The sequence below is a fragment of the Streptomyces sp. NPDC021224 genome (assembly GCF_044332905.1).
GTDB lineage: Bacteria > Actinomycetota > Actinomycetes > Streptomycetales > Streptomycetaceae > Actinacidiphila.
Genome location: NZ_JBIRPW010000013.1, coordinates 111,629 through 169,299, shown reverse-complemented (window position 1 = coordinate 169,299; position 57,671 = coordinate 111,629). Strand labels below are relative to the sequence as shown.

The 57,671-nt window shown below is 74.7% G+C and carries 45 protein-coding genes (2 of these 45 running past the window's edge); 24 read left to right on the top strand and 21 right to left on the bottom strand.

From position 1 onward, the window contains the following. The 5 genes from ACH4PY_RS27840 to ACH4PY_RS27820 form a co-directional block, all read right to left on the bottom strand. Window positions 1-6,869, bottom strand: the 5' portion of a protein-coding gene (locus tag ACH4PY_RS27840; protein WP_398188577.1) for a type I polyketide synthase. 3,415 nt of this gene lie to the left of the window's left edge; the window shows 6,869 of its 10,284 coding nt (coding positions 1-6,869); the start codon lies at window positions 6,867-6,869; its stop codon lies beyond the left edge, outside the window. 88 nt (window positions 6,870-6,957) lie between these two features. Next, window positions 6,958-8,223, bottom strand: coding sequence for a cytochrome P450 (locus tag ACH4PY_RS27835; RefSeq protein ID WP_398188574.1), 1,266 nt, complete (start codon window positions 8,221-8,223; stop codon window positions 6,958-6,960). 195 nt (window positions 8,224-8,418) lie between these two features. Then, complete coding sequence (locus ACH4PY_RS27830) at window positions 8,419-9,189, bottom strand: thioesterase II family protein (RefSeq protein WP_398188571.1); 771 nt, start codon at window positions 9,187-9,189, stop codon at window positions 8,419-8,421. A 37-nt stretch (window positions 9,190-9,226) separates the two neighbouring features. Further along, window positions 9,227-10,825 (bottom strand): ABC transporter permease, encoded by a 1,599-nt coding sequence (locus ACH4PY_RS27825; protein ID WP_398188568.1) that lies wholly within the window; start codon window positions 10,823-10,825, stop codon window positions 9,227-9,229. Then, window positions 10,822-11,727, bottom strand: coding sequence for an ATP-binding cassette domain-containing protein (locus ACH4PY_RS27820; RefSeq protein ID WP_398188566.1), 906 nt, complete (start codon window positions 11,725-11,727; stop codon window positions 10,822-10,824). The genes ACH4PY_RS27825 and ACH4PY_RS27820 overlap by 4 nt, the downstream gene beginning before the upstream one ends. 104 nt (window positions 11,728-11,831) lie before the next feature. Here ACH4PY_RS27820 and ACH4PY_RS27815 point away from each other — a divergent pair, with 104 nt between their 5' ends. Then, window positions 11,832-12,407, top strand: coding sequence for a GbsR/MarR family transcriptional regulator (locus ACH4PY_RS27815; protein ID WP_398188564.1), 576 nt, complete (start codon window positions 11,832-11,834; stop codon window positions 12,405-12,407). A gap of 44 nt (window positions 12,408-12,451) precedes the next feature. Here ACH4PY_RS27815 and ACH4PY_RS27810 read toward each other — a convergent pair whose 3' ends face one another. From ACH4PY_RS27810 to ACH4PY_RS27800, 3 genes are all read right to left on the bottom strand, one after another. Next, a complete protein-coding gene (locus tag ACH4PY_RS27810; protein WP_398188561.1) occupies window positions 12,452-13,036 on the bottom strand; it encodes an isochorismatase family protein in 585 nt (194 codons plus the stop codon). Window positions 13,037-13,131: 95 nt separating this feature from the next. Then, on the bottom strand, window positions 13,132-14,517 hold the full coding sequence (locus ACH4PY_RS27805) for an MFS transporter (protein ID WP_398188636.1): 1,386 nt from the start codon (window positions 14,515-14,517) through the stop codon (window positions 13,132-13,134). A gap of 101 nt (window positions 14,518-14,618) precedes the next feature. Further along, window positions 14,619-15,071 carry a MarR family winged helix-turn-helix transcriptional regulator gene (locus tag ACH4PY_RS27800; RefSeq protein ID WP_398188558.1) on the bottom strand — a complete coding sequence of 151 codons (453 nt, stop codon included), beginning with the start codon at window positions 15,069-15,071 and terminating at the stop codon, window positions 14,619-14,621. 329 nt (window positions 15,072-15,400) lie between these two features. Here ACH4PY_RS27800 and ACH4PY_RS27795 point away from each other — a divergent pair, with 329 nt between their 5' ends. After that, a complete protein-coding gene (locus tag ACH4PY_RS27795; RefSeq protein ID WP_398188555.1) occupies window positions 15,401-15,946 on the top strand; it encodes a hypothetical protein in 546 nt (181 codons plus the stop codon). 18 nt (window positions 15,947-15,964) lie between these two features. On the opposite strand, the gene ACH4PY_RS27790 is transcribed toward ACH4PY_RS27795, so the two are convergent. From ACH4PY_RS27790 to ACH4PY_RS27760, 7 genes are all read right to left on the bottom strand, one after another. Further along, complete coding sequence (locus ACH4PY_RS27790; RefSeq protein WP_398188552.1) at window positions 15,965-17,290, bottom strand: RNA polymerase sigma factor; 1,326 nt, start codon at window positions 17,288-17,290, stop codon at window positions 15,965-15,967. A 17-nt stretch (window positions 17,291-17,307) separates the two neighbouring features. Further along, entirely contained in the window at window positions 17,308-17,658 is a 351-nt protein-coding gene (locus tag ACH4PY_RS27785) for a YciI family protein (protein WP_398188549.1), read from the bottom strand. Between the two features lie 64 nt (window positions 17,659-17,722). Further along, on the bottom strand, window positions 17,723-18,187 hold the full coding sequence (locus ACH4PY_RS27780) for a hypothetical protein (RefSeq protein ID WP_398188547.1): 465 nt from the start codon (window positions 18,185-18,187) through the stop codon (window positions 17,723-17,725). Between the two features lie 56 nt (window positions 18,188-18,243). Beyond that, window positions 18,244-19,434: an alpha-hydroxy-acid oxidizing protein gene (locus ACH4PY_RS27775; RefSeq protein WP_398188544.1), complete on the bottom strand. Its 1,191-nt coding sequence runs from the start codon at window positions 19,432-19,434 to the stop codon at window positions 18,244-18,246. A gap of 39 nt (window positions 19,435-19,473) precedes the next feature. Continuing rightward, window positions 19,474-19,695 (bottom strand): DUF6381 family protein, encoded by a 222-nt coding sequence (locus tag ACH4PY_RS27770; RefSeq protein WP_398188541.1) that lies wholly within the window; start codon window positions 19,693-19,695, stop codon window positions 19,474-19,476. A 113-nt stretch (window positions 19,696-19,808) separates the two neighbouring features. Further along, window positions 19,809-22,256: an FUSC family protein gene (locus ACH4PY_RS27765; RefSeq protein WP_398188538.1), complete on the bottom strand. Its 2,448-nt coding sequence runs from the start codon at window positions 22,254-22,256 to the stop codon at window positions 19,809-19,811. A gap of 190 nt (window positions 22,257-22,446) precedes the next feature. Further along, complete coding sequence (locus ACH4PY_RS27760; protein ID WP_398188534.1) at window positions 22,447-23,196, bottom strand: FadR/GntR family transcriptional regulator; 750 nt, start codon at window positions 23,194-23,196, stop codon at window positions 22,447-22,449. 101 nt (window positions 23,197-23,297) lie between these two features. Here ACH4PY_RS27760 and ACH4PY_RS27755 point away from each other — a divergent pair, with 101 nt between their 5' ends. The 15 genes from ACH4PY_RS27755 to gndA all read left to right on the top strand — a co-directional run bounded on the left by ACH4PY_RS27755 (window position 23,298) and on the right by gndA (window position 42,312). After that, complete coding sequence (locus ACH4PY_RS27755; RefSeq protein ID WP_398188531.1) at window positions 23,298-24,755, top strand: sialate:H+ symport family MFS transporter; 1,458 nt, start codon at window positions 23,298-23,300, stop codon at window positions 24,753-24,755. Then, window positions 24,755-25,672 carry a dihydrodipicolinate synthase family protein gene (locus ACH4PY_RS27750; RefSeq protein ID WP_398188528.1) on the top strand — a complete coding sequence of 306 codons (918 nt, stop codon included), beginning with the start codon at window positions 24,755-24,757 and terminating at the stop codon, window positions 25,670-25,672. The genes ACH4PY_RS27755 and ACH4PY_RS27750 overlap by 1 nt, the downstream gene beginning before the upstream one ends. A gap of 299 nt (window positions 25,673-25,971) precedes the next feature. Further along, complete coding sequence (locus ACH4PY_RS27745) at window positions 25,972-27,027, top strand: LacI family DNA-binding transcriptional regulator (RefSeq protein WP_398188525.1); 1,056 nt, start codon at window positions 25,972-25,974, stop codon at window positions 27,025-27,027. Continuing rightward, window positions 27,024-27,977 (top strand): carbohydrate ABC transporter permease, encoded by a 954-nt coding sequence (locus tag ACH4PY_RS27740; RefSeq protein ID WP_398188522.1) that lies wholly within the window; start codon window positions 27,024-27,026, stop codon window positions 27,975-27,977. The genes ACH4PY_RS27745 and ACH4PY_RS27740 overlap by 4 nt, the downstream gene beginning before the upstream one ends. 80 nt (window positions 27,978-28,057) lie before the next feature. After that, a complete protein-coding gene (locus ACH4PY_RS27735; RefSeq protein WP_031519658.1) occupies window positions 28,058-28,888 on the top strand; it encodes a carbohydrate ABC transporter permease in 831 nt (276 codons plus the stop codon). After that, window positions 28,888-30,210, top strand: a complete 1,323-nt coding sequence (locus tag ACH4PY_RS27730; protein WP_398188519.1) for an extracellular solute-binding protein — start codon at window positions 28,888-28,890, stop codon at window positions 30,208-30,210. The genes ACH4PY_RS27735 and ACH4PY_RS27730 overlap by 1 nt, the downstream gene beginning before the upstream one ends. A gap of 304 nt (window positions 30,211-30,514) precedes the next feature. Beyond that, window positions 30,515-31,612, top strand: coding sequence for an ADP-ribosylglycohydrolase family protein (locus ACH4PY_RS27725; RefSeq protein WP_398188516.1), 1,098 nt, complete (start codon window positions 30,515-30,517; stop codon window positions 31,610-31,612). Window positions 31,613-32,094: 482 nt separating this feature from the next. Further along, on the top strand, window positions 32,095-33,285 hold the full coding sequence (locus ACH4PY_RS27720) for an ADP-ribosylglycohydrolase family protein (protein WP_398188514.1): 1,191 nt from the start codon (window positions 32,095-32,097) through the stop codon (window positions 33,283-33,285). Further along, window positions 33,269-34,414, top strand: coding sequence for an ADP-ribosylglycohydrolase family protein (locus ACH4PY_RS27715; protein WP_398188511.1), 1,146 nt, complete (start codon window positions 33,269-33,271; stop codon window positions 34,412-34,414). Before ACH4PY_RS27720 ends, ACH4PY_RS27715 begins: the two co-directional genes overlap by 17 nt. Before the next feature lie 454 nt (window positions 34,415-34,868). Further along, window positions 34,869-36,347, top strand: coding sequence for an ADP-ribosylglycohydrolase family protein (locus ACH4PY_RS27710; protein WP_398188631.1), 1,479 nt, complete (start codon window positions 34,869-34,871; stop codon window positions 36,345-36,347). Further along, window positions 36,344-37,264, top strand: coding sequence for a ribokinase (locus ACH4PY_RS27705; protein ID WP_398188508.1), 921 nt, complete (start codon window positions 36,344-36,346; stop codon window positions 37,262-37,264). Before ACH4PY_RS27710 ends, ACH4PY_RS27705 begins: the two co-directional genes overlap by 4 nt. A 140-nt stretch (window positions 37,265-37,404) precedes the next feature. Continuing rightward, window positions 37,405-38,625, top strand: coding sequence for a CaiB/BaiF CoA transferase family protein (locus ACH4PY_RS27700; RefSeq protein WP_398188506.1), 1,221 nt, complete (start codon window positions 37,405-37,407; stop codon window positions 38,623-38,625). A 17-nt stretch (window positions 38,626-38,642) separates the two neighbouring features. Next, the gene (locus ACH4PY_RS27695) at window positions 38,643-39,545 is read left to right on the top strand and encodes an HpcH/HpaI aldolase/citrate lyase family protein (protein ID WP_398188628.1); all 903 of its coding nucleotides are present in this window, start codon (window positions 38,643-38,645) and stop codon (window positions 39,543-39,545) included. A 346-nt stretch (window positions 39,546-39,891) separates the two neighbouring features. Then, a complete protein-coding gene (locus ACH4PY_RS27690; RefSeq protein WP_398188503.1) occupies window positions 39,892-40,695 on the top strand; it encodes a thioesterase family protein in 804 nt (267 codons plus the stop codon). Between the two features lie 135 nt (window positions 40,696-40,830). After that, window positions 40,831-42,312: an NADP-dependent phosphogluconate dehydrogenase gene (gene gndA, locus ACH4PY_RS27685; RefSeq protein ID WP_398188500.1), complete on the top strand. Its 1,482-nt coding sequence runs from the start codon at window positions 40,831-40,833 to the stop codon at window positions 42,310-42,312. Here gndA and ACH4PY_RS27680 read toward each other — a convergent pair. Both ACH4PY_RS27680 and ACH4PY_RS27675 read right to left on the bottom strand, forming a co-directional pair. Further along, window positions 42,299-42,610, bottom strand: coding sequence for a hypothetical protein (locus ACH4PY_RS27680; RefSeq protein WP_398188496.1), 312 nt, complete (start codon window positions 42,608-42,610; stop codon window positions 42,299-42,301). The genes gndA and ACH4PY_RS27680 overlap by 14 nt on opposite strands. A 563-nt stretch (window positions 42,611-43,173) precedes the next feature. Further along, window positions 43,174-44,406, bottom strand: a complete 1,233-nt coding sequence (locus ACH4PY_RS27675; protein ID WP_398188493.1) for an ROK family protein — start codon at window positions 44,404-44,406, stop codon at window positions 43,174-43,176. Window positions 44,407-44,667: 261 nt separating this feature from the next. Here ACH4PY_RS27675 and ACH4PY_RS27670 point away from each other — a divergent pair, with 261 nt between their 5' ends. The 4 genes from ACH4PY_RS27670 (at window position 44,668) to ACH4PY_RS27655 (ending at window position 50,963) form a co-directional block, all read left to right on the top strand. Then, window positions 44,668-46,023 carry an extracellular solute-binding protein gene (locus tag ACH4PY_RS27670; protein ID WP_398188625.1) on the top strand — a complete coding sequence of 452 codons (1,356 nt, stop codon included), beginning with the start codon at window positions 44,668-44,670 and terminating at the stop codon, window positions 46,021-46,023. Beyond that, on the top strand, window positions 46,020-46,931 hold the full coding sequence (locus ACH4PY_RS27665; RefSeq protein WP_398188490.1) for a carbohydrate ABC transporter permease: 912 nt from the start codon (window positions 46,020-46,022) through the stop codon (window positions 46,929-46,931). Before ACH4PY_RS27670 ends, ACH4PY_RS27665 begins: the two co-directional genes overlap by 4 nt. Beyond that, entirely contained in the window at window positions 46,931-47,827 is an 897-nt protein-coding gene (locus ACH4PY_RS27660; protein WP_398188487.1) for a carbohydrate ABC transporter permease, read from the top strand. Before ACH4PY_RS27665 ends, ACH4PY_RS27660 begins: the two co-directional genes overlap by 1 nt. Window positions 47,828-47,912: 85 nt before the next feature. Then, window positions 47,913-50,963, top strand: a complete 3,051-nt coding sequence (locus ACH4PY_RS27655; protein WP_398188484.1) for an alpha-mannosidase — start codon at window positions 47,913-47,915, stop codon at window positions 50,961-50,963. Between the two features lie 60 nt (window positions 50,964-51,023). Here ACH4PY_RS27655 and ACH4PY_RS27650 read toward each other — a convergent pair whose 3' ends face one another. The 3 genes from ACH4PY_RS27650 to ACH4PY_RS27640 form a co-directional block, all read right to left on the bottom strand. Beyond that, the gene (locus tag ACH4PY_RS27650) at window positions 51,024-51,887 is read right to left on the bottom strand and encodes a DMT family transporter (RefSeq protein WP_398188622.1); all 864 of its coding nucleotides are present in this window, start codon (window positions 51,885-51,887) and stop codon (window positions 51,024-51,026) included. Between the two features lie 179 nt (window positions 51,888-52,066). Then, complete coding sequence (locus ACH4PY_RS27645) at window positions 52,067-53,029, bottom strand: SDR family NAD(P)-dependent oxidoreductase (RefSeq protein WP_398188481.1); 963 nt, start codon at window positions 53,027-53,029, stop codon at window positions 52,067-52,069. Between the two features lie 75 nt (window positions 53,030-53,104). Next, a complete protein-coding gene (locus ACH4PY_RS27640; protein ID WP_398188478.1) occupies window positions 53,105-53,569 on the bottom strand; it encodes a hypothetical protein in 465 nt (154 codons plus the stop codon). Between the two features lie 158 nt (window positions 53,570-53,727). Between ACH4PY_RS27640 and ACH4PY_RS27635 the strand changes: the two genes are divergently transcribed. The 3 genes from ACH4PY_RS27635 to ACH4PY_RS27625 are packed head-to-tail and all read left to right on the top strand — an operon-like array spanning window position 53,728 to window position 57,199. Further along, window positions 53,728-55,404, top strand: coding sequence for an FAD-dependent oxidoreductase (locus ACH4PY_RS27635; protein WP_398188476.1), 1,677 nt, complete (start codon window positions 53,728-53,730; stop codon window positions 55,402-55,404). Further along, complete coding sequence (locus tag ACH4PY_RS27630) at window positions 55,401-56,846, top strand: ATP-binding protein (protein ID WP_398188474.1); 1,446 nt, start codon at window positions 55,401-55,403, stop codon at window positions 56,844-56,846. Before ACH4PY_RS27635 ends, ACH4PY_RS27630 begins: the two co-directional genes overlap by 4 nt. Further along, complete coding sequence (locus tag ACH4PY_RS27625; RefSeq protein ID WP_398188471.1) at window positions 56,843-57,199, top strand: UBP-type zinc finger domain-containing protein; 357 nt, start codon at window positions 56,843-56,845, stop codon at window positions 57,197-57,199. The genes ACH4PY_RS27630 and ACH4PY_RS27625 overlap by 4 nt, the downstream gene beginning before the upstream one ends. A gap of 84 nt (window positions 57,200-57,283) precedes the next feature. On the opposite strand, the gene ACH4PY_RS27620 is transcribed toward ACH4PY_RS27625, so the two are convergent. Continuing rightward, window positions 57,284-57,671: the end of an ABC transporter permease gene (locus ACH4PY_RS27620; protein WP_398188468.1), read on the bottom strand. The gene runs 389 nt beyond the window's last position; 388 of the gene's 777 nt are visible here — the last part of the coding sequence; its start codon lies beyond the right edge, outside the window; its stop codon occupies window positions 57,284-57,286.

The following is a 57,671-nucleotide window of genomic DNA, read 5'->3' as shown; positions in this document are numbered from 1 at the left end:
TCCTCCGGCGGGCCCGAAACGACCGTGGAGGACGGGCCGTTGACGGCGGCGACCACCACGCCGGGCCGGTCGGCGAGCAGCGCCTCGGCCGCGTCGGGCCCGACGCCGAGCGAGGCCATCGCGCCGCGTCCGGCGAGGGCCCGCAGCGCCTGGGCCCTGACCGCCACGACACGGGCGCCGTCTTCGAGGGTGAGCGCGCCCGCGACGACGGCGGCGGCGATCTCGCCCTGCGAGTGACCGACGACGGCCGCCGCACGCACCCCGTACGCCTCCCACACCGCGGCCAGCGACACCATGACCGCCCACAGCGCGGGCTGGACGACATCCACCCGGTCCACGTCCACGTCAGGGGCGGTGCCGCGCAGCACCCCCTCCAGCGACCAGTCGACGTACGGCGCGAGCGCCCGCTCGCACTCACCGATCCGCGCCGCGAACACCGGCGAGACGTCCAGGAGTTCGGCGCCCATCCCCCGCCACTGACCGCCCTGCCCCGGGAAGACGAGCACCGCGCCCGCGCTGCCCGCCACCGGTTCGCCGCCCACCACCGCGCCGGACGGCTCGTCCTCGGCCAAGGCCCGCAGTCCCGCGAGCAGTTGGCCGGCGTCCTCGCCGACGACCACGGCACGGTGCTCCAGCACGGCCCGGCCGGACACCAGCGACCAGCCAACGTCCACCGCCCCGGGCCCCGCCGCTTCGGCGAAGTCCGCCAGCCGCGCGGCCTGCGCGCGCAGCGCGGCGGGCGAGGCGGCGGAGACCACCCACGGCAGCGCGCCGCCGAGCGGCGCGGCGGCCGTGAACACCGGCTGGTCCGCCTCCGGTCCGTCCGCGGGCTCGGGCGGTGCGGCCTCGACGATGACATGGGCGTTGGTGCCGGAGATGCCGAAGGCGGAGATGCCCGCGCGGCGCGGCCGGTCCACGTCCTCGGGCCACTCCACGGCGCGGGTCAGCAGCTCGACGGAACCGCTGCTCCAGTCGACGTGCGGGGTCGGCGCGTCGATGTGCAGGCTCGCGGGGAGGACGCCGTGCTGCATGGCCATGACCATTTTGATCAGGCCCGCCATACCGGCCGCGGCCTGGGTGTGACCGATATTGGATTTCACCGACCCCAGCCACAGAGGCTTTTCCGCAGCACGCCCCTGACCGTATGTGGCGATCAGCGCCTGCGCCTCGATCGGATCACCCAACCGCGTCCCCGTACCATGCGCCTCCACCACATCCACATCAGCACCCGACAACCGCGCATTCGCCAACGCCTGCCGAATCACCCGCTGCTGCGACGGACCATTCGGCGCCGTCAACCCATTACTCGCACCATCCTGATTAATCGCAGAACCCCGCACCACACCCCACACCCGATGCCCACGACGCCGAGCATCCGACAACCGCTCCAACAACACCAACCCCACACCCTCACCCCACCCCGTACCATCCGCCCCCGCACCGAACGACTTGCAACGACCATCCACCGCCAACCCACGCTGCCGCGAAAACTCCACAAACGCACCCGGCGTCGCCATCACCGTCACACCACCGGCCAACGCCAAAGAACACTCACCACCCCGCAACGCACCCACCGCAGAATGCAACGCCACCAACGACGACGAACACCCCGTATCAACCGTCACCGCAGGACCCTCAAGACCCAGCACATACGACACCCGACCCGACACCACACACCCCAGATTCCCGGTGCCGGTGTAGCCCTCCATGTCGGCGCTGGAGAGCCCGATGATCGACAGGTAGTCGAAGATGGTCGCGCCGACGTAGACGCCGGTGTCGGTGCCCTTCAGCGAGCCGTGGTCGATGCCGGCGCGTTCGAAGGTCTCCCACGCGGTCTCCAGCAGCAGCCGCTGCTGCGGGTCCATGCCGACCGCCTCGCGCGGTGAGATGCCGAAGAAGTCCGCGTCGAACTCGCCCGCGTCCGGGAGGAATCCGCCCTCCAGGACGTAGCTGGTGCCGGGGCGGTCCGGGTCGGGGTCGTAGAGCGTCTCCAGGCGCCAGCCGCGGTCGGCGGGGAAGGACGTCATCGCGTCCCGGCCCTCGGCGACGAGGTCCCACAGCTCCTCGGGGCTGCTGACGCCGCCGGGGTAGCGGCAGGCCATGCCGACGATCGCGATCGGCTCGTCGGAGAGCCCGGCGGGCGCCGCGGGCAGCGCGGCCGGGACGCCCGTGGGCGCCGCGCCGCCGGAGATCTCCGCGAGCAGGTGGCGGGCCAGCGTGTCCGCGGTGGGGTGGTCGAAGATCAGCGTCGTCGGCAGGGACATCCCGAGCGACGTGCCGAGCTTGTTGCGCAGCTCGACGGCCGTCAGCGAGTCGAAGCCCAGCTCGAAGAAAGGGGAGGTCGCGGACACCGCGTCGGGCCCCGCGTGTCCGAGCACCCCGGCGGCCAGCGCGCGGATGTGCTGGACGAGGATCTGCTGCCGCTGCCCCGCCGCCGCGGCGGCCAGCTGGCGGCGCAGCGGGCTCTCCTCGTCACCGGCCTGCTCGGGCGCCTCGGCGGCCTGCGGGATCTCGGCGAGCAGCCGGCTGGCGCGCTGCCCGGCGAAGGTCGCGGCGAAGCGCGGCCAGTCGAAGTCGGCGACGGTGAGCACGCTCTCGCCGCGGCCGAGGGCCTGGCCGAGCACGCGCAGGGCGAGGCCGGGCGGCATGGCGGTGAGGCCGCGGTCGCGGAAGAAGGCGGTCACGGCGTCGTCGGCCGCCATGCCCGCCTCGCCCCACGGCCCCCATGCGACGGACAGGGCCGGGAGGCCCGCGGCCCGGCGGCGCTCGGCGAGGGCGTCGAGGTAGGCGTTGGCGGCGGCGTAGGCGCCCTGCTGGCCGCTGCCCCAGCTGGAGGCGCCGGAGGAGAAGAGCACGAAGGCGTCGAGGTCCAGGTCGCGGGTCAGCTCGTCGAGCCAGCGGGCGCCGCCGGACTTGCCCGCGGCGACCTGGGCCAGCCGGTCGCCGTCCAGGTCGCGTACGGGGGTGTAGTCGCCGACGCCCGCCGCGTGGAAGACGGCGCTCAGCGGGTGCTCGGCGGGGACGCGGGCGAGCAGCGCGGCCACCTGGCCGCGGTCGGCGACGTCGCACGCGGCGATGTCCACCGTGGCACCCAGTGCGGTGAGTTCGGCGGTGAGGGCCTGGCTGCCGGGGGCGTCGGCGCCGCGCCGGCCGGCCACGACGACGTGCCGGGCGCCGCGTTCCACGAGCCAGCGGGCGACACGGCCGCCGATCCCGCCGGTGCCGCCGGTGACCAGGGCCGTGCCGCCGGTCCGCCATTCCGGGCCGGGCGCGGTCGCGGGCAGCGGGCGCAGCCGCCGGGCCAGCGGGCCGCCCGCGCGCAGCGCGACCTGGTCCTCACCGTCCCCGGCCTCCTGGGCGAGTACGGCGGCCAGCAGCGGGGCCGTCGCGTCGCCGTCCGCGTCCGGCAGGTCGGCGAGCCCGCCCCACAGCCGCGGGTACTCCAGCGCCACGACCCGGCCGAGCCCCCACACCTGTGCCTGCGCGGGGCTCACGTCGGCGCCGCCCGCCCCGGCGGACACCCCGCCGCGGGTCACGCCCCACAGCCGCCCGCCGAAGTCCGCGTCGTCCAGCGCCTGGACGAGCGCGAGTGTCGCGGCGAGCCCGGCGGCCAGGTGCGGGTGCCGCGGGTGCGGCTCCTCGTCGAGGCCCAGCACGCTGACCACGCCGGTGACGGGGGTGCCCGCGGGCAGGGTGCCGCGCAGCAGGTCGGTCAGCGCGCCGCGCTCCAGCTCCTCGGGCGTGAGGGCCAGCAGGGTGCAGGTGGCGCCGTGGCTGTCGAGGGCGCGGGTGACGGTCTCGACGGCGGGGTCCGCGGCGAGCCGCCGCGGCGCCACGAGCAGCCACCGCCCGGCGAGCCGCGGCGCGGCGTCGAGGCCCGCGACGGCCGACCAGGCCGCCGCGTAGCGCCATCCGTCGATCCGGCCCTGCTCGCGGGTGCCGCGGCGCCACTGGGCGAGGACGGGCAGCGCGGTGTCCAGTGCCTGCCGGGTGCTCTCCTCGGTGGTGTCCAGCCCGGCCCCGATCCCGGCGAGGTCGCCGGACTCGACGGCGTTCCAGAAGGCCTCGTCCGCCGCGGCCGCGTCGTCCTGGGCGCCGGGCCACTTGTCGGGCTTGAGCCAGTAGGGCTGGTGCCGGAAGGCGTACGTGGGCAGGTCGACGGTGGGCACGGCGGGGGCGTCGGCCGCGGCGCCGTACCAGGCCTTCCAGTCCACGGTCAGACCCGCGGTGAACGCCTGGGCCAGCGCCCGCAGCAGTTGTTCGGCGCCGCCCTTGTCGCGCAGCAGCGTCGGGACCGTCGCCACCGCCAGGTCCAGTGCCTGGGCCGTCTCCTGAACCCCCGTGCTCAGCACCGGATGCGGACCCGACTCGACCAGCACCCGGTAGCCGTCGGCGAGCACGGCCTCGACGGCGTCGGCGAAGCGGACGCGGTGGCGCAGGTTGCGCACCCAGTAGCCGGTGTCGAGGTCGGCGGTGTCGATCCGGCCGCCGGTGAGGGCGGAGTAGAAGGCCACGGTCGTGGCGGCGGGCGTGATCGTGCCGAGCAGGTCGGTGAGTTCGGCGGCGATGTCGTCCACGTGGGGGCCGTGCGAGGCGTAGTCCACGTCGATCAGCCGGGCCCGCCCGCCGTCGGCCTCGACCTGTGCCACGACGGCCGCTACTGCCTCGGGGGAGCCCGAGACGACGGTGGACGAGGGGCCGTTGACGGCGGCCACCGCCACGTCGGACCGGTCGGCGAGCACGGCCTCGGCGGCGTCGCGCCCGAGGGCGAGCGACGCCATGGCGCCGCGTCCGGCGAGGGCCCGCAGGGCGCGCGAGCGGACGGCGACGATACGGGCGCCGTCTTCGAGGGTGAGCGCGCCCGCGACGACGGCGGCGGCGATCTCGCCCTGCGAGTGGCCGACGACGGCCGCCGCACGCACCCCGTACGCCTCCCACACCGCGGCCAGCGACACCATGACCGCCCACAGCGCGGGCTGGACGACATCCACCCGGTCCACGTCCACGTCAGGGGCGGTGCCGCGCAGCACCCCCTCCAGCGACCAGTCGACGTACGGCGCGAGCGCCCGCTCGCACTCACCGATCCGCGCCGCGAACACCGGCGAGACGTCCAGGAGTTCGGCGCCCATCCCCCGCCACTGACCGCCCTGCCCCGGGAAGACGAGGACGGGGCCAGGTCCGACGGGCAGCGGCTCGCCCTCCACCACGGAGGCGGAAGGGGCGCCCTCCGCCAACGACCTGAGCCCGGCGAGAAGTCGGCCGGGATCGTCGCCGACGACCACCGCGCGGTGGTCCAGCACGGCCCGGCCGGACACCAGCGACCAGCCCACGTCCACCGCGCCGGGGTCCGCCGCTTCGGCGAAGTCCGCGAGCCGCGCGGCCTGCGCGCGCAGTCCCTCGGCGGAGGCACCGGAGACCACCCACGGGGTCAGCCCGCCGACCGCGGCGGTGGGCGCGCCCTGCGGCTCGGCGTCGGGCGCGGGGGCTTCTTCGAGGATGACGTGCACATTGGTGCCGGAGATGCCGAAGGCCGAAATGCCCGCACGGCGGGGGCGGTCGGTCTCCCCGGGCCAGTCGCGCTGTTCGCTGAGGAGTTCCACCGCGCCGCCGGACCAGTCGACTTCCGTGGTGGGCTCGTCGGCGTGCAGCGTCCTCGGCATCACCCCGTGCTGCATGGCCATGACCATTTTGATCAGGCCCGCCATACCGGCGGCGGCCTGGGTGTGCCCGATATTGGATTTCACCGACCCCAGCCACAAAGGCCTTTCCGCAGCACGCCCCTGACCGTAGGTCGCGATCAGCGCCTGCGCCTCGATCGGATCACCCAACCGCGTCCCCGTACCATGCGCCTCCACCACATCCACATCAGCACCCGACAACCGCGCATTCGCCAACGCCTGCCGAATCACCCGCTGCTGCGACGGACCATTCGGCGCCGTCAACCCATTACTCGCACCATCCTGATTGACCGCAGAACCCCGCACCACACCCCACACCCGATGCCCACGACGCCGAGCATCCGACAACCGCTCCAACAACACCAACCCCACACCCTCACCCCACCCCGTACCATCCGCCCCCGCACCGAACGACTTGCAACGACCATCCACCGCCAACCCACGCTGCCGCGAAAACTCCACAAACGCACCCGGCGTCGCCATCACCGTCACACCACCGGCCAACGCCAAAGAACACTCACCACCCCGCAACGCACCCACCGCAGAATGCAACGCCACCAACGACGACGAACACCCCGTATCAACCGTCACCGCAGGACCCTCAAGACCCAGCACATACGACACCCGACCCGACACCACACACCCCAGATTCCCGGTGGCGGCATAGCCTTCGACCTCGTTCTGCGCCATGGCGGTGAGGACGACGTACTCCTGCGAGGTCACCCCGGCCCAGACGCCCGTGTCGCTGCCGACGAGGCCGCGCGGGTCGATCCCGGCGTGCTCGAAGGTCTCCCAGGCGACTTCGAGCAGCTGCCGCTGCTGCGGGTCCATCGCGAGCGCCTCGCGCGGCGAGATGCCGAAGAAGCCGGCGTCGAAACCGGCTGCGCCGTGCAGGAAGCCGCCCTGCCGGGTGTAGCTGGTGCCGGGGCGGTCCGGGTCGGCGTCGAAGAGGGAGTCCAGGTCCCAGCCGCGGTCGGTGGGGAAGGCGGTCAGGCCCTCGGAGCCGGAGGACACCAGATTCCACAGGTCGTCCGGGCTCTGCACGCCGCCGGGGAAGCGGCAGGCCATGCCGACGATCGCGACCGGCTCGGGCAGGGCGGACTCGGCCTCGCTCAACCGCCTGCGGGTGTCGCGCAGTTCGGCCGTCACCCACTTCAGGTGGTCGAGCAGCCGCTCCTCGTCCTTCGCCATCCCTGGGCTCTCCTCTGCTTGCGGAAGTCGGCTGGTCTCTCGGCGGAACTCGGCTCGTCCCGGCGGCTTTCCCGGAAGCGCGAAGGGGTCAGAAGGCGCAGTCGAGCCGCTTGTAGCCCTCGATGAAGCTGGACGCGAGCCGGCTGGGCTCCCCCGTGGCGCGGATCTCCGGGAGCGCGGTGAGCAGTTCGCGGTAGAGGGCGGCGATCTCGATACGGGCGAGGTGGGCGCCCAGGCAGAAGTGCGGGCCGGGCGCGCCGAAGGAGAGCTGCGGGTTGGGGTCGCGGGTGATGTCGAAGCGGTAGGGGTCGGCGAAGACCTTCTCGTCGTGGTTGGCGGACCAGTAGAGGAGGAAGATCTGGTCGCCCTCGTGGAAGCGGTGGCCGTTCATGTCGCAGTCGCGGGTGGCGGTCCTGCGCATCCAGTTGATGGGGGTGGCCACCCGGAGGATCTCCTCCACCGCGTTCGGCGCGTGCCGCTCGAAGTCCGACAGCAGCAGGGCGCGCTGCTCGGGGTGTTCGGTGAGCAGCACCAGGGCGCGGGAGATGGCGTTGCGGGTGGTCTCCATACCGGCGTTGACCAGCAGGATGAAGAAGGAGACCAGCTCCTGGCCGGTCAGCTGCTCGCCGTCCTCCTGCACCTGGACGAGCCGGGTGACGACGTCGGGGCGCGGGTGGGCGAGACGGTCCTCGCGCAGCCCGGCGATGTAGTCGCCGAGGTCCCGGGAGGCGCCGAGGACGGCGGCGGCGGCCTCCTCGGGGCTGGAGACGAACTCGGGGTCGAGGGCGCCCATGATGGTGCTGGTGCGCTCGAAGAGGAACTCGTAGTCGTCCGGCGGGATGCCCATCATGGTGCTGAGCACAGCGATCGGCATGTCGGCGGCGACCGGGCGGACGAAGTCGCCGGGCCCGCGCTCGACGAGCGCGGCGACGAGCCGGCGGGCCACCTCGTGGGACATGGACGCGAAGGCGGGCGCCATGTTGCGGCCGAAGGACCGCGACACGATGCGCCGCAGCCGGGCGTGCTCGGGGTTGTCCATGGTGATCATGGAGCCGTAGAACTCGCCGAGTTCCGGGCCGACCATGCCGGTGGCGCCCTCCGAGGAGAAGTCCTGCGGGCGGCGGCTGACCTCCAGGATGTCGGCGTGCTTCGCGAGCGCCCAGTAGCCGTTCGCCATCGGCCCCCACGGCAGGCGCGGCGGTACGAACTCCGGTCCGGGCTGGGCGCGCAGCCGCTCGAAGACCTCGGCGCGCTCCTCGTGCGGCCGCAGCCAGAACGACGGATCGAGGAAGTCGGGCGCGGGGGCGGTGCCGGACGCGCCGGAGGAGGGGAACCTGGCTTCCGTCGGGGACACAGTGCCTCGATTCACGTGTGGGACGGGCTGCGAACACCGGTCCGCGCCAGTCTCACAACCGCTCCTTAAGCAGTGCTTTCCGGTGCCCGCCGGTGCTCTTTCCGCAGGTACGACGGCGCCCGGCAGGGGTGTTCCCCTGCCGGGCGCCGTCGTCCGCACGGTGCGCCCGTGCGGTGGCGGATCCGTCCCCCGGTGTCAGCCCGCGGCCGTCTCCCGCAGCGCGGTGCGGACGGCCTCGGCCACCTCCGCGCGCCGCTCGTCGACGAAGAAGTGGCCGCCGCGGAAGGTCAGCAGGTCGCACGCGGCCTCGGTGTGGTCCGACCATGCGGCGGCCTCGTCCAGTGTGGTGTGCGGGTCGTCGGTGCCGGTCAGCACCGTCACCGGGCACGCCAGCACGAAGCCGGGCTCCTCGCGGTAGGTCTCGATGGCCTTGTAGTCGCTGCGGGTCGGGGGGATCGCCATCTGGACGATCTCGGGGTCGGCGAGCATGCGCTCGTCGGTGCCGCCCAGCGTGCGCAGCTCGTCGAGCAGGCCCGCGTCGTCGCGCAGGTGGACCGTGCCGGGCCGCAGCCGGGAGGGGGCGCGCCGCCCGGAGGCGAAGAGCCGTACGGGCTGCGGTCCGCCCTCCTTGCTCAGCCGGCGGGCCACCTCGTAGGCCACGACCGCGCCCATGCTGTGGCCGAAGAAGGCGTACGGGCGGTCGCGCCACGCCGTCGAGGCGGCGGTGAACGCGTCCGCCAGCTCGTCGATGGACTCGGCGCTCGGCTCCGAGCGCCGGTCCTGCCGCCCGGGATACTGCACCGCCAGCACCTCGATGCCGGGGGCGAGCAGCGCGGACAGCTTGTGGAAGGCGGTGGCCGACCCCCCGGCGTGCGGGAAGCAGACCAGCCGGAGGGCCTGGTCGGACGGGTGGTAGCGGCGGACCCACGGGTCGTGGTCCAGCACGTCGGCGGCAGAGGTGCTCATCGGTTCGACTCCTGGAGGCGGGCGGCCGGCTGCGCGGTCAGGCGAGCAGGTCGCGGCGGCGGAAGGCGGCGAGCGAGACGGCGAGGCCGGCGAGGGCCAGCGCTCCCATGACGACCAGCGGTGTGGCCTCGAACGGCGATCCGGGCAGCTTGGGCACCTGGCTGAAGGGCGAGACGTCCATCAGGTAGTGACCGGCTTTCAGGGACGGTCCGACCAGGGTGACGAAGGCGAAGATCCCGTACAGGCCCCAGCTCGCCGCGGTGAGGCGGGGGAAGGCGGCCAGCAGCAGGACGGCGATGGCGCCGACCGCGAGCACCGCCGGGAGCTGGGCGAAGGCGGCGCCGAGCATGCTGCCCAGGCCGTGCCCGAGGCGGTGCGCGCTCAGCCCGTAGGACAGGCCGGTGCCGAGCCCCGCGGCGGCGAGCACGGCGGTGGCACCACCGGCCGCGATCACCACATGGCTGGTCACCCAGCGGGCGCGGCCGACCGTGCCGGAGAAGACCAGCTCGATCCGGCCGTCGGCCTCCTCGGCCCGGGCCCGGGTGAGGACGCTGAGCGCGAGGGCTGCCGCCATGATCCCGAACGTACCCATGAGCGCGGCGAGATACGCGTCCTGGAGGTCCTGCGTGCCGCCGAGTTCCGTCATGAGCTTGCGCACGCTCGCGCCGCCCGCGAGGACGTCGACGTTCTTGACGAAGGAGCCGGTCACGAGCGCGCCCGCGAGCACGCCGCCGGTCCAGCTCAGCACCGTGCCGCGGTGCAGCCGCCAGGCCAGGCCGAAGGCGCCGCGGGTGGCGGCGCCCGCGCGGGCGGGGCCGGGCCGGGCGGCGACCAGGCCCGCGCCGTAGTCGCGCCGCTCCAGCAGCCGCAGCGCGACGGCGACCAGGACGGCGGCGGCGAGGGCGGGCAGCGCGAGCACCCACCAGCGGTCCCCGGCGTAGGGGCGCACCTGCTGCGCCCAGCCGATCGGCGACAGCCAGCGCAGCCACGTCACCGAGTCGTCGGTGTCGCCGACCGCGCGCAGCAGGAAGAAGCCGGCCAGCAGGGCGAGCGCGGAGCCGGTCGCGGTGCGCGCGGACTCGAAGACCTGCGCGGTGACGGCGGCGACACCGGCGAAGACGATGCCGCACCCGGCGACGGCCAGGCCGAGCGCGAAGGCGCCCGCCACCGGCAGTCCGAGGATCGGCAGCACCGCCCCGATGCACACCCCGACGGTGAGGTCCATCGACACCGCGAGCTGGAGCGCCGCGACGAGCGGCGCGGTACGGTCCACGACCCCGGCGGCGACGAGTTCCTGGCGGCCGGTCTGCTCGTCGGCGCGGGTGTGCCGGACGACGAGCATGACCGACATCACGGCCGCGGCGACGGCGGCGACGACGCCCAGCCGCCACGCCGTCAGCGCGCCCAGCGAGGTGCCGTTGACGGCGCCGTACAGCGGCGCCGCCCCGGAGGCGCCCCGGATGCCGTCGACGAAGCTGCGCCGTGCCGCGGCGTCGGGGAAGAGGTCCTTGAGGCTGTAGGCGGTGGAGAAGGAACTGCCGATCAACGCGTCGGCCCAGACCGCGAGCAGCAGGCGGTCGCGCCGGGAGGCGAGTTTGACCAGCTCGGTCGTCCCGGCGGGGGCGCCGCGGCTCATCGCGTGCCCTCCGTGCCGGAGTAGTAGCGCAGGAACAGCTCGTCGAGGGTCGGCGGGCGGCTGACGAGCGAGCGCACCCCGGCGTCGGTGACCAGGCGCAGCACCTTCTCCAGTACGTCCGGGTCGACCTGGCAGCGCAGCTGGAGCCCGTCCGTCTCCAGTTCGTGCACCCCGGTGACGGCGTCGAGCCCGGCGACGGGGCGGCTGACGGTCGCGATGATGGTGGTGCGCGACAGGTGGCGCAGCTCGTCGAGCGTCCCGGTGTCCACCCGGCGGCCCTGCCGGACGATGGACACCCGGTCGCACAGCCGCTCCACCTCGGCCAGGATGTGGCTGGACAGCAGGACGGTGCCGCCCTGCGCGGTGAACTCGGCCACGCAGTCGCCGAACACGGCCTCCATGAGCGGGTCGAGGCCCGAGGTCGGCTCGTCCAGGATGAGCAGGTCGGCGTCGCAGGCCAGGGCGGCTATCAGGGCGACCTTCTGCCGGTTGCCCTTGGAGTAGGCGCGGCCCTTCTTCTTCGGGTCCAGCTCGAAGCGCTCCACCAGGGCGTCGCGCCGCGCGGTGTCCAGGCCGCCGTACATCGAGCCGAGCAGGTCGATGGTCTCGCCGCCGGTCAGGCCGGGCCACAGGCTGACGTCGCCGGGGACGTAGGCGAGTCTGCGGTGCAGTTCCGTCGCGTCGCGCCAGGGGTCGCCGCCGAAGAGGGTGGCGGTGCCGCCGTCGGCGCGCAGCAGTCCGAGCAGGATGCGGATGGTGGTCGACTTCCCCGCCCCGTTGGGCCCGAGCAGTCCGTGGACCTCGCCCTGGGCCACCGTCAGGTCCAGTCCGTCGAGGGCGACGGCCTGCCTGAACTGCTTGCGTAATCCTGATGTGTTGATCACGTCGTCGTTTCCGTTCACGAAACGACAGTATCGACATCTTCACAGAGTTGTGAAGTTTCATGACACAATGCATACGCGGGTGCGCGGTTCCGGCGCACGGGTCCGGGAGGAGATGGTCGGTCATGTCCGTCGGACGGGACGGGATCGGGGCGGACGCGGTCGGGCCGGACGTCAGAGCGCGGGACGTCAAAGCGCCGGACGTCATCGGGCGGGACGAGGAGGACACCCGCCGCTTCGTCGAGCAGACGGCCATGCTGTTCGCCGACCTGGGCGTGCCCAGGATGAGCGCACGGGTGCTGATGACGCTGATGGCCTCGGAGGAGCGCGGTCTGACGGCGGGCCGGCTCGCGGAGCTGCTCACGGTGAGCCCGGCCGCGATCTCCGGCGCGGTGCGCTACCTCGCCCAGGTCGGGCTCGTGGGGCGGGAGTCGGTGCCCGGCTCGCGCAGCGATCTGTACGTGCTGCCCGACGACACCTGGTACGCCGCCGCGGCCACCAAGCACGGCATGTTCACCCGCATCATCGCCGCGACCGAGCGGGGCACGTACGCGCTCGGCGGACCGGGCACCCGGGCAGGGGCGCGGATCGCGGAGATGCGGGACTTCTTCGGCTTCGCCCAGCAGGAGATGGCCGACGTGCTGGACCGCTGGAAGGCGCTGCGGGCACGGAGTCTGCCGCCCGTGCCCGGGCAGGGCTGACCGCCCGCCGCCATGGGGGCGGCGGGCGGTCGGGCGGCGGCGGGTCAGGCGTGGGTGCGGGCGAGCAGGGCGAGGATGTCGGCGGTGGTGCCGCTCTCGGACAGCCGGGGGAAGATCTTCTCCAGGCTGTTGCGGTGGGCGTCGCCGTCCATGTCGGTGACCGCGTCGGTGGCGACGGTGACGTGGTAGCCGTGCTCGTGCGCGTAGCGGGCGGTGGACTCCACGCCGATGCTGGTGGCGGCTCCGGTGAGGACGATCTGCGTGACGCCGCGGCGGCGCAGCCGGAGGTCGAGGTCGGTGCCGTAGAAGGCCGACCAGTTGCGCTTGGTGATGACGATGTCGCCGTCGTGGCCCGCGAGTTCGTCGGCGAGCTGGTCCCAGCCCTCGGGCAGCGGGCCGACCCCGCGCGCGGCGTCGGTGCGCCCGGGGGCCTGGTCCGAGCCGTCGGGGGCGGAGGTCACCCGGACCAGGACCACCGGCAGGCCGCGGCCGCGGAAGGCGTCGGCCAGCTCGACCGAGCGGGCCAGCACGTCGGCGGTGCGGTGCGGGGTGCCGGGGATGCCGAGCAGCGCCTTCTGGAGGTCGATGACGACCAGCGCGGTGCTCGGGTCGAGCGTGGTGAGAGCCATGGCGGCGGAGGCCTTTCGTGGCGGGCGCGGGGGCTCGCGCCGGGTGGCGGGAGCCGGTGCCCGGGGCGGGCACGGGCGTACGGCGGGGCCGCGGCTCAGCGGGGCCCGGACGTACGGGTCGGGGGGTCGCCGTCGCGGGCGGCGGCGGGGGCCGCGGCCTCCTGGCCGACGGCGGCCAGGGAGCGGTCGAGGAGGGTCAGGGCGAGCAGCAGCACGGAGATCGCGACGAGCATCCAGCCGAGGTGGTGCAGCCCGGTGGTGCCGGCGCCGTCCCGGTAGAAGGCGGCGGAGCCCGCGGAGGCCAGCAGCGCGCCGAGGTAGCCGAAGGTGCGCAGCAGCCCGGCGGAGGAGCCCATGCGCCGCGGATCGGCCTGCGCGTAGAGGGCGTTCTGGTTGGCCAGGCCGACGAGGCCCTGCGGGACACCGGCGGCGGCGCCGACCAGCGCCAGCAGCCACACGGCGTCGTCCGCACCGAGCGGCAGCAGGGCCACGCTCGCGGCGACCTGCACCACGGCTCCGGCCAGCAGCTTGCCGCGCACCTCGGCGCGCCGCCCGGTCAGCGCGGTCACCCCGATCGCCGCGGCGGACATCGGCAGCAGGATCAGGCCCGCGGTGGACGCGCTGAGCGACCTGCCCTCCTCCAGCCACTGCGGGAAGCCGTAGAGGAAGGCGTAGGAGGTGGTGTAGGCGAGCAGCTGGCGGCCGTAGGTGACGAGCAGCGGGGTGTTGCCGCGCAGCACCCGCAGATCGACGAAGGGGTCGGCGGTGCGCAGCTCGCGGCGGGTGAAGGCGGCGCCGGCTGCAGCGGTGAGCGGCAGCAGGTACCACCGGCCGGGGACGGGCCGCATCAGGAAGAGCATGAAGGCGGTGAGGGTCGCGGCGAAGAGCACCATGCCGGGCACGTCCACCCCGCGCCCCGGGCCCTGCGCCCCCAGTGCGGGGAGCGCGGCCCGGCGCGGCAGCCGCCGGGCGCCGAGCACCAGGCAGGCGGCGGACAGCGGCACGTTGACGGCGAAGATGAGGTGCCAGCCGCCCGCGGCGATCAGCAGGCCGCCCAGCGTCGGGCCGATGACGGCGACGACCTGGTTGGCGATGGACAGCCCGGCGAGGATGCCGGTGGGGCTGCTCGCGCCCGTGCGCGCGGACTCCGTCCGCAGCAGGTACATGGACGCCGGGTAGGCCGCCGAGGTGCCGAAGCCGAGCAGCACCCGGGAGGCGATCAGCACGCCGAGGTCGGGGGCGGCCACACCGAGCACGCCCGCGACGCCGACCAGGGCGGTGCCGGTGAGATAGAGCACCCGGGGTCCGTAGGTGTCCACGAGGCGGCCGATGACCGGCTGGCCGACGGCGGTCGCCAGGTACAGCGCGGTGACCAGCCAGGCGGTCTGCGCGGGGGCGGCGTGGAAGGCCTTGCCGATCGGGACGAGCGCGACGGCGAGCATCGAGGAGTTGACCGGGTTGAGGACCGAGCCGAGGATCATCGGGGATATCAGGCGGCGGTCGAAGCCGCCCGGGTCCCGGGTGCGGGCGCGGCGTATCCGCCCGGCGAGGGCGGTGAGCGCGGAGCGCGCGGAGGGTGCCGTCACTCCTCCGCCCCGGAGACCCGGTCGAGCAGCGCCATCGCCTCGGTGACCGCGGCGATCTGCTCGGGGGTCCCGTGCTCGGCGAGCGCGCGGGCCAGCCAGGTCTCCCGCGCGCGCCGGTCGCCGGTGCGGCGGGCGCGGCCCTGGTCGGTGAGCGCGACGAGCTGGCGGCGGCCGTCGTGCGGGTCGGGGCTGCGGGTGACCAGTCCGGCCGCCTCCAGCGCCGCGACGACCTTGGCGATCGACTGCGGGCGCACCCGCTCGACGAAGGCCAGCTCACTGGCCGTCGCCGGGCCGCCCTTGTCGAGCCGGACCAGCACGGAGGCCTGGGCGGGCGTGAGGTCCCCGTCGACCGCGACCTCCCGGAGGCGGCGGCGCAGCCGGTTGAAGACCACCACGACGTCGCGCGCGGCCTGCCGCGCGGGTTCGGGGAGGGCGCTGTCGTCGTTCACGGCCCCCACGATAGATAGACAGCTCAGACTGCGCAACCTCGGGTGTGCAGTCTGAGCTGTCTTTCGGCCGGGCGCGGGCGGGCGGACGCGCACGGACGGACGGGGCCCGGGTGCGCGGCTGCGCGGGCGGGCGGCACGGCGGATTTCGCCCGCCGGCGCACGGCCCGGGACGCAGTACGCGCCCGCGCGGACGTAGTCGGCGGGAGGAATCGAAGGGGCGCGCGATCCCGGCCGGTGCGTTCGGGCCGGCCGCCGGGAGCCACCTTGACGCAGCGTCAGTCCGCCCGCGAGCCTTGGGAAACCTTCCGGCGGACGAGAGGCTGTACGGCATGAGCTGGATCGACGAGACCGGGCGCCACGAGGGCTTCGTGGCCGCCGTGCTGGCGGACGGCGGCGAACCGGGCCCGCAGCAGGACGGCAGCCGGATGCCGTGGTGGTCGTACAACGGCGCCGACGGGCCGCGCGCGGTGGCCGTGAAGGGCGCGTGCGCCTGCGGCTGGCGGGGCTCGGCCGCGCACCCGGTGGACTTCGGCGACGACGAGGCGACCGAGGGCTACGAGGGCGACACCGGTCCGTACGCGGACTGGGAGCGGCACACCGCCGCGGCCGAGGGCCTGATCCCGCAGGACGTCGAGCAGCTGCTCGGCACGCTCCAGCGGCGGATCGGCGAGCTGTCCGAGCGGCAGCAGCTCACCGCGCTGCGGGTCGCGGCCCGGGTGGAGGGCCTGGCCCCGATGTGGAGCGCCGCGGCGGCCCAGGAGGCGCACCGCGGCCTGGTCACCTGGGAGGCGATCGGCGCCCCGTTCGGGCTGAGCGGCGACGCGGCCCGTATCCGCTTCATGTCGATCCCGGGCTCGTCGGATTCGCTGGACTGACCGCGGGGCGTGCCGGTTTCACGTCCCGTCACCGGCCGTGAGGGCGGCGACGCGGGCGCGCAGGAATTCTTGCTCGGCCTCGTTGGCGGTGCTGCGCAGCGCCGCCCGGAAGGCGGACGCGGCCTCGTCGGTACGGCCCAGGCGGTGCAGGAACTCGCCGCGTGCGACGGCCGCGTAGGGGTAGCCCGCGAGCTGCGGCTCGGCCGCGAGCGCGTCGAGGGCGGCCAGGCCCGCCGCCGGGCCCCGGGCGAAGCCGACGGCGACGGCGCGGTTGAGCGCGGCCACCGGTGTGGGGCGGCGGCGCAGCAGCAGGTCGTACAGCCCGACGATCTCCGGCCAGTCCGTCTCCTCCCACGTCGGCGCCTCGGCGTGCACCGCGGCGACGGTCGCGCGCAGGGCGAAGGGTCCCGGCGGGCGGCGGCGCAGCGCGCGGCGCAGCAGCACCTGGCCCTCCGCGATGGCCGCGCGGTCCCACCGGGTGCGGTCCTGGTCGGCCAGCAGCACCGGGCGCCCGGCGGCGTCGACCCGGGTCCCGCGGCGGGCGTCGGTCAGCAGGATCAGCGCCCGCAGGCCCGCGACCTCGGCGTCCCCCGGCAGCAGCGCGCCGAGCATCGCGGCCAGGGCGGCGGCCCGCGCGAGCAGGTCGGTGCGCAGCAGCTCGGGCCCGCCGGGGGCGACATGGCCGGTGGTGAAGACCAGGTCCACCACCGTGAGGACCGCGTCGATCCGCTCGGGCAGTTCCTCGGAGTCGGGTATCCGGTACGGGATACCGGCCGCGGCGATCTTCTTCTTCGCGCGGGTGATGCGCGCGGCCATGGTCGTCTCGGGGACGAGGAAGGCGCGGGCGATCTCGGCGGTGGTCAGGCCGCACACCAGCCGCAGCGTCAGCGCGACCTGGGCCTGCGGGGCGAGGGCGGGGTGGCAGCAGGTGAAGACCAGCCGCAGCCGCTCGTCGGGGATGTCGGCGCCGTCCGCGGGGCCGTCCACCGCCTCGTCGTCGGCGAGCAGCGGCAGCGCGGTGCGCAGGAACGCGGCGCGCCGGACGACGTCCACGGCCCGGTTGCGGGCCGTGGTCGTCAGCCAGGCGGCGGGGCGGTCGGGCACCCCGGCGGACTCCCAGGCGACCAGGGCCCTGGCGTAGGCGTCCTGCACGCACTCCTCGGCCAGGTCCAGGTCACGGGTGACGCGGACCGTCGCGGCGAGCACGAAGGCCCACTGCGTGCGGTGCGCCTCGGCGACGGCGCGGGTCGCGGCGGACTCCCCCGAGCACTCCGCCGTGTTCTGCGCCGCCCGTTCCGCGTCCGCGTCCGCCGCCGGCTCTCCGGCGGCTCCGGTCGTCCGCATCTGCGCCCGTCCTCCGGTCAGTACAGCGGGCGGACCTCGACGGCCGCCTCGCCCGGCCGCCCGAAGTAGGGCAGCCGCTTGGCGACGGCGAGCGCCGCGTCCAGGTCGGGGACGTCGACGATGTAGTAGCCGCCCAGGGCCTCCTTGGTCTCGGCGTACGGGCCGTCGGTCACCAGGTGGCCGCCCGCGCCGTCCTCGCGCACCACGGTCGCGGTCGACGTGGGCTTGAGGTGCTCGCCCGAGACGACCACGTCCTTGTGCTCCTCGTTGAACCGCCGGTGCCCCTCGTCGAGCGCGCGCAGCACGTCCTCGCCCGCCGTCTCGGCGTATTCCTCGTTGTCGTGGATGAGCAGCAGGTAGCGCGCCATGGCTCCCGTCCTTCCTGTCCCGGCGGCCCGGCCGCAGCGCGCGGCCCGGCCGCCTCTCGTGGCCTTACGCCCCTTCGACGAACGGGGAGACCCCGGAATCGACACCCGCCGGGGCGGATCCGCCGCCGGGCGCGGGCAGCGGGGCGTCCAGGTGCCGGGCGACCCGCTCGCGCAGCCGTATGTACTCCTCCCACCGGCGCGGCAGCGGCCCCGGCGGACGCACGACCCGGCGGGCACCCGTGACGCGCTGGCCGCGGCGGAACTGCTCCTTGGTGACGTCGATGTGCAGGCCGCTCGGCAGCTCGTTCCACCAGTGGTGGCCCTGGGGCTCGCCCGCGAGGTGCACCTCGCCGACCACCAGGTCGCCGCCGAAGAAGTCGTGGACGAGCAGCGCGCTGATGTCGCAGTGGCCCCACGCCGGGTTGTCCGGCGACCACGCCTCGCGCGCGACGTCGTCGGGCGAGCAGGTGTCGGCGGCCCAGGAGGCGCGCAGCGCCCGGTCGAGATCCAGCAGGCTTCGTACGGTCATGCGGGCAGCGTCCCACGCACCACTGACAACGCCCCCGGCGCGGGTGGCGGTGCGGGTCAGGGCAGTGCGCGCAGGGCGGCGGGCGTGAGGTCGGCGAGGGTCGGGTAGCCGTCCACGGCCATGATCAGGTCGGCCTCGGCCAGCACCGTCCTCAGGACGTGCACGATGCCGTCGGTGCCGCCGAGCGCGCAGCCGTAGGCGTACGGGCGGCCGAGGCCCACCGCGGTGGCCCCGAGCGCGAGCGCCTTGACCACGTCGGCGCCGGAACGCACCCCGGAGTCGAAGAGCACCGGCAGGCCGTCCACCGCCGCGACCACGTCGGGCAGCGCCGTCAGCGCGGGCAGGCCGCCGTTGGCCTGGCGCCCGCCGTGGTTGGAGACGTAGACGCCGTCCACGCCGCCGTCCCGGGCGCGGCGGGCGTCCTCGGGGTGGCAGATGCCCTTGACGACCAGCGGCAGCGTGGTGAGGGAGCGCAGCCAGCTCAGGTCGTCCCAGGTCAGCGGGTTGCCGAAGAGCTGCGTCCAGAGCAGGACGGCGCCCTGCGGGTCGTCGCGCGGGTCCTTGCCGAGCAGTCGCCGGAAAACCGGGTCGGTGAGGTAGTTGGTGAGGCAGTGGCCGCGCAGCTGCGGGAAGTTGCCGGTGGCGAGGTCGCGCGGGCGCCAGCCGGTGACCCAGGTGTCGAGGGTGACGGTGATCGCGGCGTATCCGGCCTGCTCGGCCCGCCGGACGAGGCTCTCGGCGAGGTCGCGGTCGGTGGGCGTGTAGAGCTGGAAGAGGCCCGGTGTGCCGCCCAGCTCGGCGGCGACGTCCTCCAGCGGGTCCACCGACAGCGTCGAGGCCGCCATCGGCACACCGGTGCGGGCCGCGGCGCGCGCGGCGGCGAGGTCGCCGTGGCCGTCCTGCGCGCACAGCCCGAGCACCCCGATGGGCGCCATGAACAGCGGCGCGGGCCAGGTCCTGCCGAACAGCTCCACGGACAGATCCCGGACGCTCGCGCCGACGAACATCCGCGGGTACAGGCCCCAGCGCGCGAAGGCCTCGGTGTTGGCGCGCTGTGTGGCCTCGTCGCCCGCGCCACCGGCGACGTACGACCACACCGAGGGCGGCAGCGCGGCGGCCGCGCGCCGCTCCAGCTCCGCGTACGCCATCGGCAGGTCGGGCAGCACACCGCCGAGGGCGCGCAGGTAGATGTCGTTCTGGTAGTTCCCGAACGAGGGCTGCGGGAGCTGCGGCGGCTGGTCGCTCATATGGTGTTGTCCTCGCGGTCGGGCGGCGGCGCGGGCCGGCTACTGCGCGGGGTAGATGTCCCCGGCGGCCATCATGCTCTCCTGATCGCTGTCCGATTCCAACTGCCTGGCGCGCTTCTCCAGCGAGCTGCGCTCGGCGGCGTCCGCCGCGTGCGCCGCGTCGTCCTCCAGTTGCTGGGCCTGCTCCCGCAACTGCTCGACGTGGCGGTGGGAGGCTTCCTGCTCGGTCATGTCCTGCTGCGTCGTGCCCTGCTCCGTCATGGCGGGACCTCGCTTGCCGTGGGATGTCCTCGCCTTCCAGCGAACCAGGCTCCGCGCCGCGCGGCCACCCAGGCCCCTTCCCCGCCCGCCGCACCACCCCCGCGCCCGGCCCGTCAGGCGGGGGTACGGGGCCGGGTGCGGGTCGCGGCGACGGCGAGGGAGGACTGCAGGCGGCGCGCGGCGGCCAGGTGGTCGCCGGTCCAGACGATACGGACCGCGGTGGCGGTGGCCTGCCCGTGCTCGTCGCGCAGGTCACGGCGTACGGCGGCGGCGAGCCGGGCGTCGGCTGCGGGGTCGTCGGGCTGCGGCGCGGGAACGGGCTCGCCGCCCCGGATGCCGTCCGCGAGCCCGTGGTACCAGGCCGAGACGCCGTCCGCGGCGGACAGCAGCTCGGTACGGGCCGCGGCCCGCTCGGCGTCGGTGTGCGGATCGCCCGCCCGCTGCCACAGCCCCAGCACCGCGTCCGCGGCGAGCCGCAGCCCGACCACACCGGTCACCAGCGCGGTCATCTCGGCGAGCGGCACGGGCTTGGGCCCGCGCTCGGTGAGGTAGCCGCGGAAGGCGTCGTCGAGGCGCCGGGCCGCGGCGGCGGCCTGCCGCCCGGCGGCGAGCGGGGCCGCGGCGGGCTCGGGCCCGGCGGAGCAGCAGCCCACCGCGTAGTCGACGGCGTCCGCGAGGTAGTCCGCGCTGTCCCGGTAGGCCGTCGCCATGGTCTTGTCGACCTCCGCGGCCGCGCCCCGCGGCCAGAAGAACACCCCGACGACCAGGCTCACCGCGCAGCCGATGGCGATGTCCTCGACGCGGAAGAGGCCGACGCGCCAGCTGGGCACCTGCCCGATGTTGAAGAGGATCACCAGGGTGACGGTGAAGGCGGCCTGGCCCGCCGCGAAGGAGATCGCGGCGGGCGCCACACCGGCCAGCAGCACCGCGACCGGCAGCAAATACCACAGCAGCACGCTGTCGTGCCCGATGAGCTGGAGCAGCCCGGCGCCGAGCACCGACCCGGCGACGGTCCCGGCGAGGCCGCGCACCGCGTTCTGCCCGGTGTTCAGGGCGTTGGAGCGCAGCACGGAGAGCGCGCCGAGCACGACCCAGAAGGAGTGCTGCACGCTCGCGACGTCCGTGACGGCGACCGCGAGGGCGAGCCCCACCGCGCCGCGCACGCTGTTGTGCAGCCACACCGAGTGCGCGGAGAAGTGCGCCGCCGCCCGCTCCCGCGCGGCCTCGGGCGCGGACGGCAGCCCGCGGGGCGCCCGCCCCAGCAGCCGGTCGGCCCACCCGCGCCGCTCCGCGGCGGCGGCCAGCTCGACGTTGGCGGCGATCTGCAGCACCGCGAAGCTCAGCTCCTGCGCCCGGAAGGACGCGTCGAGCGCCCCGAGGAAGGCGGTGACATCGGCGTCCCCGGCGCCTTCCGGGCCCGGCGCGCGCCCCGGGACGGCCTCGGCGCCGCCCTGACCGGTGCCCCCGTCCCGGCCGGGAACGGCCGCTTCGCGCCCGCCGGACCCGCGCTCGTCCCGCTCACGCTCTCCGCCGGGTGCCGGGAGCCGGCTCGTGGCGTCCCGTTCCAGCGTCTCCAGCGCCTCGCGCAGCCGGTCGGCGGCGGTGCGCAGGGGCGTGGGGTCGGCGGTGCGGGTGGTGAGGAGGTCGGCGGCGCGCTCCAGGGTCTCGGCGGCGGCGAGGCGGACCCGGCAGGGGGCCGCGGCGCGGCCGCGGGCGGCGTCCTGGGGCGTACCGCCGTGGGCGACGATCGCGGTGAGCCAGGTCAGCTCGTCGACCAGCCGGACCAGCGCGCGGCCCCCCGTGGACAGGCCGGTCGGCCGGTAGGGGGTGCCGTCGAAGGCACGGCGCAGCCGGTTCCCGGCCTCGGCGACGTCGGTGGTGGCCTGCGCGCAGCGCGCGTCGTCGGGCGGTTCCGGGCCGAGCACCAGCGCCGCCTCGACGCGCAGCCGGGCGGCCACGGCCCGGCAGACGGCGACGGCGGGCCCGGTCAGCGGGTCGGTCGCCGGGCGCGGCCACAGCAGCGCGGCGGCGAGCATCGACGCGCCCGCGGCGAGTCCCGCCCCGGACAGCCGGTCGGGCAGCGCGGAGAGCGGGGCGCGCAGCGACACCGGCAGGATGAAGCCGAGCAGCAGCGCGGTCGTGGCGCCGGCCAGCGTGGAGCTGACGATGCCGCAGAAGAGCGCCGCGAAGCCGACCACCGCCATGGACAGGACCCCGAGCCAGGTGATCCGGGAGACCGCCGTGCCCCAGCAGATCAGCACCGCCCAGGTCACGGCGAGCGCGGCCATGGCGCGCAGCCGGCGCGGCACGGGGCCGTCGAAGTCGACGAGCAGCAGCATCGCGAAGGCCCCGAAGGCGGCGAAGCTGGCCATCTCGCGCGAGCCGATCACCTGGCTGCACAGCGCGAAGAGCCCCGGCATGACGATGGCGCCGCGCCCGGCCCGGCGGGTGGCGGCCAGACCCGGGTCGCGCTTGCGCAGCCAGGCCAGGGCCCGCGCGGGCAGCCCTGCGGTGCCGGGGCCGCGGTCGCGGTCCGCCGTGCCGCGGCTCGTGGTCTCCATACGTCTCCGTTCCGCGGGGAGGCGGCGCCCGGGCCCGGGTCACCGCCGGCGTCGAGTATCGCCGCTGGGCGGGCCGCCCGGGGGCAGCGCACCGCGCGGCGCGCGCACCGCCCGTAGGCCCCCGGTGGTTCGCGCGGTACGAACGCGCCGCGCCCGTGCCGCCCGGACCCGGCGCGCGCCGGGGCGGGTGTCAGCCGGGCGCCGGGCGGGGCGTGCCGGTCCAGCGGTCGAAGCGGCCGGTGATGTCGGCGAAGTGCTCGGCGATCCGGGCGGCGGCCGCGTCCGGGTCGCGGGCGGCGACGGCCTCCAGGACGCGGCGGTGCTGGCGCACCACCTGGCCGTGGGCGGTGTGCGGTTTGCCGACCTCGCTCTCGACCTGCCGGTAGACGTCCCAGAAGAGCGCGATGAGCTGGAGCACCAGGGCGTTGCCGAGCGGTTCGTAGAGCAGCTCGTGGAAGCGGCGGTCGTGTCCGGCGCGGCCCGCGTCGCCGTCGGCCTCCAGCGCGTCGAGTTCGGCGCGCAGCCGGTCGAGGTCGGCGTCGTCCAGTTCCAGCGCCGAGCGGCGGATGAGGCCGGACTCCAGCAGCGCGCGGACCTCGACGATGTCCAGCAGCCCGCGCGGGTTGTCGCGGCGCACGGCCAGCCGGGTGTGGAAGAGCAGGCCGGGGGCGAGGGAGCGCAGCTGCGCGGTGCCGACGTAGGTACCGTAGCCGTGCCGGATGTCGACGATGCCGAGCGCCTGGAGGCCCTTGAGTGCCTCACGCACCGAGTTCCTGCTGACACCCAGAGTGCGCATGAGTTCCGGTTCCGGCGGCAGCACCTCGCCCGGGTCGAGGTCCAACTCCACGATCAGGTCGATCAGTTGGTCCTGCACGCTGGGCCGGCGCGGGCGGTCGGCCGGGGTGGCCGCCACCTCGGGGGGCTTGCGCTGAGCTGACATGCGGCCTACGTTACCGCCACGCGTAGGACGTCGGACGTCCTACGTCCCATGAGTCCAGAAGCGACTCCGACGACGACCCCGGCTCCCGAGGATGCGAGCACATGAGCAGCACATACGACGCCGCGCCCCCGCTGCGCTGGCGCGCCGAACTCTCCCGGCGGGACTGGAGAGCCTTCTCGGCCGCATGGCTCGGCTACGCCATGGACGGCTTCGACTTTGGACTGATCTCCCTGGTCCTGACCGAGATCGCGCACGACTTCCACCTGTCCGGCGTGACCGCCGCGACGCTGGTGTCGGCCGCGTTCGTCTCCCGCTGGTTCGGCGGCCTGGCCATCGGCGCGCTCGGCGACCGCTTCGGCCGCCGCCCCGCGATGGTGCTGAGCATCGCGCTGTACGCGGTCGGCTCGGTGCTGTGCGGCTTCTCGTGGAACTACTGGTCGCTGTTCGCCTTCCGGATGGTCGTCGGGCTGGGCATGGCGGGCGAGTACAGCGCGAGCGCCACGTACATCATCGAGAGCTGGCCGCGCCGGATGCGCAACACCGCCAGCGGCATGCTGCTGTCCGGCTACCCGCTGGGCGGGGTGCTGGCCGCCAAGACGTACGCGTGGGTGGTGCCGCACACCAGCTGGCGGGTGCTGTTCTGGATCGGCATCCTCCCGGTCTTCCTCGCGATCTGGCTGCGCCGCAGGCTGCCGGAGGCGGAGGAGTGGCAGCGCTCCAAGGACGCGGGCGAGCGCCCGGTCAGCGCCACCGCGCTGCTCTTCGCGCGCGGCAGCCGATGGTGGACGGTCCCGGCGTGCCTGGTCGCCGCGGTCGCGCTGCTGGTGGTGCTGCGCAACCAGTCGCTGGCCGTCACGCTGCTGCTGGTCGCGGTGATCGCGGCCTGCTTCGTGGCGCTCGCGGTGCGCTTCGCGCAGCGGCTGTGGCCGGTCGTCGTGGGGCTGATGGTCACCGTCTTCTGCGCCTTCCTCTACTCCTGGCCGCTCCAGTCGCTGCTGCCGACCTATCTGAAGAACGATCTGCACTACGACCCCGGGCAGGTCTCCGACGCACTGCTGTACGCGGGCTTCGGCTACGCGGTCGGCTCGGTCGTCAGCGGCTACCTCGGCGACCGGTTCGGCACCCGGCGGGCGTACGTGGGGATGCTGGTCGTCTCGCTGGCCTTCGTCTACCCGGTCTTCGCCCTCGGCGAGGGGCACACCGTGGCCCTGTGGGTGCTGCTGTTCCTGCTGGTCGGCACCAGCCAGGGCGCCTCGGGTGTGCTGCCCAGCTACATCAGCTCGCACTACCCGGTCGGCATGCGCGCCGCCGCACTCGGGTTCAGCTACAACGTGGGCGCGCTCGGCGGCGCCGCGGCGCCGGTCCTGGGCGAGAAGATCGCCGGGCCGCTGGGGCTCGGCACCGCGCTGGCCGTGCTCGGCGCCGCCCTGACCGCCGTCGTGGTGCTGCTGGTCGGCTTCGACGTACCGGCGCGCGTGCAGCGCGCCGCCGACCGGCGGCACGCCGCGACAGCAGGAGAATCCGCAGCAGTCGAACCACCGGCAAGTGAGAAGGTCTGATGTTCCACGGAGTCGTCCCTCCCCTGTGCACCCCGCTGACCGAGGACGGGGAGGTGGACACCGCCTCGCTGGAACGCCTCACCGGCTTCCTGCTGGACGCGGGCGTGCACGGCCTGTTCGTCGGCGGGTCCACCGGCGAGATCGCCCAGTTGACGGACGCGGCGCGGGACACCGCGCTGCGCACGGTCGTCGGCGCCGCCGCCGGGCAGGTCCCGGTACTGGCCGGTGCGATCGACACGGGCACCCTGCGGGTGCTCGACCACGCCCGCCGCGCCCAGGCGCTGGGCGCGGCCGCGGTCGTGGTCACCGCGCCGTTCTACGTGGGTGTCGGCGAGAGCGAGGTCAGGGCGCACTACGAGCTGCTGCACCGGCGGCTCGAACTGCCCGTCGTCGCCTACGACATCCCCTCCAACGTGCACACGAAGCTCCCCCCGGCGCTGCTCGGCGAGCTGGCCCAGGCCAAGGTGATCGCCGCGGTCAAGGACTCGTCGGGGGACCTGGAGTCCTTCCAGCGCGTGCTCGACGGCGCGACCGGCAGCGGTGCGGGCGTGCTGACCGGTTCGGAGACGCTCGCCGACCTCGCGATGGCCCGCGGCGCCGACGGCATCGTGCCGGGCCTGGGCAATGTCGACCCGCACGGCTACGTGCGCCTCTACGACGCCGTGCGGGCCGGGGACACCGCCGCGGCCGCGGCCGAACAGCGGCGGCTGACCGCGCTGTTCGGGATCGTCGAGGTCGCCGACCGGTCCCGGATCGGCCGGATGTCGGGCGCGCTCGGCGCCTTCAAGGCCGCGCTCGCCGCCCGCGGGGTCATCCGCCACGCGTACACCCAGGCGCCGCTGCTGCCGCTGACGAAGGCGGAGGCGCGGGCGGTCGCCGACCGTCTCGAAGCCGCCGGGCTCGGCCTCGCCGACTGACCGGGCGGCGGTCTCGCCGACCGACCGGGTGGGGGGCGGTCCGCCGCCCCCCACCTGCGGCTTTCCGCTCCGCCCCGGGCCGGCCGCGGACAGAATTCGTCGAACCCCTCCCCTCGTGCCGTGATTCAGGTCACAATTGACTGATCGTCAGCGAAACCTCCGCGCAACATGCGGACGGCCTCCCCTCATACCGAGGGCCTGACGAGGGATCACTCTGTAAACGTTTACAGCACGTTCGCAGACCACTGACGCGCGATCACCGGCGCGTACCCGCCCAACGGCACAGTGAGGGGACGACCATGACGACTTCCGGCGGACCGCCCACGGTGGAGACCATCGCGGAGCGGGCGGGCGTGTCCATCGCCTCCGTCTCCCGCGTGCTCAACGGCCACGGGGCCCGGCCCTCGACGGTGCGCCGCGTGGAGCAGGCCGCGGCCGAACTGGGCTACGTGGCCAACGGCGTGGCCAGATCCCTCAAAGGCGGCCGGACCCGTCAGCTCACCTTCGCGATGCCCGACGTCGGCAATCCGGCGTACGTCTCGATGGTCCGGCAGATACAGGCGGTGGCCAAACCGCTCGGCTACCGGCTGCTGCTGCACTCCACCGGCGCCGTCACCGAGGACGAGCTGGACGTGGTGCGCAGCCTGGCCGACCGCACCAGCGACGGGCTGATCCTGTGCCCGATCCGGGTGACCGACGCGCATCTGGAGGTGCTCGCCGCGGCCGCCCGCCCGGTGGTCGTCATCGGCTCGCTGCCCGACCCGGCGGCGGTCGACAGCGTACGGGCCGACTCCGTGCTCGGCGCCGTCCTCGCGGTGCGCCACCTGCTGGAGGGCGGCCGGCGCCGGATCGGCTTCGTCAGCGGGCCCGCCGACACCGTGCCCGGCCGCAACCGCCGGGCCGGCTACGAGACGGCGCTGCGCGAGGCGGGCCTGGCACCCGATCCCGCGCTCACCGTCACCGCCGAGTTCGGCATAGAGGCCGGCGCCCGCGCCGCCCACCGGCTGCTGGACGCCCGCCCCCGGCCGGACGGCGTGCTGTGCGCCAACGACCAGCTCGCTCTCGGCACCGCGCACGCCGCCCACGACCGCGGCCTGTGCATACCCGACGACCTCGCGGTGGCCGGGATGGACGACAGCGAGCTGGCCCGGGCCGGCCGCCCGGCGCTCACCAGCGTCGACCTCGGCTCGGCCGAACGCGGGCGGCTGGCCGCGCAGATGCTGGTCGACCGGCTGGAGGGCGGCCGCCACCCGGTGCGCTGCCCGACCGTACCGCCGCGGCTGGTGGTCCGGGCCTCGACGGGCGCCGTCCGGGCGCACCGCGCCACCGCCGCCGCCGCGGGGAGCGCGTCATGACCGCCGTCGCCGCCGAGGCGCCCCGCCCGGGGGCCGGCACTCCCCCGCCGCGTACCGCGCTCGCCCGCCGCCGGACGCTGGGCCTGGACCGCGACGCCTGGTTCCTGCTGCTGCCCGCGCTGATCCCGGTGGTGGTGCTGAGCGTGGTCCCGCTCTGCTACGGCATCGCGCTGGCGTTCACCGACGCGCAGTCCGGCGTGACGCGCTCGACGTCCTTCACGGGCCTGGACAACTTCGCCGACCTGCGGCTGGACTCGCTGTTCTGGGAGTCCTTCCGGATCGGCCTGGTCTGGGCGGTGTGCGTGACCGTCCTCCAGCTCGCACTGGGCCTGGGCCTTGCCCTGCTGCTGAACCAGAACCTGCGCCTGCGCTGGCTGGCCCGCACCCTCGCGCTGGTGCCGTGGGCGATGCCGGAGATCGTCGTCGGCATCATGTGGCGGCTGGTCTACAACCCGGACGCCGGCGTCCTCAACAACACGCTGCGCCATCTGCATCTGACCTCGGGCCACACCGACTGGCTGTCCAGTCTGTCGCTGGCCCTGCCCTCGGTCGTCGTGGTGGGCGTGTGGATGGGCATGCCGCAGACGACCGTGGTGCTGCTCGCGGGCCTCCAGAACGTCCCCCTGGAGCTGCACGAGGCGGCGGGCATCGACGGGGCGGGCCTGTGGCGCCGCTTCACCACCGTGACCTGGCCGACGCTGCGGCCGGTGGTGCTGTCGATCACCGCGCTCAACTTCATCTGGAACTTCAACGCCTTCGGCCTGGTCTTCGTGCTGACCGGCGGCGGTCCCGGCGGCAAGACCCGGCTGCCGATGCTCTTCGCCTACGAGGAGGCCTTCCGCTACGGCCAGTACGGCTACGCGGCGGCCATGGGCCTGGCGATGACCGCGGTGATCGCGGTGCTGCTCGCCGTCTTCCTGCGCAACCGGCTGAAGGAGACCGACCAGTGAGCGCCGCCGCCACCCCCGCCACCCCCGCGTCCGGTCCAAAGGCCGTGCCCGTGCCCGCTCCCGAGCCGCGCCGCCGGGTGCTGCGCCGCCGCGCGGGCCGCACCGGGCAGTACGCCGCGCTGCTGTGCTACCTGGTCTTCCTCGCCTTCCCGCTGCTGTGGCTGCTGTCCACGGCCTTCAAGTCGCCGCGCGAGCTGGGCTCGGTCGATCCGACGTGGCTGCCCCGGCATCCGACGCTGGACAACTTCCGCACCGCGCTGGACGAGCAGCCGCTGCTGCACGCCGCCCTCAACAGCCTGCTCGTGGCGGGCGCGGCCGCGGTGGTGTCGGTCGCCGTCGCGGTGCCCGCCGCGTACGCGATGGTGCGCTTCCGCGGCGCCGTCAGCCGGGCCGGGACCGGCTGGATCCTGGTCAGCCAGATGTTCCCGCTGGTGCTGGTCATCATCCCGTTGTTCATGGTGCTCAAAAATCTGCGGCTGATCGATTCCCGCCCCGGCCTGGCCGTCGTTTACGTGGTGTGGACGCTGCCCTTCGTGCTGTGGATGCTGCAGAGCTACGTCAGAGCCGTGCCGGTGACGCTGGAGGAGGCCGCCGCGATCGACGGCTGCGGGCGCTGGCGCACGCTGCGCAGCGTGGTGCTGCCGCTGCTGGCGCCCGGCCTGGTGGCGACGCTGATGTTCGCCTTCGTCACCGCGTGGAACGAGTTCTTCTTCGCCCTGGTCCTGCTCAAGACGCCGGAGAAGCAGACGATGTCCGTGATCCTGACCCACTTCACCGGTGCGGAGGGCGCCGCGGACCTCGGCCCGCTCGCCGCCGCCGCGCTGCTGGCCACCCTGCCCAGCCTGGTCTTCTTCGCGCTGCTCCAAAAGCGCCTGGTCGGCGGCATGCTCTCCGGGGCGGTGAAGGGCTGATGCGGCGCCGGACACTGGTCGGCGGCGCCGCCGCGGCCGCCGCCTCCGCCGCGGGCGGCCCGCTGCTGGCCGGCTGCGGCACGTCGGCCGGATCGGGTACCCCGACGCTGGACTTCCTGTCGTTGGCCTGGCAGGAGGAGTCGGTCAAGGCCAACAAGGCGCTGGTGGACCAGTGGAACGCCACCGGCCCCGCGGTACGGGTCCGCTACGTCCAGGGCAGCTGGGACGACGTCCACGACCAGCTGCTGACCTCCTTCGAGGGCGGCGCCGCGCCCGACGTCATCCACGACGAGGGCAACGACCTCACCGACTTCGGCTCCGGCGGCTACCTCGCCGACCTCACCCCGCTGCTGCCGACCGCGACCCTCGCCCGTATCCCGTCCGCCGTCTGGGACATGGCCCGCTTCGGCGGCGGGCTGTACGGGGTGCCCTTCCTCCAGGAGCCGCGCATGCTCGTCGCCGATCGCGCGCTGCTGGTCCGGGCGGGCATACGGCTGCCGGACGCGGCCTCGCCCTGGACGTGGCAGGAGTTCGAGGACGTCACGCGCGAGCTGTCGCACCAGGGCGGCGGCCGCGCCGAACGGTACGGCGTGGCGTGGCCGATGAGTTCCCCGGTGAGCGTGACGCTGAACCTGGCGCTCACCACCGGCGGGCGGATCCTCTACGCGCGGCCCGGCGGCCGTACCGAAGTGCGCCTGGGCGCGGCCGACTCCGCCTTCCCCGAACTGGTCCGCCGCCAGGTCCACGACGACCGCTCGGCCCCCGCGAGCGCGCTCGGCATGAGCGGCGGCGACGCGCTGCCCGGCTTCTTCGCCGGACGGTACGCGATGCTCCCGCTCAACCTCTCCTACCGCCAGCAGATACAGCAGCAGGCACCCAAGGGCTTCGACTGGGTGACGCTGCCGCTGCCGGTCGGCGCCGGGGCGCCGGACGGCGGGCGCGCGCAGGGCGTCAGCCCGCAGACGCTGTCGGTGGCCCAGAGCTGCAAGCACAAGGAGGCCGCCGCCGCGTTCATCGACTTCATGACGCAGACCCCGCACCTGGTGCGGCTGGCCCGCGGCGACTGGATGGCCCCGACCGGCAGCGACGCGCTGCGCGACCCGTCGCTCACCGCCGACACGCTCGGCTGGCGTACCGGCATGTCCGTCGCCGCGCACCTCGTGGCCTCCCCCGCGCTGGGCCGGCGCGGCTACCCGGAGTGGTCGGACAAGGTCGCCACGCCCGCGCTCCAGCAGTTCTACGGCGGTGCCATCGGCCTGGACGGGCTGCGCGACAAGCTCGTGCGCGACGGCAACCGCGTCTTCGACCGCTACCGCACCTGAGCCGCCGCGCGCCGCCCGCGGAGCCGCCGGTTCCGGTCACGCCCGGACCGGCCGGCTCCGCCCCTCCCACTCCCCCTCCTTCTCCCCTCCAGCCGCCGACTCCCCACTGCGGCGGGTCTTCCGCCTCCGGGACCCGCCCGGCGGCCCGAAGCGCACCGCCGACCGCCACGGAAGGAGCCCCCCGCCGTGTCCCCGTCCCCCCGCGCACACCGCCCGCCGCCCTCCTCGCGGCCGCCGCCGTACGGACCGCCGGTACGGCGCACCTCGGCACCACCCCGCAGGACTCACCAGGAAACGGCACGTCATGAGCACAACTCCCCCGCCCCCCGCCGCCCCCGGCCCGTACGCCCTCTCCCCCACCCCACCCCCCGCCGGACCCCGCCGACCCCCGCCCCTGCCCGGCTCACCCCGTGACCACGCGCGCGGCGCGCTCACCGGCCTCGCCGTCGGCGACGCGCTGGGCGCCCCCGCCGAGAACATGAAACCGTCGCAGATCCGCAAACGCTGGGGCCGCATCGAGGACTTCGTCACCGACGACCCCGCGGGCACCGACGACACCGAGTACGCGATCCTGTCCGGCCTGCTGCTCGGCCGGTACGGCTCCGCGCTCACCCCCGCCGACGTCGAGACGGCCTGGCACGTCTGGATCGCCGACCGCGACGAGGGCGCCTTCCGCGGCGCCGGCTTCAGCGAGCGCGGCACCCTGGAGAACCTCCGCCGGGGCCTCGCCGCCCCGATCACCGCGCAGCACCGGCACGCCTGGAGCGACGGCCTGGCGATGCGGGCCACGCCCTGCGGGGTCTTCGCCGCCGGGCGCCCCGCGGAGGCCGCACGGCTGGTCGCCATCGACGGCACGGTCAGCCACGAGGGCGAGGGGATCTACGGCGGCCAGGCCGTCGCCGCGGGGGTCGCTGCCGCGATGGGCGGCGGCGACACCGCGGCCGTGATCACCGCCGCGCTGTCGGTGGTGCCCGAGGACTCCTGGACGGCGCGCTCGCTGCGCCGGGCGGTCACCGTCGCGCGCCGCCTCCGGCTGGACCCGTCCCTGGCGGTGCTGGACCGCGAACGGGCGCTGCGCGCCGCGGTCGTCATCGGCGGCTACCCGTGGACGGACCTGGCGCCGGAGGCGGTCGGCCTCGCGTTCGGCGCGTTCGCCCTCGCGGGCGGCGACTTCACCGGTTCCGTGCTCACCGCGGTGAACATGGGCCGCGACGCCGACACCACCGCGGCGGTGGCCGGAGCGCTCGCGGGCACCCTCGGCGGCTGGACCGCGATCCCCGAACGCTGGTCCAAGGCCGTCAAGGACGTGCGCGGCAGCTGCCTGCCCGCGATGGCCGGTTACCACGTCCTCGACATCGCCGACCTCCTCTCCCCCGACACCCCCACCCTGGCGGCGTCATGACCACTCCCCCCCTTCCCGAGAACCCGCCGCCCACGGCACGCGCCCCCCAGCCCCCTCCCCCTGCCCCCACCACACCCCGGGCCCTCACCGGGAACCCGGCCCCCACCGCGCCCCCGACCCGCACGGCGAACCCGGCCCCCACCGCGCCGTCAGACCCCGCCCACGACACGCACACCGCACCACCGGCCCCGCACCCGGCCCCCACCGCGCCGTCAGACCCCGCCCACGACACGCACACCGCACCACCGGCCCCGCACCCGCACCCGGCGCCCGGCTCCCCCCGGGCCGCCGTACCGGGCCCGGCGCCCGCCGGGTCGCCCGAACCTCCGGGCCCGCCAAGGGGTCCGGTGCCCACCGCACCCGCCGAGCCCGCGCTCGGGAATCGTGCGGGGTGGGCCGCTGGTGCCGTGCCCGTCCCGGGCGACAGGCCGCCGTCCGGGGGGAGTCGCGCCCGGGGTGGGCCGGCGGGGGCCCGCGGTGCGGTGCCGTTCGCCGAGGAGGACGCGCGCTCGCGGGTCGAGGGGATGCTGCTGGGGCTCGCGGCGGGGGACGCCGCCGGGTGGCCGGCGGCACGGCACCGGGCGGTGCGGATGCCGGAGTGGACGCGGCGGCTCACCCGTGAGCTGGACACCTTCGCCGAGCAGAACGAGACCACGACCCTGCCCGTACCGATCGCCCTCAACCAGCCGCCCGAGCCCCTGCGGCTCGGCCCCTCGGACGACGCCGAGTGGGCGGCCTTCACCGCCGAGGCGGTCGTCGCCTCGCGCGGCGCGCTGCTCAGCGACCTCAGCCGGGACCGCCGGGTGCGCGCCGCCGTGGACCTGGCGTGGATGTCGCTGGCGGCCGAGATCTCCTCGGCGGCGGCCCGCGCCCCGGAGGTGGAGTCCGCGGAGATCCCGCTGCGCGCCCGTATCTCCGTACGCGCCGGGCTCGGCAATCTCGCGACCGGCCTGCGCCCGCCGGCCTCCGGGCACGACAACCCGCACTTCTTCGACGACGCCGCGTGCGTCCGGGCGTGCGTCCTCGCGGTCGTCCACCCGGGCGACCCGCAGGCGGCCGCAGACCTCGCCGAGTTCGACGCCCGCTACACGCAGGACGAGGACGGGGTGCACGGCGCCCGCGCGATGGCCGCCGCGGTGGCGCTCGCGCTGGCGGGCGCGTCCGCCGCGGAGTGCGTGACCGCCGCGCAGGCGCAGCTACCCGTGGGCTCGGAGATCGCGCGCAACGCCGAGCACGCCGTGGACATCGCCCGCGGCGCGGCCGAGGAGGCCGCGGGCGGGCGGGCGTTCGGGCTCGTGCCGCTGCTGGAGCACCAGATCATCGACCACGTCTACAGCTACGGCATCGCCGCCGCCGACACCGTGCCCGTCGCGCTCGCGCTGGTGCTCGCGGCGGACGGCTCGGCCGTCGGGGCGGTGCCCGCCGCCGCGTGCCTGTCGCGGGTCGCGGACTCCGCGCCCGCGCTCGCCGGGGCACTCGCGGGCGCCCTGGGCGGCGCCCGCTCGCTGCCCGCCTCCTGGCGGGCGGCGTGCCGCATCCTGGCCGGCTGCGCGCTGCCGCGCCTGGCGGGCCTGGACCTCATGGAGCTGGCGGGGCGGCTGGCCGCCATCGAACCGGCCGTGCCCACCACCCCCTTCCCGGAAGGACTCGCATCCCATGCAACCGACGCTTGAGGACCGCATCACCGGCTGCCTGGTCGGCGCCGCCGTGGGCGACGCGCTGGGCGGCCCGGTGGAGGGCTGGACGCCCGAGCAGATCGCCGAGCGGCACGGCGGGAGGGTGCGCGGCATCGTCGGCCCCTTCCACGCCGACTGGCGCACGGCCCGGCCCATCGCGCCCTACCACAAGGGCGACGGGCACGTCACGGACGACACCCTCATGACGCACGCGCTGGTCCGCGTCTACGCGAAGGTGCGCGACCACCTGGACGCGTACAGCGTCGCCGAGCACCTGGTGCCCGACCTGATCGGGACGCCCCGCTGGGTGCCGGAGCTGGAGGCGGAGGCGCTGCCGCTGCAACGGATCTTCCTCGCCGAGAAGTGGATCGTGGCGCGGCTGCACTACGGGCACGTGGACCCGCGCGAGGCGGGCGTCGGCAACATCGTCAACTGCGGTGCGGCGATGTACATGGCGCCGGTCGGCGCGGTCAACGCGGGCAACCCGGCGGGGGCTTACGCGGAGGCGCTGGAGGTGGCCGCGCCGCACCAGTCCTCGTACGGGCGGGAGGCCGCCGGGGTCTTCGCGGCGGCCGTGGCGGCGGCCTTCCTGCCGGGCGCGACGGCCACCAGCGTCGTCGACGAGGCGCTCGCGCTGGCCAAGGACGGTACGCGGGCCGCGATCGAGGCGGTGTGCGAGGCCGCGGTGGCGTACGACGACTGGGAGCGGGCGCTCGGGCCGCTGCGCGAGGCCGTCGCGCCCTTCGACACGGTCGGCCCGCACTACCGCGAGCCCTCGCTCGGCGCCCGCCGCCCCTCGCGGCTGCACGCCATCGAGGAACTGCCCGTGGCGCTCGGCATGCTGCTCGTCGCGGGCGGGGAGTTCGCGCCCGCGGTGCTCGGCTCGGTCAACTACGGGCGGGACTGCGACTCCATCGCCACGATGAGCGGCGCCCTCGCGGGCGCGCTGGGCGGCGGCGCGGCGGTCCCCGCGCAGTGGTCCGCCGAGGTCTCCCGCGCCAGCCGCCTCGACCTGCGCGCCCCCGCCGCCGAGCTGTCCGCCGTCACCCGCGAGGTCTTCGCCCGCGACACGTCCCGCCGCCGCGCCCACGAGGCGGCGTTCGCCGCGCTGGCGGCGTCGCGGTGAGCGCGGTGCCCGCCGTGGCGGCGAAGGGCGGGCACGACCCCGCACCACGCACCACCGGCACACCCCGCCCACCCGCCACGCCGCCGGGCCCACCCGGAGCCCGCCCCGAACCCGCGACACCGCTCCCCCTCCTCCACCGTCCGACACCACCACCAGCCCCGGCCCGACCCGAACCCGCCACCGCCGCACCGCGCCGCTACCCGGCACCACCACCAGCCCTAACCCGGCCCGAACCCGCCACCGCCACACCGCACCCCTACCCAGCACCACCACCAGCCCCACCCCGGCCCGAACCCGCCACCGCCGCCGCACCGCGCCCACCGCGCACCCCTCCCGGAGCGGCCGGAACCGGCGCCACCGCCGACCGGCCGCACGGCACGCCGCCGGGGCCGGCCCGGGTACGGCTCACGGTCCGCGCCGTCGTCGGGGGCGGGCGCGGCTGGGTGGGGGCGTGGTGAGCGGGGGGCTGCGGCTGACGTGGGTGCAGCCCGAGGATCTGATCGGGCACGAGCTGCGTCAGGCGGTGGAGGACGGCCGCGACGCCGACGACGTCCGGCGGCGCTGGCTCGCCGCGGGCGGTCACCTCGCGCCGCCGCGCGCGGGCGCCTCGCCCGCCGCGGCCACGCCCGCGCTGCGGGCCCTCGCCGAGTCGCTCCTCGACGAACTCGCCGCCCGCCCCAGCCCGCTGGCCGCGAACGAGCCGACGGACCTCGACGCGATCCACGCCCTGGCCCCGGCGTGGGCGTCCGCGCACGGCAGCGGCGCCGGTCCCTCCGGCCCACCTCCGGTGGTCGAAGAAGCGGCGCAACCCACGGGTGTCACGGCCACCGAGGCGGAGCCGCAGGACGTGTTCACCGCCCGGCTGGAAGCCGCGTGGCTGGGGCGGGCCGCGGGGTGCCTGCTGGGCAAACCGGTGGAGAAGCTGCCGCTGGAGGGGATCCGGGAGATCGCGCGGGGCACGGGCAACTGGCCGATCGAGGCCTGGTTCACCGGGGTCGGGCTCGATCCCGGACTGGCGGCGCGGTATCCGTGGAACCGGCGGAGCGCGCCCACCTCGCTCGCCGAGAACATCCGCGGGATGCCGGAGGACGACGACCTCAACTACCCGCTGCTCGCGCTGCTGCTGCTCGAAGCGCACGGACCGGGCTTCCGTACCGAGGACGTCGCCGGGCTGTGGCTCGACGAGCTGCCCGCGGGCCGGACGTTCACCGCCGAGCGGGTCGCGTACCGCAACCTGCTGGACGGGATCGAGCCGCCGCGCACCGCCGTGCGGCGCAATCCCTTCCGGGAGTGGATCGGTGCCCTCATCAGGGCGGACGTCCACGGCTGGACGCACCCGGGCGACCCGGCGGGCGCGGCGGACGCGGTGTGGCGGGACGCGGTGCTCACGCACACCGCCAACGGTGTGCTCGGGGCGATGTTCGCGGCCGCCGTGATCGCCGCGGCGGCGGGCGGCGGCACGGACGTGCACGCGTGCCTCGACGCCGGGCTCGGCGTGCTGCCGCCCCGCTCACGGCTGGCGGCCGCCGTGCGGTTCGGCGTGGCGGCCGCGCGCGCGGAGCCGTCCGGCACGCCCGAGGGCTTCACGGGCGTGGTGGACGCGCTGCACGCCGCGTACGGCGCGCACCACTGGGTGCACGTCCTGCCCAACACGGCCCTGCTCGCGGCCGCGCTCACCCACGCCGGGGGCGACTTCTCCGGCTCCGTCACCCGTGCCGTCTCCGGCGGCTGGGACACCGACTCCAACGGGGCGACGGCCGGCTCGGTCGCCGGGCTGCTCGCGGGGTCGCCCGCCGCGCTGCCCGCCCGCTGGACGGATCCGCTGGAGAACCGGCTGTCCACGACCGTCGGCGGTCTCGACGGCATCGGCTTCGACACCCTCGCGCGGCGCACCGCCGCGCTCGCGCACTCACCCGGGGAAGGCAGTTCATGACCGTCACGAAGGCCGCCGTCGCGGTGCTCGGCAGCGCCAACATGGACCTGGTCGCGTACGCGAAGGTCGCACCGCGGCTCGGCGAGACCGTCACGGGCGAGTCGTTCCGCACCGTGCCCGGCGGCAAGGGCGCCAACCAGGCGATCGCGGCGGCTCGGGCGGGCGGCGCGGTCGCCATGATCGGCGCGGTCGGCGACGACGACTTCGGCGTACGGCTGCGCGCGGCGCTCGACCGGTCGGGCGTGGACACGGTCCGGCTGCGTACGGTGCCGGGCCCGAGCGGCATCGCGCAGATCACCGTGGACGGCGCGGGCCACAACGCGATCGTCGTCGTACCCGGCGCCAACGGCACGGTCACGACGCTGACCTCGCAGGACGAGGCGGCGATCGGCGCGGCCGGCGCCCTGCTGCTCCAGCTCGAACTGCCGCTGGCCGGTGTGCTCGCCGGGGCCCGCGCGGCGCGCGAGCGCGGGGTGCGCACCGTGCTCACGCCCGCGCCCGCGCAGCCGCTGCCCGACGAACTCCTCGCGCTGACCGACCTGCTGGTGCCCAACGAGCACGAGGCCGCCGCGCTCAGCGGTACGGGCGACCCGCGGGCGGCGGCCCGGGCGCTGCTGGACGCGGTGCCGGAGGTGGTGGTCACGCTGGGCGCCGCGGGGTGCCTGCACGCCCTACGCGGCCGCGACCCGCTCGTGGTGCCGGCGCTGAAGGCGGAGGCCGTGGACACCACCGCGGCGGGCGACACCTTCGTGGGCGCCCTCGCGGTCGCCCTCGGCGAAGGCCGCCCGGCGCGGGAGGCGCTGCGCTGGGCCACCGCCGCGTCCGCGCTGTCCGTCGAGCAGGCGGGCGCGTCGTCCTCCATGCCGCTGCGCCCGGCCATCGACGCCCGCGCCGCCGCGAGACACCCGGTCTCGTGACCGGCGCCCGGCGCGGGACGGCACGTCCGCGCTGCCCGCCGGACGATCCGCCCCCTCCCCCGTACCCGCATCCGCATCCGCATCCGCATCCGCATCCGCATCCGTACCGGAACGACCGCACCAGAACCGAGGTACCGCCCGTGCACCACCCCTCCCCCGACCGGCCCGGCCCGTCCGCCGGTCCGCTGACCGGCCTGCGGGTCGTCGATCTCGCGACGCTGTTCGCGGGACCGACCGCCGCCATGCTGCTCGGCGACTTCGGCGCCGACGTCGTCAAGGTCGAGCACCCGCGCAAGCCCGACCCGTCCCGTGGCCACGGTCCCGCCAAGGACGGCGTGGGCCTGTGGTGGAAGCAGCTGGGCCGCAACAAGCGGACCGTCACCGCCGACCTGGGCACGCCCGGCGGGCGCGACGTGCTGCTGCGGCTCGCGGCCGGCGCCGACGTCGTCGTGGAGAACTTCCGCCCCGGCACCCTGGAGCGGTGGGGGCTGGGCTGGGAGGAGCTGTCCGCGGCCAACCCGCGGCTGGTACTCGCCCGCGTGACCGCCTTCGGCCAGACCGGGCCGTACGCGCGCCGCCCCGGATTCGGCACCCTCGCCGAGGCGATGAGCGGCTTCGCGGCGGCGACCGGCGAGCCCGACGGGCCGCCGACGCTGCCGCCGTTCGGCCTGGCCGACGCGATCGCCGGGCTCGCCACGGCGTACGCGGTCATGGCGGCACTGGCCGGACGCGACCGCACCGGGGCCGGGCAGGTGGTGGACATGGCCATCATCGAGCCGATGCTCGCCGTGCTCGGCCCGCAGCTCCTCTGGTACGACCAGCTCGGCTACGTGCAGCCGCGGCTCGGCAACCGGTCGAACAACAACGCGCCCCGCAACACCTATCGGACCGCCGACGGCGGCTGGGTCGCGGTGTCGTCGTCCGCGCAGTCGGTCGCCGAGCGGGTGCTGCGGCTCGTGGGACACCCGGAGTTCGCCGACGAGCCGTGGTTCGCGACCGGCGCCGGGCGCGCCGCGCACGCCGAGGAGATCGACAAGGTCGTGGCCGACTGGATCGGCCGCCGCACCCGCGCGGAAGTGGTCGCCGCGTTCGAGGAAGCACAGGCCGCGGTCGCCCCCGTGTACGACGTGCGGGACGTGGCCGCCGACCCGCAGGTGCGCGCCCTCGGCACGGTGGCCCGCGTCGACGACCCCGAACTGGGCCCGCTGTCCATGCAGAACGTCCTCTTCCGCCTCTCCGGCACCCCCGGCGCGGTGCGCTGGGCCGGCCGCCCGCACGGCGCCGACACCGACGAGGTGCTGGCCGAACTCGGCCTGACCGGTGCGGAGATCGCCGCGCTGCGCGCGGAGGGCGCGCTGTGAGCGGGCCCGAGGTCGCGGTGCCCGCGCCCGGCGGCGGACCGGACGCGCCCGGCGCCGGACGGGACGAAGGCCTCACCCTGACCTGGCTCTACGCCCCGGGCGACCGGCCGGAGGTGGTGGCGAAGGCACTGCGGTCGGGCGCGGACGTCGTGCTCGTCGACCTGGAGGACGCGGTGCCGCCGGACCGCAAGGAGTACGCACGGGCCGCGACCGCGGAACTGCTGGCCGAGCCCGCGCACGGGCGGCCGCCCGTCCACGTGCGGGTCAACGCGCTGGACGGCCCGCTGGCCGGGCCGGACCTCGCCGCGCTGGCCGGGCTGCCGGGGCTCGGCGGGCTGCGGCTGCCGAAGGTCGGCACGCCCGGCGACGTCGCCGAGGTGGTCCGCGCGGTACGGGCGGCGGGGGCGGACGTCCCGCCCCTCTACCCGCTGCTCGAATCGGCCCTCGGCGTGGAGAACGCGTTCGCCGTCGCCCGCGCGGACCCCGCCGTACGCGGTCTCGCCCTGGGCGAGGCCGACCTCCGCGCGGACCTCGGTCTGACCGGCGAGGAGGCCCTGACCTGGCCGCGGGTCCGCACGGTCGTCGCCGCCCGCGCGGCGGGCCTCGCACCCCCGGCGCAGTCCGTCCACCCCGACGTCCGCGATCTGGAGGGCCTCGGCGAGTCCTGCCGCCGTGGGCGCGTCCTCGGTTTCCTCGGGCGCGCGGCGATCCATCCCCGGCAGCTTCCGGTGATCGAGCGGGCGTACGCGCCGTCCGCGCAGGAGGTCGCGGCGGCCCACGAGATCCTCGCGGCCTCCGCCGCGTCCCCCGGGGCTGTCGCCCTCCCCGACGGCCGCTTCGTCGACCCGGCGGTCGTCGCCGTCGCCCGCCGCACCCTCCTCCTCTCCACCCGCACGCTCCCCGCTGCCGCGGGAGGTTGAGCCTTTCCGCTACCGCGCCGGGCGACCGTTTTCCCCTGCCGCGCCGGGCGACCGTTTTCCGCTGCCGCGGAGGGCACTCGTTTTCAGGGGCGCGGGGAACTGCGCGCTCAGCCCCCACCGGGGCGCAGGTAGTCAACCGGCCCGAAGGGGCAGTTCGGTCCGTACCGGACCACCGGCCGGTGGGTGGTTGCTCGCGCAGTTCCCCGCGCCCCTGGATGTTGCCCGGCGGGGCAGCCGCACCCTCAAAAACGCGTGTCCGCGGCGCAGGCGCGGCCTGGAGGGGGTCCGGCGGGGACGTGAGGCCCCCTCGCTACGATCGGCCCCACGCCAGTGGGAGGGAGCAGGGATGGACGGCGAGGCGTTCTACCAAAAGCTGGGCGGCAGCCGATACGCGAGCAGCTCGTGGACCGCCGGGCCCTGGAGCCCGAAGGCCCAGCACGCGGGACCCCCCTCCGCCCTGATCGGCCGCGCCTTCGAACGGCACGAGGCCCGGCCGGGCACCCGCATCGCCCGGGTGACGATCGACCTGCCCCGTCCCGTGCCGGTCGGCGAGCTGGACGTCGAGGTCCGTACGGTGCGCGCGGGCGGGCGCGCCGAGCTGCTGGAGGGCCGGATCACCGCGGGCGGCGCACCCGTGCTGCTGGCCAGGGCGTGGCGGCTGGTGGCCGCCCCCGCGGACACCCCGGCGCTGAGCCCGGTGCCGCCCGTGCCGCCGGTGCCGGGGCCGCAGCCGAAGCAGGTGATGGCGGGCGCGTATCTGGACGGCTACGTGTCGGCGATGGAGTGGCGTTTTCCGCCGGGCGCGCCCGGCGCGCCGGAGCCGGGGTTCGACACGCCCGGGCCGGGCACGGTGTGGGCGCAGCAGCTCGTCCCGCTCGTCGCGGGTGAGGAGGACACCCCGCTGATCCGGGCGCTGACGCTCGCGGACAGCAGCTGGGCCGTGGCTTTCGAGCTGGACCACCGCAAGGACCTGGTGATCAACACCGACGTCACGCTGCTGCTGCACCGCGACCCGGTCGGCGAGTGGCTGTGCCTGCGCTCGGCGACGGCCGCCGCGCCCGGCGGGTCGGGCCTCGCGCACGGCGAACTGCACGACGTCTCGGGCGACTGCGGCCGGATCGCCCAGACCCTGCTGGTCGCCGGGCGCTGAGCCGTACGGGCCCGGTCTCCGGCCGGGCCTTGCCGGTTCGGGAGGTTTTGTCCGCCATAATCGCGAGCAGGAGCACGTCAGCGACACGACGGACGGCGACCCGGCGGATCGGGCACGACGGCAGAGGGTGGACCCATGGCCTCCACGGACCAGGCAGCGGGCGGCGGCAAGGGCGCGGGCAGGGCGCAGATCGGGGTGACGGGCCTGGCCGTGATGGGCCGGAACCTGGCGCGCAATCTCGCCCGGCACGGCTACGTCACCGCGGTCCACAACCGCACCGCGTCCCGTACCCGGGCGCTCGTGGAGGAGTTCGGCGACGAGGGCACCTTCGTGCCGGCGGAGTCGCCCGAGGAGTTCGTCGCCTCGCTGGAGCGGCCGCGGCGCGTCATCGCCATGGTGAAGGCGGGTGCGCCCACGGACGCGGTCATCGAGGAGTTCGCGGCGCTGCTGGAGCCCGGCGACATCATCGTGGACGCGGGCAACGCGCACTTCGCGGACACCCGCCGCCGTGAGCAGGCGCTGCGCGAGCGCGGCATCCACTTCGTCGGCACGGGCGTGTCGGGCGGCGAGGAGGGCGCGCTGCACGGCCCGAGCATCATGCCGGGCGGCTCGGCGGAGTCGTACGCGGCGCTGTCGCCCATGCTGGAGGCCATCGCGGCGAAGGCCGACGACGGCTCCCCGTGCGTCGCCCACATCGGCCCGGACGGCGCCGGCCACTTCGTGAAGATGGTGCACAACGGCATCGAGTACGCCGACATGCAGCTCATCGCGGAGTCCTACGACCTGCTGCGGCACGCCCTGGACCTGCCGCCCGCCCGTATCGCCGAGGTCTTCCGCGGCTGGAACCAGGGGCGTCTGGACTCCTACCTCATCGAGATCACCGCGCAGGTGCTCGCCCACACCGACGCGGACACCGGCAAGCCGTTCGTCGACATCGTGCTGGACCAGGCGGAGCAGAAGGGCACCGGGCGCTGGACGGTGCAGACCGCGCTCGACCTCGGCGTGCCGGTGAGCGGCATCGCCGAGGCCGTCTTCGCGCGGTCCGTCTCCGGCCACGCCGAGCTGCGTGCCGCAGCCCGCGACCTGCCCGGTCCCACGCCCACGACGCTGGACAGCGCCGCGTACGACCGCTTCGCGGAGGACGTCGAGCAGGCGCTGTACGCGTCGAAGATCATCGCGTACGCGCAGGGCTTCCACCAGATCGCGGTGGGCAGCGCGGAGTACGGCTGGGACATCGACCAGGGCCGGGTGGCGGCGATCTGGCGGGCGGGGTGCATCATCCGTGCGGCGTTCCTGGACCGGATCCGCGCGGCCTTCGACGGCCGCCCCGACCTGCCGACGCTGCTCGTGGACGAGCATTTCGCCGACGCCCTGCGGGGTGCCCAGAGCGCGTGGCGGCGGGTCGTGAGCACGGCCGCCGAACTCGGCGTGCCCACGCCCGGTTTCGCCGCCGCACTCGCGTACTACGACAGCCTGCGGGCGGAGCGGCTCCCGGCGGCGCTCATCCAGGGCCAGCGCGACTACTTCGGCGCGCACACCTATCACCGCGTCGACCGTCCCGGCACCTTCCACACCCTCTGGGCCACCGACTCCCGCGACGAGGTCACCCCGTCCTGACTCCTGGATCCCCCTGCCGTCCGTCCCGGGATCCGGGCCATCCGCGCAGGTCGGCCGGGGCGCAGTCCTCGACGACCCGGCCGTCCGCGAGCACCACGACCCGGTCGGCGACCCGCAGGCCGACGTCCCGCAGCAACACCCGGTCGGGCGCGTCCGGGTGCCGGAAGCAGACCCCGGCGAACACCAGCTCGGCCGGCCTGCGCCGCGCCACCGGCCCGTCGACGATCCACCTCAGCAACTGCGGCATCACCAGCGCGAGCACGGCGGCCAGCGCCGCCAGCCCCGTCGCGGTCAGCAACCTCCAGCGGTACGGCCGCACATACGGCCACAACCGCCCGAGCGAGCAAGCGGTCGACACCCCGTCAGGGGGCAGGGAAAACCCGTCGGAACATTCACGACTGAACACGGTGGTCTCCGAGAAGAACGGCCCACCGGCACGCCGATACGACGCCTCAGACGGTGAGCGGGATGTGTCGGACGACAGTCGGCACGCCCATCAGCGCACCACGAATCCCCACGCCTGCCATCGACAACACCCCCCTCTCCTCCCAGAAGTCCAACCCACCCCACGCTACCGGCGCCCCCACCGCCAGAAGGTCCCCGGCGGAAAGGGGCGCGAGGAACCGCGCGAACGACCCCCACCGCCAGAAGGCCCCACAACAACCGACCGAGGCACCCCGGCGGGAAGGGGCGCGAGGAACTGCGCGAACAGCCCCACCGGCAGAAGGTCCCACAACAACCGACCCACCCACCCCGAGGGGAACGGGGCGCGAGGAACCGCGCGAACGACCCCCACCGGCAGTGGGTCCCGGGACAGACGCCCGCCCGCCCCGCGCCAGGGGCAACCCCCGCTCCCCCGGCCTACGGCCGGGTGAGCATGCCCCACCCCGGCGCATAGTTCCCGTGCAGGATGAGGGACGCCGCGCCCACCGCCCCAACCGCGTCGCCGATCACGCTCTTCTCGACCTCGATGCGCCGGATCATCCGGGCGACGCTCGTCGCGTTGACGGCGGCGTCGATCTCCTCGCAGAGGATGTGCTCGATGCCGCGGATCGACTCCCCGCCCAGCACCACACGGGAGACGTCGAGCAGCGCGACCGCTCCTCGCGCGGCCTGCCCGAAGCGGCGCCCGGCGCGGCGTACGGCGTCGAGGGCGGCGGGGTCGGCGGCGCGTGCGGCCTGCCGCAGCAGTTTCCAGTCGCGGTGCACCGCGTCCGCCGCGCCGGTGACGCCGATCCGCGCGGCGGCCTCCGTGCCGTGCCGCCGGACGAGGTCGCCGATGACCCCGGCGGGGCTGACGTACGGCCCGACGCAGTTGCTGCCGCCGCAGTCGCAGGGCATCCCGTCGGCGGCGATGGCGATGTGGCCGAACTCCCCGGCGTTGCCGGAGTCGCCGTGCAGCACCGTGTCGTCGAGGACGATCCCGGCGCCGACTCCGGTGCCGAGGTAGATGAAGAGGAAGCTCCCGGCGCGCCTGCGGCCGCCTATCCAGCGTTCCCCGATGGCCGCGGCGGTCGCGTCGTTGTCCATGGCGACGGGCATGCCGGTGGCGTCCTCGAACATCGCGCGCAGCGGCACCCGGCCCCATCCGGCAAAGTTGGGCGGGGAGACGACTTCTCCGGCGGGGCCGTCGATGGGGCCGGGCGCGGCGATGCCGGTGCCGAGCAGCCGGGCGGGGTCGACCTGGGCCTTGGCGGTGAGCCGGTGGGCGGCGGCGGCGACCCGCGGCACGACCTCGTCGGGACCGGCCCCGTCGGGGAGGCCGACCCGGCGGTTGGCGAGCACTTCCCCGGCGAGGTCCACGACGACGACCACCGCGGCGTCCGGGTCGAGTTGCACGCCCACGGCGTACGCCCCGTCGGGCCGCGGGGAGAGCAGGGTGCGGCGCTTGCCGCCGCTGGAGGGGGCGTAGCCGGATTCGGAGACGAGTCCGGCGTCGAGCAGCCGGCGGACCACGTTGGAGACGGTCTGGCTGGTCAGGCCGGTGAGCGGGGCGAGTTCGACGCGGCTGACGGGCCCGGCGGTGCGGATCGCGTCGAGCACCACGGCCTGGTTGTATCCCCCGACCCGCGGGAGGTTCGTCCCCTGCGTCATGTGTTCCCCGCCTTCCTCCGCGCCCCCCGGCGTTCGCGCCCCCCGGCGCCGCCGTCCCCAGGCGGCTCGCGGCGAAGTTTACATGTCAGATCCGTTGACTTACTCAATCCATTGGATTTAGCTTCGCCGTCATGCCAGGGCATCGGTGCCCTGCTGATCGGGGGCGGCCCCGCGGGCGGCCCCCGGTGCGGTCCGCCGCGCCGCGGGCCGATTCGGGCCCTTCACCGGAGGTCAAGCGTGCGAACGAGACGTCGAGCGGTGATTGCCGCCGCGGTCCTCACCACCGTGAGCGCGGCAACGTTGTCAGGGTGCGGCTCCGGCTCCGGGGCGTCGGGAAAGACGATCAAGGTCGTCTACCAGCAGCAGCTCAACAACAGCAATCACATCCAGGCGGACTTCCTGGGCCCGATGGTCAAGCAGTTCGAGAAGGCCAACCCCGGTACCACCGTCAAGCTCGTCCCGGTGACCGCGAGCGAGAACGACTACTACACCAAGATCCAGCTGATGATGCGCTCCCCCGCGACGGCGCCCGACCTGGTCTACGAGGACACCGCGACGATCAACTCCGACGTCGCGAGCGGCTACCTCAAGCCGCTGGACGACTATCTGAAGACCTGGCAGGACTGGAGCGCCTTCGCCGCGCCCGCCAAGGCCGCGATGAAGTTCTCGGACGGCAAGACCTACGGGGTGCCGGACAACACCGACACCCGCGGCCTGTGGTACAACAAGCAGCTCTTCGCCCAGGCCGGCATCCCCGTGCCGTGGCAGCCGAAGACCTGGGCGGACGTGCTGACCGCGGCCCGTACGGTCAAGGCCAAACTGCCCGGCGTCACACCGCTGAACGTCTACACCGGTGTCGCGGCGGGCGAGGCCTCCTCGATGCAGGGCTTCGAGATGCTGCTGTACGGCACCCCGGCGGCGAAGGACGCGCTGTACGACAGCGGGCAGGGCAAGTGGGTGGTCGGCAGCAAGGGCTTCACCGACGCGCTGGACTTCCTGCACACCGTGTACGGCGAGGGCCTCGGCCCCTCCCCGCAGCAGGCGCTGGGCGCCAACATCCAGGCGGCGGTGGGCACCGAGATGATCCCGCAGGGCAAGCTCGCGATCGACCTCGACGGCTCGTGGATGCCCAACAGCTGGATCCGCACCGGTCCCAAGCCGTGGCCGCAATGGCAGACCACGATGGGCATGGCCTACATGCCGACGCAGAACGGCCAGGGCAGCGGCAAGGTCAGCATGTCCGGCGGCTGGGCCTGGTCGATCCCGGCGAAGTCCAAGAACCCCGATCTGGCGTGGAAGTTCACCCAGTTCCTGGAGAACAAGGCCAACTCGGCGCAGTGGAACAGCGTCAACGCCACCATCGCGGTACGCACCGACGTGGCCACCGACCCCGCCTACCTCAAGGCGCTGCCCACCAACGGCTTCTTCACCGCGCTGGTCCCCGACACGTACTACCGGCCGGGGGTGCCCGCGTACACCCAGGTCTCCAGTGCGATCCAGAAGGCCATGGAGTCGGTGACGACCGGCCAGGCGTCGGTCGACAAGGCCGCGTCCACCTTTGACAGCGACGTGAAGACCGCGGTCGGCGCGGACAAGACCGTCCAGGGCGCGCAGTGACCGCGACCGCCACCACGGCCCCCGCCGCCCGGCCGCGTCGCGGCCGGGCGGCGTCCGGCCTGCTGCGCGGTGTGCCGCTGCTGCCCGCGCTGGTGCTGCTGGTGGTGTTCCTGGCCGGACCGGTCGCGTACTGCGTCTACTACGCCTTCACCGACATGCAGCTGACCGGCTCCTCGGGCACGCACTTCGTCGGCTTCGACAACTTCACCCGCGCCTTCCACGACTCGGACTTCACCAACGCCGTGGAGCTGACGCTGGTCTTCGTGATCGGCTCGGCGGTCGTCGGGCAGAACACGCTGGGGCTGGCGCTCGCGGTGCTGATGAAAAAGGCCTCGCGGCCGGTGCGGGCGGTCACCAGCACGGTGGTGGTCTCCGCGTGGGTGCTGCCGGAGGTGGTGGCGGGCTATCTGATGTACGCGTTCTTCTTCCAGCAGGGTTCGCTCAACGCGATCCTGCACGGCCTCGGCCTGCCCCGGCAGAACTGGCTCTACACGCTGCCGATCCTGGCGGTGTGCCTGGCCAACGTCTGGCGCGGCACCGCCTTCTCCCTGCTGGTGTACTCCGCGGCGCTCGACGACGTGCCGCAGGAACTGGTCGAGGCGGCCGAGGTGGACGGTGCCGGGCCCTGGCAGCGGCTGTGGCGGGTGACGCTGCCGGTGATCCGCCGCTCGGTGATGACCAACCTGATGCTGATCACCCTGCAGACGCTGTCGGTCTTCGGGCTCATCTACACCATGACCCGCGGCGGACCGGGCAACAAGACCGAGACGCTCCCGGTGTTCATGTACCAGCAGGCCTTCACCAGCAGCCTGATCGGCTACGGCACCGCGGTCGCGCTGGTGCTGCTGGTGGTGGGCACGCTGTTCTCGGTGGTCTACATCCGCATGCTGAAGGTCGAGGAGGACTGATGGCCGTCACCGAACGCCTGCGGACGGCACGGGTCCGGCCGGCCTCCGCCCTCCGGACGGCCGAGCGCACCCGCAGGCGGCGCCGGCTGACCGGCCGGATCGCCGTCAACGCCGGTCTGCTGGTCTTCTCGGCGCTCTACCTGGTGCCGCTGCTGTGGATGCTGCTGGCCTCCGTCGACGCGCACGCCGACTTCCGGCTGTCGGTGCCCTCCCCCACGGGCGAGAACTTCCACCGGATCCTCGACAACGACATCACCTACCGGCCGATGCTCAACGGCCTGCTGCTGTGCGGCGGCGGCACCCTGCTGTGCGTGGTGTGCTCGGTGCTGGCCGCCTATCCGCTGTCGCGCTACCGGTCGCGGATGCGGCGGCCCTTCCTCTACACCGTCCTGTTCAGCACCGGACTGCCTATCACCGCGGTGATGATCCCGGTCTACAGCATGTTCGTGCAGGTCGACCTGATCGACTCGATGCCGGGTACGACGCTCTTCATGGCCGCGGCGGCGCTGCCGTTCGGGATCTGGCTGATGAAGAACTTCATGGACGGCGTGCCGCTGGTGCTGGAGGAGGCCGCGCGGATCGACGGCGCGGGCACCCTCCAGGTGCTGTGGCGGATCGTGCTGCCGCTCATGTGGCCCGGCGTGATCGTGGTGACGATCTTCACCTTCATCGGCATGTGGGGCAACTTCTTCGTCCCCTTCATCCTGCTGCTCTCCCCGGAGAAGCTGCCCGCGTCGGTGAGCGTCTTCACCTTCCTGAGCGCGCACGATCAGACGCAGTACGGCCAGCTGTCCGCGTTCTCCATCGTCTACTCGATCCCCGTCGTGATGCTCTACCTCGTCCTGGCCCGCAGGCTCGGCGGCGGCTTCGCCCTGGGCGGCGCCCTCAAGGGCTGACCCGGCGCGCACCCGCCCCGGCCGGCGGTCCGCAGCACCTGCCCGTACGACCTCCCAACCGCCCGACGCACGGGAAGGCTCCGCCATGCATTCCGACCCCGCCATCATCGAGCAGCGGCTGGACCGCGTGCTGGGCCAGCGGCTGCGGCCCGCGGTGCACGCCCGGTCCGTGCCGCTGAGCGTCGAGGTGTGGCACGTACCCGGTGAACCCGTCACGGTCGCCGAGGGCCTCGCCGCCGACTACGCGCCCGCGCGGGTCGGCGACCGCTGGGGACCCGCCTGGTCGACCAGCTGGTTCCGCGTCAGCGGCCGGATCCCGCAGGAGTGGGCGGGGCTGCCGGTGGAGGCCGTGGTCGACCTCGGCTTCGGCTTCGCCGACCCGGGATTCTCCGCCGAGGGCCTGGTGCACCGCGCGGACGGCACCGCGGTCAAGGCGCTCAACCCGCGCAACAGCCATGTCCCGGTCGCGGCGGCCGCGGAGGGCGGCGAGCAGGTGGCCTACTACATCGAGGCCGCCGCCAACCCGCTGGTGATGCAGTCCGGGCCCGAGCTGCTGACCTTCCACCCGACGCAGGTCGGCGCCAGGGCCCCGTGGCTGAGCGGCGCGGACGGCCCGGCGGGCGAGCCGCTCTACCAGCTGCGCCGGGCGGATCTGGCGGTCTTCGACCGCGAGGTCTTCGAGCTGGTGCACGACCTGGAGGTGCTGGGCCAGCTCGCGGCCGAGCTGCCGGAGCAGGCGACCCGGCGCTGGCAGGTGCTGCGCACGGTGGAGCGGGCGCTGGACGCGATCGACCTCCAGGACGTCTCCGGCACGGCTGCCGCGGCGCGGGCGGTACTGGCCCCGGCGCTGGCGTCGCCCGCGGGCCCGGCCACGCACCGCATCTCGGCGGTCGGGCACAGCCACATCGACTCCGCGTGGCTGTGGCCGCTGCGGGAGACGGTCCGCAAGGTGGCCCGTACGGTCTCCAACGTCACGCAGCTGATGGACGACCACCCGGGCTTCCGCTTCGTGATGTCGCAGGCCCAGCAGCTCGCCTGGCTCAAGGAACACCGGCCGGACGTCTTCGCGCGGGCGAAGGAGAAGGCGAAGTCCGGGCAGTTCCTGCCGGTCGGCAGCCTGTGGGTGGAACCGGACACCAACATCACCGGCGGCGAGTCGCTGGTGCGCCAGTTCGTCCACGGCAAACGCTTCTACCTGGAGGAGTTCGGCGTCGAGACCGAGGAGATGTGGCTGCCGGACACCTTCGGCTACAACGCGGCCCTCCCCCAGCTCATGAAGCTCGCCGGAGTGCGCTGGTTCCTCACCCAGAAGATCTCCTGGAACACCACCAATGTCTTCCCCCACCACACCTTCTGGTGGGAAGGCATCGACGGCACCCGCATCTTCAGCCACTTTCCCCCCGTCGACACCTACAACAGCGACCTGTCGGGCGCCGAGGTGGCGCGCAGCGAGCGCAACTTCCAGGAGAAGGCGCACACCGACCGCTCGCTCGTCCCGTTCGGCTACGGGGACGGCGGCGGCGGGCCGACCCGGGAGATGATGGCGCGCGCCGACCGGCTGGCGGACCTGGAGGGCTCACCGCGGGTGGCGGTCGAGGCGCCGGCGGACTTCTTCGCGAAGGCCTTCGCGGAGCACACGGACGCGCCGGTGTGGGTGGGCGAGCTGTATCTGGAGTTCCACCGCGGCACGCTGACCAGCCAGCTCGCCACCAAGCAGGGCAACCGGCGCAACGAGCACCTGCTGCGTGAGGCGGAGCTGTGGGCCGCGACGGCCGCGGTGCGCACCGGGGCCCCGTACCCGCACCGGGAGCTGGACGGGCTGTGGAAGACGCTGCTGCTGCACCAGTTCCACGACATCCTGCCGGGCACCTCGATCGCGTGGGTGCACCGGGAGGCCGAGCAGACGCACCGGGAGGTCACGGCCGCGCTGGAGGAGCTGATCGGACGGTCGCTGACGGCGCTGGCCGGGCCGGACGAGGGCGGCGAGGTCGTCTTCAACGCCGCCCCGCACGCCCGGGGCGGTGTGCCCGCACTGGGCGCGGCGCCCCGGTCCGCGCCGCCCGGACGCACTCCGCCGGTCGCGGACGGCGACGGCTTCGTCCTGGACAACGGCCTGGTCCGGATCACGGTCGACGCCCGCGGCCTGGTCACCTCGGCCTACGACATCGCCGCCGGCCGGGAGGCGCTGGCCCCGGGCGCGCCCGCCAACCTGCTCCAGCTGCACCAGGACTTCCCCAACCGCTGGGACGCCTGGGACCTGGACGCCTTCTACCGCAACACCGTGCACGACCTGACCGGGGCCGACGAGGTCGCGGTGGTGGACGGCGGGGTGCGGGTGGTCCGCACGTTCGGCGCGTCGCGGATCGAGCAGCTGCTGACGCTGGAGCGGGGCGCGCGGCGGCTGGACGTGGCGACGACGGTGGACTGGCGGGAGCGGGAGAAGGTGCTCAAGGCGGCCTTCCCGCTGGACGTGCGGGCCGCGCACTCGACCGCGGAGATCCCCTTCGGCCAGGTGGACCGGCCCACGCACGTCAACACCAGCTGGGACGCGGCGAAGTTCGAGGTGTGCGCGCACCGCTACCTGCACGTCGGCGAGCCCGGCTGGGGCGCGGCGCTGGTCAACGACTCCACCTACGGCCACGACGTCACCCGCGACGTACGCCCCGACGGCGGCACGACCACCACCGTACGGCTCACCCTGCTGCGCGCCGCCCGCTTCCCCGACCCGGACGCCGACCAGGGCGTCCACACCCTGCGGTACGCCCTGGTGGTGGGCGTGGAGCCGGGTGACGCGGTACGCGAGGGCTACCACCTGAACCTGCCCGAGCGCGCGGTGCCGGGCAGCGCGGTGGTGGCGCCGCTGGTCGCCCTCGACGAGGAGGGCGTGGTGGTCTCCGCGGTCAAGCTCGCCGACGACGGGTCGGGGGACGTGGTCGTACGCCTCTACGAGGCGCGCGGGCGCCGGGTGGCCGCGCTGCTCACACCGTCGTTCGCGCTCGGCTCCGCGGTGGTGACCGACCTGCTGGAGCGGCCGCTGCCGGACGACGGCAGTTACGAGGTCGCCGGGTCGGGGGTGCGGCTGCGGCTGCGGCCCTTCCAGATCGTCACGCTGCGCCTGACGGTGCGCCGGCCCTGAGACCGGTCGCGGGCGGCGCCGGGCGGAGGGGGCCCGGCGCCGCCCGCGGGCCACCGGCCGTCAGGTGTTCAGCTCCCCCGTCAGCGGGACCCCCCGGGACAGGTGCAGGGTCCCGGCGGTGACCAGCGCGACCCCGGCCAGCTCGGGCAGGATCCACCAGCCGGTGCGGATGTGCTCGGCGTAGACCAGGATCCCCAGCAGCAGGCTCACGGTCGCGTCGCCGAGCGTCAGCGCGGGCTGCGAGGCCGCGATGGACCCGGCCTGCAGCGCGTTCTCCAGCAGGAAGACCGCGGCCACCCCGCACACCGCGAAGCCGTAGGTCTGCCACGACGTCAGGAAGGCGCCGAATCCGTCGTCGGAGAAGGCGTTGGCCGCCGACTTCATGAGCGCGGCCGTCAGCGCGTTGCCGACCGCGGCGGCCGAGCCGAGCAGCGCGGCCCGCGCGGCGCCGGAGCGCCGGTGCCGTGCGGCCGTGACGGCGCAGCCCATCGCCGCCAGGCACAGCGCCAGGGCCGGGATCCAGCGGGCCATCGAGGCCTGCGGGCGCCCGCCGTCCGGCGCGGCGCTCGCGAGCGCGATCACGAGCCCGGCGACCATGCAGGCCACCGAGATCCACCCGGCCCGGGGCAGTGTGCGGTTCAGCACGGGCAGCGCGATCAGCAGGGCGAAGGGCAGCTCCAGGATGAAGACCGGCTGCGCGAGCGCGAGCGGGCCCGCGACCAGGGCGAGCGCCTGGAAGAGCGCGGCCCCGACCACGCCGCCGATGCCCAGCAGCCACACGGGCTGCCGTACCAGGTCCATCATCAGCCGCGGTTTGAGCGCGTCCCCGGCCGGGACCGCCAGCGCGGCCTTGCGCTGGAAGACCGTCCCGGTGGCGTTGCTGGCCGCCCCGATGAGCGCGAAGAGCACGCAGAGCACCAGCAGGGTCGGCCTCCGGTGGCGTCGGGGGCCCGGCGCGGGGGCACCGCCCGGGAGCGCCCGCGGGCGCGGACGTCTGTCGGCCCCAGCATCCAGCGCGCGGGCGCCCGCCGCCGCCACCGGCCGGGCCGACGGGCGGGTCCTTCACCCGTTCGGCGCGGCCGGGGCGGGCCGGGCGGGACGCGTCAGGCGGCGAAGGCGTCCACGCCGGTCAGCTCGGCGGACAGCGCCCACAGCCGGGCGGCCTGCTCGGGATCGACGGCGTAGTCGCGGACACCGGAGCGCGGGCCGCCCCCGGTGGCGGGCACGGCGATGTCGCAGTCCTCCAGGTAGACCCCGCCGAGGCCGTCGAGCTGGGGCGACGTGGCCGCCCACACCTGGGTGGCCGCGCCCTCCTGGGGGGACTTGAACATGCCCGGGTTGAGCACCTTGCCGTCCTCGTCGATCCAGCCGCGCTCGATCATCTCGGACTTCTCCAGGTGGCGCTGGAGCGGGGTGAGGATGCCGCCGGGGTGCAGGGCGAAGGCGCGCACACCGCGGTCGCGGGCCAGCGCGTCGAGCTGCACGGCGAAGAGCACGTTGGCGGTCTTGGCCTGCCCGTAGGCCTCCCACTTGTCGTATCCCTCCTCGAACCAGAGGTCGTCCCAGCGGATCGGCGAGTTGTGGTGGCCGCCCGAGGAGACCGCGACGACCCGGCCGCGGGCCCGCTCGATGGCCGGCCACAGCAGGTTGACCAGGGCGAAGTGGCCGAGGTGGTTGGTGGCGAACTGCGCCTCCCAGCCGGGGCCGACCCGGGTCTCCGGGCAGGCCATGACGGCGGCGCTGTCGATGACGATGTCGAGGTCGCGGCCGGTGGCCAGGAAGCGGTCCGCGAAGGCGCGGACGCTGTCGAGGTCGGCGAGGTCCAGCTCGTCGATCTCCACGCCCGGCAGGCCGGAGAGCGCCTCGCGGGCGGTCTCCGGGCGGCGCGCGGGCACCAGGACGTTCGCACCGGCCTTGACGAGCGAACGGGTGGTCTCCAGGCCGATACCGGAGTAGCCGCCGGTGACCAGGGCGAGCTTGCCGGTCAGGTCGATGCCCTCCAGGACCTCGTCCGCGGTGCTGTGGGCGCCGAAGCCCGAGCCGATCGGTTTCTGCGGTGTAGTCATGCCGTCGAGGCTAGGAGCTGGAGTGCGCTATAGCGCAAGCCCGGCGGTCCGGCGCGGCGCGCGGACCCGTACGGCTCAGCAGTCCGGCCGGAAGGCGCCGACGGTCACCTGGCCGGGGCCTTCCATGCCGGGCACCACGGCCCGCGAGACCGTCAGGCGCCAGCCGCCCCGGTGCAGGGAGGTGTTGACGATGGTGCCGTCGCCGACGGTGGCCGACGGCTCCGAGCGCCGCCAGCCGGCCCGGCCCAGCGCTGCCAGCAACCGGTCCGTCTGCGCGGCCGAGGCCGGCAGCGGCTGGTGGTCGTCGAGGAGGCATTCCGGCGGCGGCACGTGCCGGCTCCAGGACTCGGCGAACATGACGACGAGCCGTACCGTCTCGTCGTCGTGGATGCCCGCCCGGCCGAGCGCGGTGTCGATCTCCGCCCGCACCTCGTCCTTCGTCAGCGGCGGCCCGCCGCTCAGCGCGCTCGCGCCGTCCGCCGCCGTGACCGCGGCGCACAGCACCGCCACCGCGGCTGCCGCCGCGCTCCCCACCCGCATCGCGTCCCCCAGACGTCAGGCGGAGAAGATTACGCGCTCCGCGATCACCGCGCATGCCGGAAAGCCACGGACTGCGAGGGGCCGATGATCACACTAGGCTGAACGGCGGACCCGCGCGGAGGAAAACGCGCAGGCCGCGGACGGGGACGGGGATGCCCATGACAACAGCGGAGAGCACACGCCGATCCGTACTGCTGACCGTCGACGACGATCCGGGGGTCTCCCGGGCGGTAGCCCGTGACCTCCGGCGGCGCTACGGCGAGCGCTACCGGGTGGTGCGCGCCGAGTCCGGCGACTCGGCGCTGGACGCGCTGCGGCAGATGAAGCTGCGCGGCGACCTCGTCGCGGTCATCCTCGCGGACTACCGCATGCCGCACATGAACGGCATCGAGTTCCTCGAACAGGCCATGGACGTCTACCCCGGCGCCCGGCGGATCCTGCTCACCGCCTACGCCGACACGGGCGCGGCGATCGACGCGATCAACGTCGTCGACCTGGACCACTACCTGCTCAAGCCGTGGGACCCGCCGGAGGAGAAGCTCTACCCGGTGGTCGACGACCTGCTGGAGAGCTGGCTGACCTCCGACCACCGCCCGGTGCCGGAGACCAAGGTGATCGGCCACCGCTGGTCGGCGCGCTCCTCCGGGGTGCGTGAGTTCCTGGCCCGCAACCAGATCCCGTACCGCTGGTACCAGTCCGACCAGGCCGAGGGGCGGCGGCTGCTGGACGCCGCGGGGCACGACGGCATGCGGCTGCCGCTGGTCATCGCCCCGGGCGGCGACGTGCTGGTCGAGCCCTCGGACCAGGACCTCGCCTCGCAGGTGGGGCTCGCGACGACGCCCGCCGAGGAGTTCTACGACCTGGTGGTGATCGGCGCCGGGCCCGCGGGCCTGGGCGCGGCGGTCTACGGGGCCTCGGAGGGCCTGAACACGGTGCTGGTGGAGCGCACCGCGACGGGCGGGCAGGCCGGGCAGAGCGCCAGGATCGAGAACTACCTGGGCTTCCCCGACGGTGTCTCCGGCGCCCAGCTCACCGACCGGGCCCGTCGCCAGGCCACCCGCTTCGGGGCCGAGCTGCTGACCGCGTGCGAGGTCACCGGCCTGGAGGTGAGCGGGCCGACGCGCACGGTGCGGTTCGCCGACGGCTCCGCGGTCTCCGCGCAGAGCGTCATCCTCACCACCGGGGTGGCCTACCGGATGCTGGACGTGCCCGGCGTCGCCGACCTGACCGGCCGCGGGGTCTACTACGGCTCGGCGCTGACCGAGGCCGCGGGCTGCGAGGACCAGGACGTCTACATCGTCGGCGGCGCGAACTCCGCGGGACAGGCCGCCGTCTACCTCTCGCGCGGTGCGAAGTCGGTGACGCTGCTGGTGCGCGGGCCCTCGCTGGAGGCGTCCATGTCGCACTACCTGATCCAGCAGATCGCCGCGATCCCCACCATCTCGGTGCGCACCGGCACCGTGGTGGAGGCCGCGCACGGCGAGGACCACCTGGAGGGCCTGACGCTGCGCGACACCGCGACCGGTGGCACGGAAATGGTCGACGCCCAGCGGTTGTTCGTCTTCATCGGTGCGGCGCCGCGCACGGACTGGCTGGACGGCATCGTCCGCCGGGACGGCCACGGCTTCGTGCTCACCGGCCCGGACCTCGCCGCCGAGGGCGAGCGCCCGGCCGGGTGGGAGCCGGACCGGCCCCCGTACCACCTGGAGACCAGCGTGCCGGGGGTCTTCGCGGCGGGCGACGTCCGGGCGGAGTCCGCCAAGCGCGTCGCGTCCGCGGTCGGCGAGGGCGCGATGGCCGTCATGCTCGTACACCGCTACCTGGAGGGGCTGTGACCGCGACGCTGCCGTGCAACCCGGAGGAGCTGCGCTCGCTCTTCCTCTTCGAGCACCTGTCGGACGAGCAGCTGGACCGGCTGTGCGCGTCGGGCCGTATCGAATCCGTCGAGCCCGGCCCGGTCTACGCCGAGGGCGACCCGGCCACGTGCTTCTACGTGCTGCTGGAGGGCACGGTGGTGACCTCGCGGCGGGTCGGCACGGACGACGTGGAGGTCAACCGCACCTCGATGCGCGGTGTCTACGCGGGCGCCTTCCAGGCCTACCTGGGCGACCGGGTGCCGCAGCTCTACACCAACTCGCTGCGGGTGACCCAGCCGTCCCGCTTCTTCGTGCTGGCCGCCGACGAGTTCGCGGGCATCGTCCGCGAGTGGTTCCCGATGGCGGTGCACCTGCTGGAGGGTCTGTTCTTCGGCAACCAGACCTTCCAGCAGGTCGTCAGCCAGCGCGAGCGGCTGCTCGCGCTGGGCTCGCTGTCGGCCGGTCTGACGCACGAGCTGAACAACCCGGCCGCCGCCGCACTGCGCGCCACCTCCGCGCTGCGCGACCGGGTGGCCGGGATGCGCAGCAAGCTGAAGGTCCTGGCCGGCGGCCCCTACCGGCAGTCCGACCTGGAGACGCTGATCCAGGTGCAGGAGCGGGCCGTCGAGCGGATCGCCAAGGCCCAGGAGCTGAGCCCGCTGGAGACCTCCGACCAGGAGGACGCGGTCGCCGACTGGCTGGACGCGCACGGCATCCGCGGCGGCTGGGACCTCGCCCCGGTCTTCGTCCAGGCCGGGCTCGACGAGGAGTGGCTGGAGCAGGTCGCGGCGGCGGTGGACGCCGAGCTGCTGGAGAGCGCGGTGCGGTGGCTCAACTACACCGTCGAGACCGAGCTGCTCATGAACGAGATCGAGGACTCCACGACCCGGGTGTCGGGCCTGGTCAACGCCGCCCGGCAGTACTCGCAGCTGGACCGGGCGCCCTTCCAGGTGGTCGACATCCACGAGCTGCTGGACAGCACGCTCCAGATGCTCGCCGGGAAGATCGGGCCCGAGGTGCGGGTGGTGCGGGAGTTCGACCACTCGCTGCCGCGGATCCCCGCCTACCCCGGTGAGCTCAACCAGGTCTGGACGAATCTGATCGACAACGCGGTCTCCGCGATGGACGGCTCGGGCACGCTCACCGTGCGCACCTCGCGCGACCACGGCAGGCTGGTGGTGGACTTCCTGGACACCGGTCCGGGGGTCCCGGCGGAGATCCGGCAGCGGATCTTCGAGCCGTTCTTCACAACCAAGCCGGTGGGCCAGGGCACCGGGCTCGGGCTCGACATCTCCTGGCGGATCGTGGTCAACAAGCACCACGGTGACCTGGACGTCGAGTCGGAACCGGGCAACACCCGCTTCCGGGTCCGGCTGCCGCTCACCGCCCAGTCCCCCGACGCCGAGGAGGCCGCCTCATGACCACCCCACCCACCCCGGGCATCGACCCGTCGGTCCCGCCGAGCGGCGACGGCTGCGCGGAATGCGACCAGACCGGCGGCTGGTGGCTGCACCTGCGCAGGTGCGCGTCCTGCGGCCACGTCGGCTGCTGCGACAGCTCCCCGGCGCAGCACGCGAGCGCGCACGCGGCGGCCACGGGCCACGACGTCATCCGCTCGTACGAGCCGGGCGAGGACTGGTTCTGGAACTACCGCACTGAGAGCTACGTCGAGGACGGCCCCGACCTGGCCCCGCCCCAGAGCCACCCCACCGCCCAGCCCACCCCCGGCCCCGCCGGGCGCGTCCCGGAAGGCTGGCGCTCGCAGCTGCACTGAGGCCTTCCCCGGCGGTACGGGTGCCGCGCCCGGCGGACGGGCGCCGAGGGGCGCGGGGACCAGCTCGACAAGCGGGGCCGCCGGTCAGGCGTCGCGTCCCTTGAGGGACACCGCCCCGGCGGCCAGCCCCGCCGCGGCCCAGGCCGCGAGGACGCCGAGCCCGGCGTAGGGGCCGATCGGGTCCCGGGCTCCGGGGAGCGTGGACTGGACCGCGAGCCCGGCCGTCATCGGCCCCACCCGCTGGAGCCGCTCGTACCACACCGGGTCCGACACCACGGACGCGATGATCGGGAAGAGGTAGAGCAGCCCGAGCACGGCGCCCACCGCGGCCGCGGAGTCGCGTACCGCGGTGGCCACACCCAGCGCGAGCAGGGCGACCAGCACCAGGTACGCGACCGACCCGGCGGCGGCCCTGAGCACCGGGCCGTGCGCGGCCGAGAAGCCGGTGAAGCCGTGTCCGGGCAGGATGAGC

What these genes read in the sequence shown, in the direction of transcription:
- ACH4PY_RS27830 (WP_398188571.1), bottom strand. Translation starts at nt 9,189, where the DNA reads ATGAGCACCTCTGCCGCCGACGTGCTGGACCACGACCCGTGGGTCCGC.
- ACH4PY_RS27825 (WP_398188568.1), bottom strand. Translation starts at nt 10,825, where the DNA reads ATGAGCCGCGGCGCCCCCGCCGGGACGACCGAGCTGGTCAAACTCGCC.
- ACH4PY_RS27815 (WP_398188564.1), top strand. Translation starts at nt 11,832, where the DNA reads ATGTCCGTCGGACGGGACGGGATCGGGGCGGACGCGGTCGGGCCGGAC.
- ACH4PY_RS27810 (WP_398188561.1), bottom strand. Translation starts at nt 13,036, where the DNA reads ATGGCTCTCACCACGCTCGACCCGAGCACCGCGCTGGTCGTCATCGAC.
- ACH4PY_RS27805 (WP_398188636.1), bottom strand. Translation starts at nt 14,517, where the DNA reads ATGATCCTCGGCTCGGTCCTCAACCCGGTCAACTCCTCGATGCTCGCC.
- ACH4PY_RS27795 (WP_398188555.1), top strand. Translation starts at nt 15,401, where the DNA reads ATGAGCTGGATCGACGAGACCGGGCGCCACGAGGGCTTCGTGGCCGCC.
- ACH4PY_RS27790 (WP_398188552.1), bottom strand. Translation starts at nt 17,290, where the DNA reads ATGCGGACGACCGGAGCCGCCGGAGAGCCGGCGGCGGACGCGGACGCG.
- ACH4PY_RS27785 (WP_398188549.1), bottom strand. Translation starts at nt 17,658, where the DNA reads ATGGCGCGCTACCTGCTGCTCATCCACGACAACGAGGAATACGCCGAG.
- ACH4PY_RS27780 (WP_398188547.1), bottom strand. Translation starts at nt 18,187, where the DNA reads ATGACCGTACGAAGCCTGCTGGATCTCGACCGGGCGCTGCGCGCCTCC.
- ACH4PY_RS27775 (WP_398188544.1), bottom strand. Translation starts at nt 19,434, where the DNA reads ATGAGCGACCAGCCGCCGCAGCTCCCGCAGCCCTCGTTCGGGAACTAC.
- ACH4PY_RS27770 (WP_398188541.1), bottom strand. Translation starts at nt 19,695, where the DNA reads ATGACGGAGCAGGGCACGACGCAGCAGGACATGACCGAGCAGGAAGCC.
- ACH4PY_RS27765 (WP_398188538.1), bottom strand. Translation starts at nt 22,256, where the DNA reads ATGGAGACCACGAGCCGCGGCACGGCGGACCGCGACCGCGGCCCCGGC.
- ACH4PY_RS27760 (WP_398188534.1), bottom strand. Translation starts at nt 23,196, where the DNA reads ATGTCAGCTCAGCGCAAGCCCCCCGAGGTGGCGGCCACCCCGGCCGAC.
- ACH4PY_RS27755 (WP_398188531.1), top strand. Translation starts at nt 23,298, where the DNA reads ATGAGCAGCACATACGACGCCGCGCCCCCGCTGCGCTGGCGCGCCGAA.
- ACH4PY_RS27750 (WP_398188528.1), top strand. Translation starts at nt 24,755, where the DNA reads ATGTTCCACGGAGTCGTCCCTCCCCTGTGCACCCCGCTGACCGAGGAC.
- ACH4PY_RS27745 (WP_398188525.1), top strand. Translation starts at nt 25,972, where the DNA reads ATGACGACTTCCGGCGGACCGCCCACGGTGGAGACCATCGCGGAGCGG.
- ACH4PY_RS27740 (WP_398188522.1), top strand. Translation starts at nt 27,024, where the DNA reads ATGACCGCCGTCGCCGCCGAGGCGCCCCGCCCGGGGGCCGGCACTCCC.
- ACH4PY_RS27730 (WP_398188519.1), top strand. Translation starts at nt 28,888, where the DNA reads ATGCGGCGCCGGACACTGGTCGGCGGCGCCGCCGCGGCCGCCGCCTCC.
- ACH4PY_RS27725 (WP_398188516.1), top strand. Translation starts at nt 30,515, where the DNA reads ATGAGCACAACTCCCCCGCCCCCCGCCGCCCCCGGCCCGTACGCCCTC.
- ACH4PY_RS27715 (WP_398188511.1), top strand. Translation starts at nt 33,269, where the DNA reads ATGCAACCGACGCTTGAGGACCGCATCACCGGCTGCCTGGTCGGCGCC.
- ACH4PY_RS27705 (WP_398188508.1), top strand. Translation starts at nt 36,344, where the DNA reads ATGACCGTCACGAAGGCCGCCGTCGCGGTGCTCGGCAGCGCCAACATG.
- ACH4PY_RS27690 (WP_398188503.1), top strand. Translation starts at nt 39,892, where the DNA reads ATGGACGGCGAGGCGTTCTACCAAAAGCTGGGCGGCAGCCGATACGCG.
- gndA (WP_398188500.1), top strand. Translation starts at nt 40,831, where the DNA reads ATGGCCTCCACGGACCAGGCAGCGGGCGGCGGCAAGGGCGCGGGCAGG.
- ACH4PY_RS27675 (WP_398188493.1), bottom strand. Translation starts at nt 44,406, where the DNA reads ATGACGCAGGGGACGAACCTCCCGCGGGTCGGGGGATACAACCAGGCC.
- ACH4PY_RS27660 (WP_398188487.1), top strand. Translation starts at nt 46,931, where the DNA reads ATGGCCGTCACCGAACGCCTGCGGACGGCACGGGTCCGGCCGGCCTCC.
- ACH4PY_RS27655 (WP_398188484.1), top strand. Translation starts at nt 47,913, where the DNA reads ATGCATTCCGACCCCGCCATCATCGAGCAGCGGCTGGACCGCGTGCTG.
- ACH4PY_RS27645 (WP_398188481.1), bottom strand. Translation starts at nt 53,029, where the DNA reads ATGACTACACCGCAGAAACCGATCGGCTCGGGCTTCGGCGCCCACAGC.
- ACH4PY_RS27640 (WP_398188478.1), bottom strand. Translation starts at nt 53,569, where the DNA reads ATGCGGGTGGGGAGCGCGGCGGCAGCCGCGGTGGCGGTGCTGTGCGCC.
- ACH4PY_RS27635 (WP_398188476.1), top strand. Translation starts at nt 53,728, where the DNA reads ATGACAACAGCGGAGAGCACACGCCGATCCGTACTGCTGACCGTCGAC.
- ACH4PY_RS27625 (WP_398188471.1), top strand. Translation starts at nt 56,843, where the DNA reads ATGACCACCCCACCCACCCCGGGCATCGACCCGTCGGTCCCGCCGAGC.